At 72.8% G+C, this 55693-nt stretch carries 57 protein-coding genes (1 of these 57 cut by a window edge); 26 read left to right on the top strand and 31 right to left on the bottom strand.

What is annotated here, in order from left to right; all coding sequences use genetic code 11:
* A protein-coding gene (locus Aau02nite_RS22490; RefSeq protein ID WP_212990513.1) for a KamA family radical SAM protein crosses the window boundary here: on the top strand, positions 1-143 show its end. It extends 1234 nt beyond the left edge of the window; the window shows 143 of its 1377 coding nt (coding positions 1235-1377); the start codon falls outside the window, past its left edge; its stop codon occupies positions 141-143.
* A gap of 57 nt (positions 144-200) precedes the next feature.
* Here the strand turns inward: Aau02nite_RS22490 and Aau02nite_RS22485 are convergent, their stop codons facing one another.
* Positions 201-392, bottom strand: coding sequence for a CsbD family protein (locus Aau02nite_RS22485; protein ID WP_212990512.1), 192 nt, complete (start codon positions 390-392; stop codon positions 201-203).
* Positions 393-525: 133 nt separating this feature from the next.
* Between Aau02nite_RS22485 and Aau02nite_RS22480 the strand changes: the two genes are divergently transcribed.
* Positions 526-1251, top strand: a complete 726-nt coding sequence (locus Aau02nite_RS22480; RefSeq protein ID WP_212990511.1) for a class I SAM-dependent methyltransferase — start codon at positions 526-528, stop codon at positions 1249-1251.
* Here Aau02nite_RS22480 and Aau02nite_RS22475 read toward each other — a convergent pair.
* Positions 1237-2022, bottom strand: coding sequence for a phosphotransferase enzyme family protein (locus Aau02nite_RS22475; RefSeq protein ID WP_212990510.1), 786 nt, complete (start codon positions 2020-2022; stop codon positions 1237-1239). The genes Aau02nite_RS22480 and Aau02nite_RS22475 overlap by 15 nt on opposite strands.
* Positions 1992-2162: a hypothetical protein gene (locus tag Aau02nite_RS22470; protein WP_212990509.1), complete on the bottom strand. Its 171-nt coding sequence runs from the start codon at positions 2160-2162 to the stop codon at positions 1992-1994. The genes Aau02nite_RS22475 and Aau02nite_RS22470 overlap by 31 nt, the downstream gene beginning before the upstream one ends.
* A gap of 181 nt (positions 2163-2343) precedes the next feature.
* Between Aau02nite_RS22470 and Aau02nite_RS22465 the strand changes: the two genes are divergently transcribed.
* The 3 genes from Aau02nite_RS22465 to Aau02nite_RS22455 are packed head-to-tail and all read left to right on the top strand — an operon-like array spanning position 2344 to position 4096.
* On the top strand, positions 2344-3153 hold the full coding sequence (locus Aau02nite_RS22465; protein ID WP_246595363.1) for an ArsR/SmtB family transcription factor: 810 nt from the start codon (positions 2344-2346) through the stop codon (positions 3151-3153).
* Between the two features lie 5 nt (positions 3154-3158).
* Positions 3159-3647 (top strand): DinB family protein, encoded by a 489-nt coding sequence (locus Aau02nite_RS22460; RefSeq protein ID WP_212990508.1) that lies wholly within the window; start codon positions 3159-3161, stop codon positions 3645-3647.
* Positions 3644-4096 carry an SRPBCC family protein gene (locus Aau02nite_RS22455; RefSeq protein WP_246595362.1) on the top strand — a complete coding sequence of 151 codons (453 nt, stop codon included), beginning with the start codon at positions 3644-3646 and terminating at the stop codon, positions 4094-4096. Before Aau02nite_RS22460 ends, Aau02nite_RS22455 begins: the two co-directional genes overlap by 4 nt.
* Before the next feature lie 43 nt (positions 4097-4139).
* Here Aau02nite_RS22455 and Aau02nite_RS22450 read toward each other — a convergent pair whose 3' ends face one another.
* Both Aau02nite_RS22450 and Aau02nite_RS22445 read right to left on the bottom strand, forming a co-directional pair.
* Positions 4140-4604 (bottom strand): Lrp/AsnC family transcriptional regulator, encoded by a 465-nt coding sequence (locus Aau02nite_RS22450; protein ID WP_212990507.1) that lies wholly within the window; start codon positions 4602-4604, stop codon positions 4140-4142.
* A 42-nt stretch (positions 4605-4646) separates the two neighbouring features.
* Complete coding sequence (locus tag Aau02nite_RS22445) at positions 4647-5789, bottom strand: acyl-CoA dehydrogenase family protein (RefSeq protein WP_212990506.1); 1143 nt, start codon at positions 5787-5789, stop codon at positions 4647-4649.
* A gap of 92 nt (positions 5790-5881) precedes the next feature.
* On the opposite strand from Aau02nite_RS22445, the gene Aau02nite_RS22440 reads away from it, so the two are divergent.
* Positions 5882-6793 (top strand): 5'-3' exonuclease, encoded by a 912-nt coding sequence (locus Aau02nite_RS22440; protein ID WP_246595361.1) that lies wholly within the window; start codon positions 5882-5884, stop codon positions 6791-6793.
* Between the two features lie 222 nt (positions 6794-7015).
* Positions 7016-7189: a hypothetical protein gene (locus tag Aau02nite_RS22435; protein ID WP_212990505.1), complete on the top strand. Its 174-nt coding sequence runs from the start codon at positions 7016-7018 to the stop codon at positions 7187-7189.
* Between the two features lie 199 nt (positions 7190-7388).
* On the opposite strand, the gene Aau02nite_RS22430 is transcribed toward Aau02nite_RS22435, so the two are convergent.
* The 5 genes from Aau02nite_RS22430 to Aau02nite_RS22410 all read right to left on the bottom strand — a co-directional run bounded on the left by Aau02nite_RS22430 (position 7389) and on the right by Aau02nite_RS22410 (position 12996).
* Positions 7389-8075, bottom strand: a complete 687-nt coding sequence (locus tag Aau02nite_RS22430) for a DUF1775 domain-containing protein (protein ID WP_212990504.1) — start codon at positions 8073-8075, stop codon at positions 7389-7391.
* 105 nt (positions 8076-8180) lie between these two features.
* On the bottom strand, positions 8181-9599 hold the full coding sequence (locus Aau02nite_RS22425; protein WP_212990599.1) for an MFS transporter: 1419 nt from the start codon (positions 9597-9599) through the stop codon (positions 8181-8183).
* Positions 9600-9680: 81 nt separating this feature from the next.
* On the bottom strand, positions 9681-10514 hold the full coding sequence (locus tag Aau02nite_RS22420; protein WP_212990503.1) for a MerR family transcriptional regulator: 834 nt from the start codon (positions 10512-10514) through the stop codon (positions 9681-9683).
* Positions 10507-11007, bottom strand: a complete 501-nt coding sequence (locus tag Aau02nite_RS22415; protein ID WP_212990502.1) for a GyrI-like domain-containing protein — start codon at positions 11005-11007, stop codon at positions 10507-10509. The genes Aau02nite_RS22420 and Aau02nite_RS22415 overlap by 8 nt, the downstream gene beginning before the upstream one ends.
* 81 nt (positions 11008-11088) lie before the next feature.
* Entirely contained in the window at positions 11089-12996 is a 1908-nt protein-coding gene (locus Aau02nite_RS22410; RefSeq protein WP_212990501.1) for a discoidin domain-containing protein, read from the bottom strand.
* Between the two features lie 112 nt (positions 12997-13108).
* Here Aau02nite_RS22410 and Aau02nite_RS22405 point away from each other — a divergent pair, with 112 nt between their 5' ends.
* The 3 genes from Aau02nite_RS22405 (at position 13109) to Aau02nite_RS22395 (ending at position 18289) form a co-directional block, all read left to right on the top strand.
* Positions 13109-14143, top strand: coding sequence for a LacI family DNA-binding transcriptional regulator (locus Aau02nite_RS22405; RefSeq protein WP_246595360.1), 1035 nt, complete (start codon positions 13109-13111; stop codon positions 14141-14143).
* A 9-nt stretch (positions 14144-14152) separates the two neighbouring features.
* Positions 14153-15199 (top strand): Gfo/Idh/MocA family protein, encoded by a 1047-nt coding sequence (locus tag Aau02nite_RS22400; RefSeq protein ID WP_212990499.1) that lies wholly within the window; start codon positions 14153-14155, stop codon positions 15197-15199.
* A gap of 72 nt (positions 15200-15271) precedes the next feature.
* Positions 15272-18289, top strand: a complete 3018-nt coding sequence (locus Aau02nite_RS22395; protein ID WP_212990498.1) for a putative bifunctional diguanylate cyclase/phosphodiesterase — start codon at positions 15272-15274, stop codon at positions 18287-18289.
* Here Aau02nite_RS22395 and Aau02nite_RS22390 read toward each other — a convergent pair.
* Together Aau02nite_RS22390 and Aau02nite_RS46600 are read right to left on the bottom strand one after the other, a co-directional pair.
* Positions 18217-20229 carry an elongation factor G gene (locus tag Aau02nite_RS22390; RefSeq protein WP_212990497.1) on the bottom strand — a complete coding sequence of 671 codons (2013 nt, stop codon included), beginning with the start codon at positions 20227-20229 and terminating at the stop codon, positions 18217-18219. The genes Aau02nite_RS22395 and Aau02nite_RS22390 overlap by 73 nt on opposite strands.
* Before the next feature lie 120 nt (positions 20230-20349).
* Positions 20350-21687, bottom strand: a complete 1338-nt coding sequence (locus Aau02nite_RS46600) for an SDR family oxidoreductase (RefSeq protein WP_246595359.1) — start codon at positions 21685-21687, stop codon at positions 20350-20352.
* Between the two features lie 114 nt (positions 21688-21801).
* Here Aau02nite_RS46600 and Aau02nite_RS22380 point away from each other — a divergent pair, with 114 nt between their 5' ends.
* The gene (locus tag Aau02nite_RS22380; protein WP_212990496.1) at positions 21802-22476 is read left to right on the top strand and encodes a GNAT family N-acetyltransferase; all 675 of its coding nucleotides are present in this window, start codon (positions 21802-21804) and stop codon (positions 22474-22476) included.
* A 62-nt stretch (positions 22477-22538) separates the two neighbouring features.
* Here the strand turns inward: Aau02nite_RS22380 and Aau02nite_RS22375 are convergent, their stop codons facing one another.
* Positions 22539-23714, bottom strand: a complete 1176-nt coding sequence (locus Aau02nite_RS22375) for an acyl-CoA dehydrogenase family protein (protein ID WP_212990495.1) — start codon at positions 23712-23714, stop codon at positions 22539-22541.
* Between the two features lie 291 nt (positions 23715-24005).
* On the opposite strand from Aau02nite_RS22375, the gene Aau02nite_RS22370 reads away from it, so the two are divergent.
* The 3 genes from Aau02nite_RS22370 to Aau02nite_RS22360 are packed head-to-tail and all read left to right on the top strand — an operon-like array spanning position 24006 to position 26826.
* Positions 24006-25055 carry a permease gene (locus Aau02nite_RS22370; RefSeq protein WP_212990494.1) on the top strand — a complete coding sequence of 350 codons (1050 nt, stop codon included), beginning with the start codon at positions 24006-24008 and terminating at the stop codon, positions 25053-25055.
* On the top strand, positions 25052-25756 hold the full coding sequence (locus tag Aau02nite_RS22365) for a TIGR03943 family putative permease subunit (protein ID WP_212990493.1): 705 nt from the start codon (positions 25052-25054) through the stop codon (positions 25754-25756). Before Aau02nite_RS22370 ends, Aau02nite_RS22365 begins: the two co-directional genes overlap by 4 nt.
* Positions 25753-26826 carry a hypothetical protein gene (locus Aau02nite_RS22360; protein ID WP_212990492.1) on the top strand — a complete coding sequence of 358 codons (1074 nt, stop codon included), beginning with the start codon at positions 25753-25755 and terminating at the stop codon, positions 26824-26826. The genes Aau02nite_RS22365 and Aau02nite_RS22360 overlap by 4 nt, the downstream gene beginning before the upstream one ends.
* A gap of 47 nt (positions 26827-26873) precedes the next feature.
* Here the strand turns inward: Aau02nite_RS22360 and Aau02nite_RS22355 are convergent, their stop codons facing one another.
* The 4 genes from Aau02nite_RS22355 to Aau02nite_RS47425 all read right to left on the bottom strand — a co-directional run bounded on the left by Aau02nite_RS22355 (position 26874) and on the right by Aau02nite_RS47425 (position 30701).
* The gene (locus tag Aau02nite_RS22355) at positions 26874-28985 is read right to left on the bottom strand and encodes a PhoX family protein (protein WP_212990491.1); all 2112 of its coding nucleotides are present in this window, start codon (positions 28983-28985) and stop codon (positions 26874-26876) included.
* 131 nt (positions 28986-29116) lie between these two features.
* Positions 29117-30115, bottom strand: coding sequence for an MEDS domain-containing protein (locus Aau02nite_RS22350; protein ID WP_212990490.1), 999 nt, complete (start codon positions 30113-30115; stop codon positions 29117-29119).
* Complete coding sequence (locus Aau02nite_RS22345; RefSeq protein WP_212990489.1) at positions 30112-30426, bottom strand: STAS domain-containing protein; 315 nt, start codon at positions 30424-30426, stop codon at positions 30112-30114. Before Aau02nite_RS22345 ends, Aau02nite_RS22350 begins: the two co-directional genes overlap by 4 nt.
* A gap of 140 nt (positions 30427-30566) precedes the next feature.
* Positions 30567-30701 (bottom strand): hypothetical protein, encoded by a 135-nt coding sequence (locus tag Aau02nite_RS47425; RefSeq protein ID WP_281421009.1) that lies wholly within the window; start codon positions 30699-30701, stop codon positions 30567-30569.
* A gap of 304 nt (positions 30702-31005) precedes the next feature.
* On the opposite strand from Aau02nite_RS47425, the gene Aau02nite_RS22340 reads away from it, so the two are divergent.
* On the top strand, positions 31006-32322 hold the full coding sequence (locus tag Aau02nite_RS22340; RefSeq protein WP_212990488.1) for a glycoside hydrolase family 6 protein: 1317 nt from the start codon (positions 31006-31008) through the stop codon (positions 32320-32322).
* A 35-nt stretch (positions 32323-32357) separates the two neighbouring features.
* On the opposite strand, the gene Aau02nite_RS22335 is transcribed toward Aau02nite_RS22340, so the two are convergent.
* Together Aau02nite_RS22335 and Aau02nite_RS22330 are read right to left on the bottom strand one after the other, a co-directional pair.
* A complete protein-coding gene (locus Aau02nite_RS22335; RefSeq protein ID WP_212990487.1) occupies positions 32358-34460 on the bottom strand; it encodes a PhoX family protein in 2103 nt (700 codons plus the stop codon).
* A gap of 103 nt (positions 34461-34563) precedes the next feature.
* Entirely contained in the window at positions 34564-35493 is a 930-nt protein-coding gene (locus Aau02nite_RS22330) for an FAD-dependent oxidoreductase (RefSeq protein WP_212990486.1), read from the bottom strand.
* Positions 35494-35570: 77 nt separating this feature from the next.
* Between Aau02nite_RS22330 and Aau02nite_RS22325 the strand changes: the two genes are divergently transcribed.
* A complete protein-coding gene (locus Aau02nite_RS22325; protein WP_212990485.1) occupies positions 35571-35861 on the top strand; it encodes a YiaA/YiaB family inner membrane protein in 291 nt (96 codons plus the stop codon).
* A gap of 84 nt (positions 35862-35945) precedes the next feature.
* Positions 35946-37613 (top strand): DEAD/DEAH box helicase, encoded by a 1668-nt coding sequence (locus Aau02nite_RS22320; protein ID WP_212990484.1) that lies wholly within the window; start codon positions 35946-35948, stop codon positions 37611-37613.
* On the opposite strand, the gene Aau02nite_RS22315 is transcribed toward Aau02nite_RS22320, so the two are convergent.
* The 3 genes from Aau02nite_RS22315 to Aau02nite_RS22305 all read right to left on the bottom strand — a co-directional run bounded on the left by Aau02nite_RS22315 (position 37601) and on the right by Aau02nite_RS22305 (position 39456).
* Complete coding sequence (locus Aau02nite_RS22315; RefSeq protein ID WP_212990483.1) at positions 37601-38011, bottom strand: DUF1810 domain-containing protein; 411 nt, start codon at positions 38009-38011, stop codon at positions 37601-37603. The two genes, Aau02nite_RS22320 and Aau02nite_RS22315, sit on opposite strands and share 13 nt — an antisense overlap.
* A complete protein-coding gene (locus Aau02nite_RS22310; protein WP_212990482.1) occupies positions 38008-38406 on the bottom strand; it encodes a ChaB family protein in 399 nt (132 codons plus the stop codon). The genes Aau02nite_RS22315 and Aau02nite_RS22310 overlap by 4 nt, the downstream gene beginning before the upstream one ends.
* 75 nt (positions 38407-38481) lie before the next feature.
* On the bottom strand, positions 38482-39456 hold the full coding sequence (locus tag Aau02nite_RS22305) for an alpha/beta fold hydrolase (RefSeq protein ID WP_212990481.1): 975 nt from the start codon (positions 39454-39456) through the stop codon (positions 38482-38484).
* A 94-nt stretch (positions 39457-39550) separates the two neighbouring features.
* On the opposite strand from Aau02nite_RS22305, the gene Aau02nite_RS22300 reads away from it, so the two are divergent.
* Positions 39551-40348, top strand: coding sequence for an isocitrate lyase/PEP mutase family protein (locus Aau02nite_RS22300; RefSeq protein ID WP_212990480.1), 798 nt, complete (start codon positions 39551-39553; stop codon positions 40346-40348).
* Here Aau02nite_RS22300 and Aau02nite_RS22295 read toward each other — a convergent pair.
* From Aau02nite_RS22295 to Aau02nite_RS22275, 5 genes are all read right to left on the bottom strand, one after another.
* Complete coding sequence (locus Aau02nite_RS22295; protein WP_246595358.1) at positions 40345-41415, bottom strand: DUF4037 domain-containing protein; 1071 nt, start codon at positions 41413-41415, stop codon at positions 40345-40347. The genes Aau02nite_RS22300 and Aau02nite_RS22295 overlap by 4 nt on opposite strands.
* Before the next feature lie 32 nt (positions 41416-41447).
* Positions 41448-43556, bottom strand: a complete 2109-nt coding sequence (gene glgX, locus Aau02nite_RS22290) for a glycogen debranching protein GlgX (protein ID WP_212990479.1) — start codon at positions 43554-43556, stop codon at positions 41448-41450.
* Between the two features lie 138 nt (positions 43557-43694).
* Entirely contained in the window at positions 43695-44525 is an 831-nt protein-coding gene (locus Aau02nite_RS22285) for a DUF2382 domain-containing protein (RefSeq protein WP_212990478.1), read from the bottom strand.
* 100 nt (positions 44526-44625) lie between these two features.
* The gene (locus tag Aau02nite_RS22280; protein ID WP_212990477.1) at positions 44626-45303 is read right to left on the bottom strand and encodes a hypothetical protein; all 678 of its coding nucleotides are present in this window, start codon (positions 45301-45303) and stop codon (positions 44626-44628) included.
* A 150-nt stretch (positions 45304-45453) separates the two neighbouring features.
* Positions 45454-46167: a TetR/AcrR family transcriptional regulator C-terminal domain-containing protein gene (locus tag Aau02nite_RS22275; protein ID WP_212990476.1), complete on the bottom strand. Its 714-nt coding sequence runs from the start codon at positions 46165-46167 to the stop codon at positions 45454-45456.
* Positions 46168-46266: 99 nt separating this feature from the next.
* On the opposite strand from Aau02nite_RS22275, the gene Aau02nite_RS22270 reads away from it, so the two are divergent.
* The 6 genes from Aau02nite_RS22270 to Aau02nite_RS22245 all read left to right on the top strand — a co-directional run bounded on the left by Aau02nite_RS22270 (position 46267) and on the right by Aau02nite_RS22245 (position 50921).
* Positions 46267-47685 (top strand): DHA2 family efflux MFS transporter permease subunit, encoded by a 1419-nt coding sequence (locus Aau02nite_RS22270; protein ID WP_212990475.1) that lies wholly within the window; start codon positions 46267-46269, stop codon positions 47683-47685.
* On the top strand, positions 47682-48740 hold the full coding sequence (locus tag Aau02nite_RS22265) for a spore photoproduct lyase family protein (protein WP_212990474.1): 1059 nt from the start codon (positions 47682-47684) through the stop codon (positions 48738-48740). Before Aau02nite_RS22270 ends, Aau02nite_RS22265 begins: the two co-directional genes overlap by 4 nt.
* Positions 48730-49530 carry a class I SAM-dependent methyltransferase gene (locus Aau02nite_RS22260; protein ID WP_212990473.1) on the top strand — a complete coding sequence of 267 codons (801 nt, stop codon included), beginning with the start codon at positions 48730-48732 and terminating at the stop codon, positions 49528-49530. The genes Aau02nite_RS22265 and Aau02nite_RS22260 overlap by 11 nt, the downstream gene beginning before the upstream one ends.
* Positions 49527-50054: an AAA family ATPase gene (locus Aau02nite_RS22255; RefSeq protein WP_246595357.1), complete on the top strand. Its 528-nt coding sequence runs from the start codon at positions 49527-49529 to the stop codon at positions 50052-50054. The genes Aau02nite_RS22260 and Aau02nite_RS22255 overlap by 4 nt, the downstream gene beginning before the upstream one ends.
* Before the next feature lie 73 nt (positions 50055-50127).
* Positions 50128-50463, top strand: coding sequence for an ArsR/SmtB family transcription factor (locus tag Aau02nite_RS22250; RefSeq protein ID WP_212990472.1), 336 nt, complete (start codon positions 50128-50130; stop codon positions 50461-50463).
* On the top strand, positions 50460-50921 hold the full coding sequence (locus Aau02nite_RS22245; RefSeq protein ID WP_212990471.1) for an SRPBCC family protein: 462 nt from the start codon (positions 50460-50462) through the stop codon (positions 50919-50921). The genes Aau02nite_RS22250 and Aau02nite_RS22245 overlap by 4 nt, the downstream gene beginning before the upstream one ends.
* 58 nt (positions 50922-50979) lie before the next feature.
* Here Aau02nite_RS22245 and fliQ read toward each other — a convergent pair whose 3' ends face one another.
* The 4 genes from fliQ to Aau02nite_RS22225 all read right to left on the bottom strand — a co-directional run bounded on the left by fliQ (position 50980) and on the right by Aau02nite_RS22225 (position 53997).
* A complete protein-coding gene (gene fliQ, locus Aau02nite_RS22240; protein ID WP_212990470.1) occupies positions 50980-51249 on the bottom strand; it encodes a flagellar biosynthesis protein FliQ in 270 nt (89 codons plus the stop codon).
* 106 nt (positions 51250-51355) lie between these two features.
* Positions 51356-52630: an erythromycin esterase family protein gene (locus Aau02nite_RS22235; RefSeq protein WP_212990469.1), complete on the bottom strand. Its 1275-nt coding sequence runs from the start codon at positions 52628-52630 to the stop codon at positions 51356-51358.
* A 52-nt stretch (positions 52631-52682) separates the two neighbouring features.
* Positions 52683-53444, bottom strand: a complete 762-nt coding sequence (locus tag Aau02nite_RS22230; RefSeq protein ID WP_212990468.1) for a hypothetical protein — start codon at positions 53442-53444, stop codon at positions 52683-52685.
* A complete protein-coding gene (locus Aau02nite_RS22225; RefSeq protein WP_438841164.1) occupies positions 53437-53997 on the bottom strand; it encodes an RNA polymerase sigma factor in 561 nt (186 codons plus the stop codon). The genes Aau02nite_RS22230 and Aau02nite_RS22225 overlap by 8 nt, the downstream gene beginning before the upstream one ends.
* A 75-nt stretch (positions 53998-54072) precedes the next feature.
* Here Aau02nite_RS22225 and Aau02nite_RS22220 point away from each other — a divergent pair, with 75 nt between their 5' ends.
* Positions 54073-55284 (top strand): hypothetical protein, encoded by a 1212-nt coding sequence (locus Aau02nite_RS22220; protein WP_212990466.1) that lies wholly within the window; start codon positions 54073-54075, stop codon positions 55282-55284.
* Positions 55285-55407: 123 nt separating this feature from the next.
* On the top strand, positions 55408-55693 hold a 286-nt coding region (locus Aau02nite_RS22215), incomplete at its 3' end, for a globin domain-containing protein (RefSeq protein WP_498368217.1).

The following is a 55693-nucleotide window of genomic DNA, read 5'->3' as shown; positions in this document are numbered from 1 at the left end:
CCTACTGGACGAAGAACTACCGCACGTCCATCGAGGCCACCGACGACGAAGCGCTCAACAAGCTCTACGCCTACTACGACCCGATCGACACCCTGCCCGAGTCCGGCCAGCAGTGGTGGCTCAAGCAGCAGGTCGCCCAGTAACAGCGCACAGAAAAGGCCCCCGGGACCGTCGTCCCGGGGGCCTCGCTGGGGGCCGGCTCAGCTGAAGGCGTCGCGAACGTCCTTGCCCGCGTCCTTGACGTGCTCACCGGCCTGCTTGGCGTGTGCGGAGGTCTCCTGCGCCTGACCCTCGGCGGCGAGCCGCTCGTTGTCCGTGGCGTCGCCGATGCCCTGCTTCGCCTTACCGGTCAGCTCTTCGGCCTTGTTCTTGACCTTGTCAGTGAAGCTCATCGTCAACCTCTCCGAAGACTCGAACTCGAATGTTCTTGTCGGTGAAAAAGTGCCCGAAGGGCTCGTGTCTAAAACACTGTCCGCTCGGAGTGGGACAGCGCACCGCGTGTAGAGCGTCCTAGGATTCTTGGCTATGAGCGATGAAACCGCCGCCGCCTCCTTCGGACTCGCTGCCGCCGTCTACGAGCGCGGGCGCCCGCCGTACCCCGCTGAAGCTCTCGACTGGCTCCTGCCGGCCGGAGCCGGCCAGGTCGTGGACCTGGGTGCCGGCACCGGCAAACTCACCCGCCAGATCCGCGACCGCGGCCTGCACGTCACCGCCGTCGAACCCTCCGACGGCATGCGCGCCGAACTCGGCCGGGTCCTGCCCGACGTGCCGGCCCTGGCCGGCAGCGCCGAAGCCATCCCCCTGAGCGACCACAGCGCCGACGCCGTGCTGTGCGCCCAGGCCTGGCACTGGGTCGACCCCGAACGGGCCGTCCCCGAAGCCGCCCGCGTCCTGCGGCCCGGCGGCCGGCTCGGCCTCATCTGGAACCTCCGCGACGAACGCGAGGACTGGGTCCGCCGCCTCGGCGAACTCATCCACTCCCCCGAACAGCACCGGCGCGCCGAGTTCGGGCCCCCGTTCGGCACCGTGGAGATCCGCGACTTCACCTGGACCCACGAGATCACCCTCGACCGGCTCCTCGACCTGGTCGCCTCCCGCAGCTACATCATCCTGCTCAGCGAGAGGGAACGCGCCGCCGTGCTGGAAGCCGTCCGCGAGCTGACGGCGACCCACCCCGCCCTCGCCGGCCACGACACCTTCCCGCTGCCGTACGTCACCGAGTGCGCCCGGGCCGATCTACCGCAGAGCTGACCGCCACACCGGCAAGTGCGCGGCGAGATAGTCAGCCGCGCCACCCCAGTGCACGCCGTGGCCCTCGGCCCACAACCGGGCCCACGGCACAGCACCGGTGCGGGAACCACGCGCCAGCAGGTCGTACATCGCCCGGGTACGCACCACGAGCTTCTCCGGCAGCGCAGCCCGCCCGGCGGCATCGAGGTCGTAGCCGTCGACAACCGCACGCAACCGAGGCGCGTCCGCCTCCGGATCACCGCCGGCGACCAGCGGCGCGAACGTCTGCGCGACGTAGGCCAGGTCCCACAGGCGGGTGCCCGGAGCGCAGGCGTCCCAGTCGATGAACGTCCAGGTGTCGCCGTCGCGGATCAGGTTCCACGGCGCCAGGTCCTGATGACAGACGAGCTCGGCGCCGTCGGGCGGAATCGCCACTTCCCACCGGGCGCCGGGTGGCGACTCGAAGTCGATGGACGCGTCGTGCAGATCGCGGACCATCGCACCCAGCCGGCGTAGCTCCGCCACGGTCATGGGAGGCGCCGCATCGCCCTGCCGGCCGGGCACGTACTCCAGCACCTGCCGGCCCTGGTCGTCGCGGCCGAGCACCGCGGGGACGCCGGCGACGCCCTTGGCGTGCAGGTGGCGCAGGAAGGCGTGCACGGAAGGAGTGGCCGGCGTCCACGGCTTACGCACGGTGGAACCGGCACGGACCACGGACGTGGCGACGTTCCCTCCGGCCAAGGGCTCCTCCAGGTGGGCGCTCAGCCGGCCCAGCCCATGCGGACGTTCCATTCGCTGGTGTCGGCGCCCTCACGGGGGTCCTGCTGCAGGTGCAGCACGGCCTGCAGCGGAATCGTCTGCTCCGGCGTGATCCTCGGTGGCAGCTGCCGGAAGTCCTCGCGGCTGCGCACGGCCCGCTCCTTGTTCTCCACGAGATCAAGCTAGGCGCCGAAGGTCCTTCCCCACAATCGTGTTTGTCGAGGCGGTCGCCGTAGGCGGCGTTTCTGGGTGTGGTGCGGCGCACGCCGCGTAGAGCGTCCTAGGACACTAGGTGGTGTTCGACGGCAGGGTTCCGTTGACAACATGCAGGTGATTGCCTGCATAATGGTCCGCGTGAGCCTCGAACCGGGAGCGATGGACCCGGTCTTCAAAGCCCTGGCCGACCCCACCCGACGACTGCTGCTCGACCGCCTGCGCGAGCAGAACGGCCAGACCCTGCGCGAGCTGTGCGACCGCCTGGCGATGACCCGCCAGTCCGCGACCCAGCACCTCGACCTGCTGCAGGCGGCCAACCTCGTGACCGTCGTGCGCCGCGGGCGGGAGCGGCTGCACTACCTCAACCCGGGGCCCATCCACGAGATCGAGCAGCGCTGGATCTCCGGCTTCGACAAGCCCCGGCTGCGGGCCCTCGACGCGATCAAGAACCAGGCAGAGGAGTACGCCATGAGTGACCGACCCCCGCCCGTGCCGGCCTACGTCTACACCACCTACATCCACGCGAGCGCCGGACAGGTGTGGCAGGCGCTCACGGACGCGGACCTGACCGCCCGCTACTGGGGACACGCCAACGTCTCGGACTGGCAGCCCGGTGCAACCTGGGAGCATCGCCGCGCCGACGGGTCGGGCGTCGTCGACGTCGTCGGCCGGGTCCTCGAGGCCGAGCCACCGGCGAGGCTGGTGATCACCTTCGACGACGCCCCCGACGAGCAGCTGCCCCGGGAGCCGTCGGTGGTGACGTTCCTGGTCGAACCGCACCAGGACATCGTGCGGCTCACCGTGACCCACGAGAAGCTGGCCAACCTCGAGATGCTCAACGGCATCTCCCGCGGCTGGCCGGCCGTGCTGGCCAACCTGAAGTCCCTGCTCGAAACGGGCGACGTCCTCCCCCAGGCCCCCTGGGACATGTCCCCCGCGCACAGCTGAGCACGATGGACACCACCGCGCTCAGCGCCGCCTACAACGCCCTGGTGGACGCCGCCACCACCGTTGCCGACGCCGGCGAAGCGCCACCGCCGGGTGAATGGAACGCCGACGAGATCCTGGCGCACGTCGCCCTCGTCACCGCCGCCACCATCGCGACAACCGCATCCGTGGCCGCCGGAGCACACACCACGTACGACAACCGCCTGGCCCAGGACACCTGGACCATCCACCGCGTCATCTCCCTCGCCGGTGGCTCGGCGGAGCTGCGGGAACGGATCCGCAGCCAGGGCGAAGCCCTGTGCGCCCTCGCCGGCCCGGCGCTGAGCGGGACCGAACTCGACACGCCGGTGCCCGCCCTGCTCCTGTCCCACGACACCGCCCTGGTCAACGGCCCGGTGCCGCTGCGGGACATCATCACCGGCCTGGCCGCGGCGGAACTGCCCGGCCACACCCGGCAACTCCTGGCCCTGCTCCCGACCGAGGACAAACCATGACCGTCGCCAAGCCCGCCTTCGTGTACGTGACCTACATCCACGCCACCCCGCAACGGGTGTGGCAAGCGCTGACCGACGCCGATCTGACCGGCGTCTACTGGGGACACCACAACATCTCCGACTGGCAGCCCGGCTCCAGCTGGGAGCACCGGCGCACCGACGGCTCCGGCATCGCCGACGGCGGCGGTGTCGTCCTCGAAGCCCAGCCTCCGCACCTGCTGACCATGACCTTCGGCGAAGCAGGCTCCGACGCCGGCCCCGACGCCTCCACGGTCACCTTCCGCATCGAGGCACACCGCGACATCGTCCGGCTGACCGTCACGCACGTGAACCTGACCGAGGAGGACGCCGCGGAGGTCTCCGCCGGCTGGCCCGCCGTCATGGCGAACCTCAAATCCCTGCTCGAGACCGGGCACGCGCTGCCACAGGCGCCCTGGGACATGACATGACCGACGGTGCCGCCGCGCACCGCGCCTACGGCGTCCTAGGAAACTACGCCTCCGGCTTGACCGCGGGGGCGATCCGCGGCGGGCGATTCTCGTACGGGGTGCTCAGCACCACCGTCGTGCGGGTCGTGACGTTCGCCGCCGTACGGATCTCCTGGAGCAGCCGTTCCAGGTCCGCCGGGCTCGCCACCCGGACCAGCAGCAGGTAGAAGTCCTCCCCCGCCACCGAGTAACAGGAGTCGATCTCAGCCAGATGGGCCAGCCGCTCCGGCGCGTCGTCGGGCTGCGACGGGTCGAACGGGCGGATCGCCACGAACGCCGTCAGCGGCAGCTCCAGCGCCTCGTACGACACCTTCGCCGTGTATCCGCCGATCACGCCGCGCTGCTCCAGACGGCGTACCCGCTGGTGCACCGCCGACACGCTCAGGCCGACCCGCTCCGCGAGATCGGTGTAGGACAGCCGGCCGTCCACGGTGAGGGCGCCCACGATCGCCCGGTCGATCTCTTCCACCGCGACAAGATACCGGTCGTGGCCGCGCGGTAACGAACCCGTTCAGCCGCGGGTGAGCGACCGGCTGATGACCAGGCGCTGGATCTGGTTGGTGCCCTCGACGATCTGCAGCACCTTGGCCTCCCGGAACCAGCGCTCCACCGGGTGGTCACTGACGTATCCGGCCCCGCCCAGCACCTGGATCGCGTCGGTGGTCACCCGCATGGCCACGTCCGTGGCGAAGAGCTTGGCCTTGGCCGCCTCCACCGTGAACGGGCGGCCGGCGTCCTTGAGCCGGGCGGCGTTGAGCAGCAGCGCGCGGGCCGCGGACACCTGCGTCGCCATGTCGGCCAGGATGAACCCGACGCCCTGGAACTCGGCGATCGCCCGGCCGAACTGGATGCGCTCGCGGGCGTACCCGGCGGCGTAGTCGACCGCGGCCTGGGCCAGGCCGACCGCGCAGGCCGCGATGCCCAGCCGGCCCGCGTCCAGGGCCTGCATGGCGATCCGGAAGCCCTCGCCCTCCGCGCCGACCAGGCGGTCGAGCGGCACCCGGGCGTCGTCGAAGACCATCTGGGCCGGCGGCGACGAGCGCAGACCCATCGTCTTCTCCGGCGTCTGCGGCAGGATCCCGGGCGTGTCGGCGTCGGCGACCAGGCAGGAGATGCCGGCCGGTCCGGGGCCGCCGGTGCGGCAGAACACGTTGTAGAAGTCGGCCCGGCCGCCGTGGGTGATCCAGGCCTTGGTGCCGGTGACGACCCAGTCGTCGCCGTCGCGCACGGCCCGGGTGGTCAGGGCGGCGGCATCCGAGCCGCCCTGGGGCTCGGAGAGACAGTACGCGCCGAGCAGGTCACCGCCGAGCAGCTCCGGCAGGGACTTGCGCTGACGCTCGCTGCCGTACGCGGAGATCGGGTAGCACGACAGGGTGTGCACGCTGACGGCCTCGGCGATGCCCAGCCAGGAGCCGGCCAGGATCTCCAGGACCTGCAGATAGACCTCGTACGGCTGGCCGGCGCCGCCGTCGGCCTCGGGATAGGGCAGGCCCAGCAGCCCGGCCCGGCCCACCGTGCGCAGCACGTCGCGCGGGAACAGGCCCTCCTGTTCGTACTTCGCGACCCGGGGAGCCAGCTCGCCGTCGGCGATCTCCTTCGTCAGGCCCAGCAACTCGTACGCCTCGTCCGTTGGCAACATCCGCTCGACCGTCACACCAACCAGCTTAACGGTCGTTTGGTTCACCGTCAGCTCCGCCCGGCGCGCGCCGGGCGAAAGTGTCGGTGGGTGGCACTAGGTTGGGACCCGTGACTCAGCGACCTCTGCTGGCGGTCGACGCCCCCAGCCTGTATTTCCGCGCGTTCCACGGCATCCCCGAGTCCGCGGCCCGCACGCAGGCGGGTGAGCCGGTCAACGCCATCCGCGGGTTCCTCGACATGATCGCCCAGCTGATCCGCACCCGGCGCCCGGACCGCCTGGTGTGCGCGCTCGACGCCGACTGGCGCCCGGAGTGGCGGGTCGCGCTGGTCCCGTCGTACAAGAAGCACCGCGTCGCCCACGGCGACGTCGAGGAGGTGCCCGCGTCCCTGGAGAAGCAGGTCCCGGTCCTGCTCGAGGTGCTGCGGGCGATCGGCATCCCCGCCTTCGGCGTCGCGGGGTACGAAGCGGACGACGTCCTGGGCACCCTCGCCGCCACCCAGCCCGCCCCGGTCGAGGTGGTCTCCGGCGACCGTGACCTGTACCAGCTCGTCGACGACACCCGCGGCACCCGCCTGCTCTACTGCGGCCGCGGCGTCGCCAAGCTGGAGGACAGCGACAACGCCGCGGTCGAAGCCAAGTACGGCGTCCCGGCCCGCTGGTACGCGGACTTCGCAGCGATGCGTGGCGACCCGAGCGACGGCCTGCCCGGCGTGCCCGGCGTGGGCGAGAAGACGGCCGCCCGCCTCATCGCCCGCTACGGCGGCATCGAGCAGATCCTGGCCGCCCTGGACGACCAGGACGCCGGCTTCGCCCCGGGCCTGCGCACCAAGCTGGACGCCGCCCGGGGTTACCTGGCGGCGGCGCTGCCGGTCTGCAAGGTGGCGCTGGACGTCAAGCTGCCCGACTTCGACCCGGCGCTGCCCGCGTCGCCGAAGGACCCGGAGGCGCTGCTGGCGCTGGCCGAGCGGTGGAACCTCGCGGGATCGGCCCGGCGGCTGGTCGACGCTCTGGCGGGCTGAGCCGGGGCTGGGACTACAGCGGCGCTCCCCCATCAGCTTCCTGGACCACGGTGGCGGCGATGGGATGGGCACCCAAGGCCGGCCGCGAGCGGCGAACAACGTGGAGCAGGCCGGGCTGGTCGAGAGCCGGCTGGAAGGGGTCGCCTCACCTCTGGACGGCGAGCTGGCTCAGGAGAAGATCGAGGCGATCGCCCAAGCCCAGGCCGAGGGCACGATGCGGCGGTGGGCCCGGCGGACATCCTCGCCCTGGTCTCGCACGTCGCCCTGACCAGGTCGGTCGTCGGCATGGCCCCACTCGTGGCGAGCGGGCCGGACCGGGACGGCCACCGCGCCGCCCTCCGGCACGTCATCACCCTCCGGCACGTCATCACCAGGGCGCTGATGACCCAGCCGTGACTGTGGCCGGTGCGGCCAGCGCGGGCGGTGCGGCCAGGGCGGCCGGGGCCGAGGACGGGGCGAGCCGGGGACCGAGGCCGGGGCGAGCCGGGGACCGAGGCCGGGGCGAGCCGGGGACCGAGGCCGGGGGCCGGGGGCCGGGCTGGGGCCAGGGGCCGGGCTGGGGCCAGGGGCCGGGCTGGGGCCAGGGGCCGCGGGCTTACTCCGCAGGGGGCGACGAGCGGCGGCGGCTCGCTACGGACAGGCCGGCACCGGCGACGACCAGGGCGATCAGCGCCCAGAGCCACCAGAGTGAGGATCCCTCGTCGGAGATTGGCTCGGCCAGGATCGGGGTCGTGGCCGTGGGGGCGACCGGGGCGGCGGAGGCACTCGCCGGCGGGGCGGCCTGCGAGGGGGCGGCGCTGGTGGTCGCGGGCGCTGTCGACGGGCCCGGCTTGAGTTCGATCAGCGGGGCCGGGTTGTCCGACTCCTCCTTGCCCTGCTCCTGGATCTCGATCCAGCGGGAGACCTCGCCGTCGGCGTACGTCTCCAGCGTCTTGAACGACAGCCGCGTCTCGCCGTCGGGGAGCTTCGCGATCTTGACCTTCCACTCGGCGTCCTTGCCCGACGCCAGCGCCTTGCCGCCCACCGTGAAACCGTCCGCGGTCGCCTGGAACGTCCAGCCGGCCGGGGCCTTGACCAGGGTCACGTCGGCCGGGGTGATGCCCTCGGGCAGCACCACGCGCTCGCTCTTGATGCCGGACGGGTTCTCGGCCTCGCCGTGGAAGGTCAGGGTCACGTCGGTGGCCCCGGCCCGGTTCTTGTCGGCGCTCACCTCGACGTGCGCCGCCGCCGGCCCGGCCGCGGCCAGCACCCCCAGCGCCGCCAGCACACCGATCGTCGTCATCCGGGACCTGTTACGCACGCCGAGGACCACCTTCGCGGGAGAGAGTCAGCCGGTTCCACAGTCGCTCGCCGTCGGCGGAAAGTTCCCGCTACTTCGGCGGGCGGGTCAGCCGACGCGCTGCGGTTCCCGGTCGGCGGCCTGGTCCTCGTGGGCCGCGGCGCGGCGGGCGGCGACGACATCCGCCAGGGCCGCCACCAGGGCCACCAGCACCAGGCCGATGGTCACCAGCAGAGCCGTGCGCAGCGCCGAGGACCAGTCGTCGTCCGTCGACGCCAAGCGATTGAAGAAGACCGCGCCGACCACGGCGATGCCCACCGCCGTACCGATGCGCTGGCCGGTCTGCAGGACCGCGCCCGCGCTGCCGGCCCGCTCGACCGGCACCTCGGCCAGCGTCAGGGTCTGGTTCGGACTGATCACCAGGCCGCTGCCGAGGCCGGCCACCAGCAACGGCAGCGCCGCGGCCCAGCCGCCGTTCGTGCCGGGAACCAGGTCCAGGGCGAGGACCGTGCCGGCCAGGCCGGTCGCGACCAGGGCCAGGCCCACGGCCACCAGCGGGCGGCCGTAGCGGTTGACGATCCGGCCGCCGAGCGCCGCCGCGCCGGCCGAGCCCAGCGCGAACGGGGTGATGGCCAGCCCGGCCAGCAGCGCGCTGTAGCGCAGGCCGTTCTGCAGGTAGAGCGTGTAGATGAAGAAGAGCGTGGTGAAACCGGCGAAGTACAGCAGGCCGATCAGCGCGCCGAGGCCGTACGAGCGGACCCGGAACAGGTTCAGCTCGATGAGCGGGGTCTCGCGGCGGGCGTACCGGCGCTCCCAGGCCAGGAAACCGCCCAGCAGGACCAGACCGGCGACCAGCAGCAGCCATTTGGCCGGGCCCTGCCATTCGCGCTCCTCGACCAGGGGCAGCAGGATCAGCAGGATGGCGACGCCGAGCAGCACCACGCCGACCGGGTCCAGGCTCTCGTGGCGGCGCTGGTCTTCGCGGCGGGCCGGGATCCACTTGTAGCTGAGCAGGATCGCCGCGGCGCCGATCGGCACGTTGATGAAGAAGATCCACCGCCAGCCCGTCTCGGCCCCGAAGACCTGGATGAGCAGGCCGCCCAGCAGCGGGCCGACCGCCGTGGAGATGCCGATGGTGGCGCCGAGCAGACCGAACGGGCGGCCCCGCTCGGCCGGGCGGAACAGCTGCTGGATCAGGCCGGACACCTGCGGGTTGACCACGCCGGCGGCGGCGCCCTGGACCAGGCGGGCCACGATCAGCCAGATCGCGCTGGTGGCCAGCCCGGCCGCGGCGCTGGCCAGGGTGAACACGGCCAGGCCGGCAATGAAGACGTTGCGGCGGCCGCGGGCGTCGCCGAAACGGCCGGCCGGCACCAGCAGCAGCCCGAAGGTCAGGGCGTAGCCGGAGAGCACCCACTGCAGGCCGCCGGAGCTCAGGTCGAGGTCGGCGCGGATCGAGGGCAGCGCGACGTTCACGATGCTCACGTCGAGCAGGGTCATGAAGCCGACGACCAGGGCGACGGACATCGCCTTCCAGCGGTTGGCATCCCGGGTACTCGTCACGGTGCCGCAGATGCCCTGCGGTTCTGGCGGCAAACGCGGGTGTGGTCAGGCGTACGGGACTGCCACGTCACACATCACGTCGTCCGGGGAGCCGTGGTCGAGGTCGGCCGGGTAGGCGTACACCTCGCGCGGTGGGGCCGTGACCAGCAGGCCCCGCTCGCGGACCCAGCGGCGCGCGGCGTCGTAGACCGACAGGATCTGTGGCGGTTCGAAATGGCCGCGGATCACCTGGATGTACGCCTCGCGGTGCGCTGGCTCGTGGCGGGTCGCGGCCACCATCGGGTCGACGGCACCGGGGGTCACGGGCACGCAGACCTCGACAGGGCCGTCGCCGTCCTCGCTGACCTCGTTGTGGAACACCACGAAGCGGGGTCCGGCCGGACCGCCGTGCCGCCGGGCGACGGCGGTGAGCCGGGCGGCCGCCTCGCGGGTCCAGCCCAGCTCGGCGGAGGTGACGTACCGCTGCTCGGTGAGCACGGTCTGGGCGGGCACCTCGCGGGTGGCGACCGGCCAGTCGCCGGGCGGGGCGCCGGTCTCCCCGGCGAGGCTGCGCACCAGGCGGTCGGCCAGGTCGCGCTGGGCCGCCAGCCGCCGTTCCACGTCCGTCCAGTAGCGGGCCAGCAGCTCCCCGGCGTCCGCACCGCCGGCCCCGAGGATCTCGGCGATCTGGGACAGCGGCATGTCCAGCCGGCGCAGCAGCACGATCAACCGGGCCGCGTAGAGCTGGTGCTCGGCGTACCGGCGGTAGCCGTTGCCCGGCTGGACCTCGGCCGGGCGTAACAGGCCGCTGCGGTCGTACAGGCGCAGGGCCTTGACGGACAGCCGGGACCGGCGGGCGAACTCGCCGGTCGTCAGCAGCCCGGACAGCTCCTCAGCCACGGGCGGCCACCGGGAAGGAGACGTCGAAGACCGGATCCTGCGCCCCCGCGGCAGAAAAGTCGGTCCAGTACGTCTCCTGCGGCGCCGCCGCCACGACCAGGCCCTGCTCGCCGATCCACTTCTCGATGGCCTCGTACACGCCGCCGAGCGCGCCGGTGAGGACCTGTTCCTTGGTGACCCGCACGTACGCCTCGCGGTGCGCGAGAATGGTGCGCGTCGCGGCGGTGGCGTCGGCGATCGGGGCGCAGACCTCGACCGGGGTCTCCCCCTCGTTCGGGTTGCCCTCGTAGACGACCACGAACACCGGATCCTCGGTGGCCGGGCGCTCCAGGTACGGCCAGGCGGCGATGCCGAGCACCCCGCCGGCGTCGGTGGCGGCCGCCGCGACGCGGGCCATCGCGCCGGGCAGCCAGGCCTCGAGGGCAGCCTGGTCGACGCTGCGCTGCTCGCTGACGAGGTGCTGCTCGGGCACGTCACGGGTGCGGATGTCCATCTCACTTCTCCTGATCGTCGGACCGGGCCCACCGGGGCAGGCGTTCAGGGTGCCGCCTGCCCCAGGGGCCGGGTCAAGCGATCATCGGTACAGCCGCAGATCCGCGATGCTCCACCAGCTCCCGCTGCCGGCTGTCGACGTGACCCGCAGGTAGCGGGCCCGGGTCGGTCGGACGTCGACGTTGGTGAGCTGGCCGGTGCCCGTACCCCGGGCGAGGGTGCGCCAGCGGGTGCCGTCGGTGCTGGCCGTGAGTTCCCAGCCGCGGGCGTAGTCGCCGGTGCTGGCGCCGCTGTCGATCGCCACCCGGCGGAACGTCCGGGTCCGGCCGAGGTCGACCTGCACGTACTGGCCCGGCTGCTGCGCGGCGCCGCTGGACCAGCGGGTGGATCCGTCGCCGTCGACCGCGGCCGCCGGGGTCTCCCCCGCCGGGGAGGCCGTCGCCGTGGCGCCGGTCAGCGGCAGGAGGTCCAGCTCCGAGGTCAGACCGCGGGGCCAGGTGAAGGTGGCCAGGGCGCCGCCGGGCAGGGTGTACTCGAACGACCGGTCCCCGACGGCGACCGCGAACGTGCGCGGGTCGTCGTTCTCGTTGTGCACGACCAGCGCGGTGGAGCCGTCCGGGTTGCGGAACGCCACGTCCATGAGCTGGCCGTTCCAGCCGGTGGTGCCGAACGAGGTGCTGGCGATGCGGACCGCGCCGGGGCGGACGAACTTCGCCAGGTGCCCGATGGTGAAGTACTCCGCGTCCCGGGTCACCGTGCCGTCGGCCTGCAGGGTGAGCAGCCCGGTGCAGGTGCCGCAGCCGCCCAGGTGCGGGCCGCCGGTGCTGTCCAGGGCGATGTTCCAGTTGACCACCGACTTGGCCCAGTTGCGGGTGGTGCCGATGGTCAGGGTACGGGCGTGCCAGGTCAGCGTGCCGCGGAAGATCTGCTCCGGGGTGTCGGTGGGGCCGTGCGAGCCCGAGCACTCGGTGAACCAGATGCCCTTGTCCGGGTGCGCCTCGTGCAGCGCGGTCTGGGCGCTCGGGTCGCCGGAGTAGCAGTGGTACGCGGTCCCGGCGATCCACTTGGCCGCCGGGCTGTCCAGCAACCGGTACGGGTAGTCGGTCTCGGGGTCCTCGCCGGCCGGGGTGGTGGCGACGTCACCGGGATGGGTGCTCCAGTTGTGGTCGTAGCCGAGGATCTTCGTACGCGGGCTGACCCGGCGCAGCAGCGGCCCGAGCGCCGAGATGACCTTGGCCTCCTGGGCCACCGGTACGGCCGCGCCCGGGTAGCCGCCGTCGTGCCGGTTCTGCGGCTCGTTCTGCACGGTGAGGTAGTCGATCGGCACCCCGGCCCGCGTGTACGCCTGCACGTAGGCGACCAGGTAGCGGGCGTACGCGTCGTAGATCCTGGGGTCGTCCTTGAGGTGCCCGCCGATCAGTGAGTCCGTCGTCTTCATCCACGCGGGCGGGCTCCACGGCGTACCCATGATCTTCAGGCCGGGGTTGAGCTGCTTGGCCCGGCGCAGCAGCGGCAGGATCTGCGCCCGGTCGTGGGCGATGCTGAAGTGCCGCAGGGCGAAGTCGGTCTGCCCGGCCGGCACGTCGTCGTAGGTGTAGTGCGCCGCGGCGGCGGTGAAGTCGGACGAGCCGATCGGCTGGCGCAGGAAGCTGACGCCGATCCCGGTGCGCGGGTCGAACAGCGACCGCATCGCCTGCTCGCGGGCGGCGGGATCCAGACGGTAGAGCACACTGGCGGCGGAGTCGGTCAGCGAGGCACCGAAGCCGTCCATGCTCTGGTAGCGGGTGCCCGGGTCGATCGTGATGGTGGTCTCGGGGCTGCCGCCGCGGCCGAACGCGACCGGGGCCCGCTCGTGCAGTTGCTCCACGCGGTCGACCGTGGTGACCCAGACCCGGGCCTCGGGTGCCCGGCCGCCGTGGGCCTGTGCGGGTGCCGTCGTCAGTATCAGCAGGGCAGCGGTGGCCGCCGCCCCGAACGCTCGCCGTCTCATGGCTCGCTCCCCAACCTGTAACAGATGGAACAAGAGGTTCCGTCGCCATCGACAGGAAACAATCCAGAAACCCGTCTGTCAACAAGGGGAACCCGCTGCTACGGTCCTTTCTGTGAAACAGAGCGATGTAACACGGACCGGCCGGAGCACCGTCCGGGAGGTCGCCGCGGCGGCGGGCGTCTCCATCGCCACCGTGTCGCGTGTCCTCAACGGCCGCGGCAGTGTCACCGCCGAGACCCGCGAGCTGGTGGAGAACACAGTCGCCCGCCTCGACCGGCCCGGGCCACGGCCGCGTGGGCCCGGGCGCTCGATCCCCGGGGCCGTCCTGGTCCGCTGCCCGTACCTGCTGACCGACTACTTCGGCATCATCGTGTCCTCGATCGCCGAGACGCTGCAGCTGCACGACCGCCCGCTGCTGCTGAGCGCCGGCGAGGCGGCCCAGGACTCCCCCGTGCTGCCGGGCCTGCCCGGGCGGGCGGGCATCGCCGGCGCCGTGCTCATCCTGCCGCCCGAGCCGGCCGCCGACCTGGAGACCCTGCGCAGCCGCCGGTTCCCGTTCGTCGTCGTCGACCCTCGGCTGCCCCCGCCGCGTGACGTCGCCGCCGTCTCCGCCGCGCACGCCGCGGGCGCCCGCAGCCTGACCGCCCACCTCACCGGCCTGGGCCACCGGCGCATCGGGGTCGTGGCCGGGCCGCGCGAGTGGCTGGCCAGTGACGCCCGGCTCGCCGGGCACGCGGCGGCGCTGGCCGACGCCGGAGTGATCGGTGCGCCGGGGCTGATCCGGCACGTCGAGCCGACCGTCGCGTGGGGCCGCCGGGCCGCCGGCGAGCTGCTCGATCTGCCCGAGCGGCCCACCGCTCTGGTCGGCTTCAACGACAAGGCTGCCGTCGGCGCGCTGCAGGCGGCGGCCGAGCGTGGCCTGCGGGTGCCGCAGGACGTGTCGGTGGCCGGCTTCGACGACATCGACCTCAGCCGGGCCACCAGCCCGATGCTGACCACCGTCCGCCAGCCCCTGGCTGAGCTGGGCCGGATGGCCGTCACGCTGCTGGCCCGGCTGCTGGACCGGCACGCCCTGGAGGCGCTGCACGTCGAGCTGGCCACGGAACTGGTCGTCAGGGACTCCACCGGCGCGGCCGCGGGCCGCTAAAGTGCGCCGGTGACCTCCTTCGCAGTGGTGGGCGCCGGCTGGCGCGCCGAGATGTTCTGGCGGCTCGCGGCCGGCCTCGAGGGTGTGCGCTGCGCCGGAGCCGTGGTGCGCTCGCCGCGGGAGCTGCCCGTGCCGACATTCGCGTCGCTGGCCGAGTGTGTGGCCGAGACATCGCCGGACTTCGTGGTGACCGCGGTGCCCTGGCCGGTCACTCCGGGCGTGATCATCGAGGCCGTCGAACGCGGCCTGCCGGTGCTGGCCGAGACGCCGCCCGCGCCCGACGCCGCGGGCCTACGGGAGCTGTGGGCGGCCGTCGGCGAGTCGGGCCTGGTGCAGGTGGCCGAGCAGTATCTGCTCATGCCCTCGCACGCGGCCCGGGCCGCGGCCGTCCGCGCCGGGCTGATCGGCACCCCGACGCAGGTGCAGGTGTCCTCGACGCACCAGTACCACGCGGTGTCGCTGATGCGGGGACTGCTCGGCGTCGGCCGGGGCCCGGTCACCGTCCGCGCCAGCCGCAGCAGCGCCCCGCTGGTCGACCCGCTGACCCGCGACGGCTGGACCGACGACCCGGACCCGCGGCCGGCCACCACGACCATCGCCACGCTCGACTTCGGCGACGGCCGCTCGGGGCTCTACGACTTCACCGACAACCAGTGGCACAACCAGCTGCGGTTCCGGCGCCTGTTGGTGCGCGGCAGCCACGGGGAGCTGCGCGACGACGAGGTGATCCGGCTGAGCGAGCCGCGCACGCTGGTGCGCTCGCCCCTGGTACGCCGCCAGACCGGTTACGACCTGGACCTCGACGGCTTCGACACCGACACCATCACGCTCGGCGGTGAGGTGCTCTACCGCAACCCGTACCCGGGACGGCGCTGGAGCGACGAGGAGATCGCCATCGCGACGTTGCTGGACGCCACCGCCGCATGGGTGCGCGGCACCGCCCCGGCGCCCTACCCTTTGGCTGACGGGGCACAGGACCACCTGATCGCGCTGGCCGTCGAGGAGGCGGCTGACACCGACCGGACCGTCACCACCGGTACGGAGAACTGGGCCTAAACCATCTCAACCCGGCCCGATCGCCGCCGATGGGAGAGGTGACCTGCCCGCAGTCCGCCGAACGGAGGCCGGATGACGACGCGAATCGTTCGCGCCTGCTTCGCCGTCTGGCTGGCTGTGCTCACCGCGGTCTACTACATCTGGCCCGGGCTGCACGTCTTCACCTGGGGACTGATCGGGCTGACCGGCGCGGCCGCGATCCTGCTGGGCGTCCGCGTGCACCGCCCGTCGCGAGCCCTGCCCTGGTACCTGATCGCCGTCGCGCTGGTCTTCTTCGTCAGCGGCGACATCATGTACTACGCCCAGGTGGCCCTCGACGTCGAGCCGCCGTACCCGGGTCCCGCCGACGTGCTGTACCTGCTGGTCTACCCGCTGCTCGCGGCCGCGCTGGCATTGTTCATCCGGGCCCGCTCCGGCGAGGCCAACCGGGCGGCGCTGCTCGACGCACTGGTTCCCACGGTGAGCCTGGGGCTGCTCTCCTGGGTCTACATGATCGCGCCGTACACCCGCGCCACCGATCTGACCCTGGCCGAGAAGGCCGTCTCGGTCGCGTATCCGCTGGGTGACGTGCTGGCCCTGGCGATGATGCTGCGCCTGCTGGCCACGGCCGGGCGCAAGCCGCCGGCGGTGAACTGGCTGGCCGCCTCGATCGTCGGGGTGCTGGTCTCCGACGTCGTGTACGGCCTCGGCCGGCTGGACAGCGACTGGGCCGTCGGCGGACCGATCGACCTGGGCTGGGTCGTCTTCTACGCGGCGGCCGGCTATGCCGCGCTGCACCCGTCGATGATCTGGCTCACCGACGACCGGACGCAGATCTGCACCCGCGTCGAGACCGGCGGGCGCCGCCTGCTGCTGCTCTCCCTGGCCACCCTGATCGCGCCCTCGGTGCTGCTCGCCCAGTACGTCAACGGCGAGGTGGTCGACGCGCCGGTCATCGCGGCCGGCTCGGCGCTGATGTTCCTGCTCGTCATGGGCCGGGTCCGGGACCTGCTGGCCGAGCAGCGCCGGACCAACCTGCGCGAGACCGCGCTGCGCCGGGCCAACGCCGACCTCGCCGGCGCGACCACCGAGGACGACATCATGGCCGCCGTGCGGGCCGCCGTCACCATGCTGATGCCCGCCGACCACCGCTACGAGCTGATCGTGGGCGAGAAGACGCCGCTGACCGACGGCGGCACCGTGGAGTTCGGCGTCAGCCTGGTGCCGGCGCCCGAGTACGGCTTCGAGTCCGCCCTGCACGCCGTCATGATCCTGCCCGGCAATCCGCCCCAGCGCGGCTCGATCCACCTGGCCGCGCCCACCGCCACGCTGCGTTCGCTGCGGCCGGCCGTCCAGTCGCTGTTCGACCAGGTCACCATGGTCGTGGAGCGGATCGGCCTGGCCGGCGAAATCAGCCGCCGCGACGGCGAGGCCTACTTCCGGACGCTGATCCAGAGCGCCTCCGACGTCATCCTCATCATCGGCGACGACGACCGGATCCGGTACGCGAGCCCGTCCGCCACCACCGTCTTCGGCTGGACCGACCTGACCGGCACCCCGCTGGCCGTGCTCATCGCCGACACCCACCACGACGCCCTGAACGACGCCCTGGTGCGGATCCGCACCGACCGCGGGCACGCCGAGGGCATCGACCTCACCGCCGTCTGCGCGGACCGGCGCCTGCTGCAGGTCGAGTGCGGCGGCCGCGACCTGCGCGCCGACCCGACCGTCGCGGGCGTCGTGCTGACCGTCCGCGACGTCACCGAGCGCCGCCGGCTGGAGAACGACCTGGCCCACCAGGCGTTCCACGACGGCCTCACCGGCCTGGCCAACCGGGTGCTGTTCCGCGACCGGCTCGACCACTCCTTCGTGCTGGCCGAGAGCGGCGCCGGGGAGCTCGGGGTGCTCTTCGTCGACCTGGACGACTTCAAGGAGGTCAACGACACCCTCGGGCACGCCGTCGGCGACCAGCTGCTGGTCGCGGTCGGCCAGCGCATCGCGCAGACCATCGGAGCGGGCAACACGGCCGCCCGGATGGGCGGCGACGAGTTCGCCATCCTGGTCGCGCACGCCGCCGACTCCAGCGCCGCCGAGGAGGTGGCGGCCCGGATCATCAGCGCGCTGTCCACGCCGGTCGAGGTGAGCGACGGTCTCGGCGGTACGCACATCGTCAGCGGCGCGGCCAGCGTCGGCGTGGCGACCAGTCACGACGCGACCAGCCCGACCGAACTGCTGCGCCACGCCGACCTGGCCCTGTACCTGGCCAAGGGAGCGGGCAAGGGCACCTGGCAGCGCTACCAGAACGACCTGCACACCGCCATGGTCGAGCGGCTGGCGCTGCGGACCTCGCTGCTGGAGGCCATCGACGCGCACCAGTTCGTGCTGCAGTACCAGCCGATCGTGGACGTCGGGTCCCAGGCCGTCGTCGGGGTCGAGGCGCTGGTGCGCTGGCAGCACCCGGAGCGGGGGCTGCTGGGCCCGTACCACTTCATCGACCTGGCCGAGGAGAGCGGCGCGATCGTCGGCATCGGCGCGTGGGTGCTGGGCGAGTCGCTGCGCCAGTTCGCCGCGTGGCACGCCGCCGATCCCGAGCTCGCCCCGGGCTACGTGAGCGTCAACGTCTCGGCCCGGCAGTTCCGCACCCCCGGCTTCGTGGACCAGGTCCGTCAGGCCCTGACCGACGCCGGCGCCCAGCCCGACTGGCTGTTGCTGGAGATCACCGAGAGCCTGGTGCTGCGCGACGCCGAGCAGGTCTGGGCCGACCTGCGGGTGCTGCGCGAGCTGGGCGTCCGGATCGCCATCGACGACTTCGGCACCGGCTACTCGTCGCTGAGCTACCTGCGGCAGATGCCGGTCGACGTGCTGAAGATCGACAAGTCCTTCATCGACGACATCATCGCCAGCCCGCAGCAGCGTGCCCTGGTCAACGCGATCGTCACGCTGGCCCGCAACCTGGACCTGACCGTGGTGGCCGAGGGCATCGAGGACGGCGCCCAGCGCGAACTGCTGGAGCGGATGGGCTGCCCGTACGGCCAGGGTTACCTGTTCGCCCGCCCGCTGTGGCCGGCCGAGATCCCGCCGCTGCTCGGCGCGGTGGGCGTCGCGGCCTGAGGCGGCCGGGCGCTCAGGAAGCGCCGGTACTCCTCGTAGTTGAGCGGATTGCCGTCCGCCCTCGGTCTGCTCGGTGCCGGCCCGCGCAACGGCCGGTCCGGGCCTGGACGGCTCCACACGGCGCCCTCGCCGTGGGTGAGGCCGGGCAGGGCGGCGGTCAGCTCGTGCATCAGCCGGGCCGGCACGAGGCCGGTGACGACCCACGACGCCTCCCGCTCGGCCGAGCCGGTGACGTCGGCGCCGAGGCCCGCGAGCCGGCCGAGCACCGCGCTGAGCGCCCCGGCGGGCACCTCCGCCTCGAAGGCCTGACACGGCTCGCACACGCGGGTGCCGGCCTCCCGCAGGGCACGCAGGAGCACGACCGGCGTCAGGCCGCGGAAGTCAGCCGCCGTCGAGGACGGCGCCTTGAAACCGGTACGGATGACCGTGACCGTGCAGTCGACCACCTCCCAGCCGCTCAGTCCCTGCTCCAGCGTGCGGCGGACGGCTTCCTCGGTCGCCCGGTGGAACGCCTTGGGCACGGCGCCCGGCTGCACCTCGCGGCGGTAGCGCAGCCCGGAGCCGGGTGGTCCGGGTTCGACACGGAGCCCGACGGTGGCCCAGAAGTCGTTGGGCCGGCGCGGGTCCAGCGCGATCACGTGCTCGCCGACACCGGCCGGCCGCTCGAAGTAGACGGGGCGGATCTCGCCGAACTCCGCCGCCAGGGCGAAGTCGCGGGCCAGCCGGTCGGCCAGCACCTCCCGCTGGACCGCGCCGTACAGCAGGACGGAGGTGCCACCGCCGGGCACGGTACGGACGCGGATCAGCGGGTCCTCGTCGGCCAGGGCGGTCAGGGCGGCGTGCAGCCGTACCTGCTGGGCCGGGTCCCGGGGCCGCACCAGGGACTCCAGGCTCGGCGGGGAGAACTGCGGCGCGGGCGCGGGACCGTCGGCGGGACCCAGCCGGTCGCCGACGCGGACGCCGCCGAGGCCGTGGACCCGGGCGATGGCACCGGCGGCGAGCTCGGTCCCCGTGCTGCCCACGACCTCCAGGGTGCTGACCCGGCCGCGGATCTCCCCGAAGGTGCCGTCCGGGCGGGGCCGGTGCAGCACGACGCGCTGCCGGGCCCGCACCGCACCGGCGAACAGCCGCAGATAGGCGACCTTCTCGCCGCCGGGGTCGCGCTCGACGGCGAACACCAGCCCGCGGGTGCCGGTCGCGGTCGCCGGACGGGGGCGCAGCAGCATGGCAATGCCGTCGGCCAGCGGTGCCGTGCCCGCGCCGGTCGTCGCCGAGCCGAAGAACACCGGATGGACATGACCGGCGGCTGTCTGCGCCGCCAGCACCTCGCGGACGTACGCCGGATCGGGCGCCCGGCCGTCGAGCAGCTGGGCCAGCAGGTCGTCGTCGTGGTCCGCCAGGGTCTCCGCGGCCTCGTGCTCCCATGCCCGCGGCACCGTCCGGGCGGTGGCGGTGCCGGCGTCGCGGACGGCGTTGAGGGCCACCACGCCGACGCGCAGCTTCGCGCGGATGTCGGCCAGCAGGGCGTCGCCGCGGGCGCCCGTCCGGTCCACCTTGTTGACGAAGATCAGGGTGGGGATGCCCAGCCGGCGCAGTGAGCGCATCAGCACCCGGGTCTGGGCCTGCACCCCCTCGACGGCGGAGAGCACCAGGACCGCGCCGTCGAGGACGGCCAGGGCGCGTTCCACCTCGGCGATGAAGTCCGGATGCCCGGGGGTGTCGATGAGGTTGACCCGCAGGGCGCCGAGCGGGAACGAGGCCACGGCGGAGCGGATGGTGATACCGCGTTCGCGTTCGAGCGCGCCGCTGTCGGTGGTGGTGCTGCCGGCGTCGACGCTGCCGAGCGTGGCGACGGCACCGTGGGCGAACAGCAGGCGCTCGGTGAGGCTGGTCTTACCGGCGTCGACGTGCGCCAGGATGCCGAGATTGAGCGTGGGCAAGGAGATCCTCGGAGGTCAGGGAACGGATGGACGGCCTGGGCACACCGATTCCTCGCATGTCCGTCCCTTTCCCTGAGCTCCGGCGATCCCCGCCACCGTAGGGCGGCGGGGCGGCGGGCGCTACCGCTTTACCAGCTCCGCGACCGAGGTGGCGGGACGGCCCGTCAGGCGCGGCACCGCGTCGCTGACCGTGGCGACCTCACCGGCGGCGATGGCGGTGTAGGTGGAGACCCAGGCGTCGACCAGCCAGCCCGGGGCGCCGTACGAGCTGCGCGACCGGTACGCCTCCTCGATGGTCTGGGGCTGGTAGCCGACCCCCAGCAGGTCCGCGATCTCGTGCAGGGTGAGCGCCTGCGGGCCGGTCAGGTCGTACGTCTGCCCGGCGTGGGCGGCCGGATCGGTGAGCACCACGGTCGCCGCGTCGGCGATGTCGTCCTGGGCCACGGCCGCGACCCGGCCGTCGCCGGCCGGTCCCCGGATGACGCCGTCCTCGCCGGCCAGGTGGGGCAGGAAGTCGGCGTAGAGGTTGTCCCGCAGGAAGGTGAACGGCAGCCCGGCGGCCCGGATGTGCTGCTCGGTGTGCCAGTGGTCGCGGGCGTGGGTGAACGTCGCGTCGGGCGCGGCACCGAAGAACGAGACGTACACCAGGTGCCCCACCCCGGCGGCGGCCGCGGCGTCGGCGAAGGCCCGGTGCTGCTCGACGCGGTCGGGGCTCTCCGAGGCCGAGACCATCAGCACGACGGGAGCACCCTCCAGGGCCCGCCGGACGGCGTCGCCGTCGGTGAAGCTCGCCCGGACGACGGTGGCGCCGGGCAGCTGGGGTGCGCGGGCGGGGTGGCGGACCAGTAACTGCTGCGCGATACCGCGGGTGGCGAGACGGCGGGCGACCCGGCCGCCGAGCTGGCCGGTCGCGCCGGTGACGGCGATGGCACTCATGACGGTGACGCTACGGGCAGGGCCGGCTGACCGGGGCATGACGCGTGCGGAACAAGCGTGCCAGGCGGCCAGGGCCAGTTGCAGGGACTTGCCCGGATCGCTGCGGCGGAACTGCTCGCATCGTCGGCCAGCAGCCGGGACGCCGCGGTGCGCACCTGCTGCCGGGCTTCCTCCGTCTGCTGCCGGGCCACCAGGGCGAACATGCCCGCGAGCACGGTCAGGACCACGAGAGCGGCCGTCAAGCTGCGGCGGCGACGGGCCCGGCGCGGTCACCGCCGCGTGCAGCTGCGCGGCGGTCATCGGCGCGACCAGCACCAGCCCGGCCTGCATGGCGGCGGCGGTCTCGCCGGTGGCGACGGCGTCGAGCCGGCCGCCGCGCAGGGTCAGCACCACCAGCAGGCGGGGCGAGCCGTCGGGCCGGATTCCGGCGGCCTCGGCGAGGCGGTACAGCCTCTCGGTGACCGCCCCGGCACTGTCGCGGAACCGCACCACCGCGGACCCGGGCTGGGCCAGCTCCGCCACGCCGTTCTCCGATCCCCCCTCGGCAACGAGCCTCGACTGTGGCGGGACCGTCCACTGTGGTAGCGGGCACAAATCGCTGCGCCCGGTGGGTATCCACCGGGCAGAATCGGCGGCGTGCATGTACTGGACAATCCCGCCTGGGCCGCGCTCACCGGCCCGCACGCCCACCTGGCCGAGCGGCACGGGCGCAGCGCCCGCTACCCCGCGGACGTCAGCCCGTTCGCGGCCGTGGACGACCCCGCCGACCCGGCGGCCTGGCGGGATCTCGCCGCGCTGGCCGGGACGGCCTACGAGCCGCTGCTCGCGGCGCCGGGGCTGGCCGGGCCGGCAGGCTGGACGCACGTACGGGGCATTCCGGGTGTGCAGATGATCGGCCCGGCGGTGCGCGGCGCGCCGGATCCCGAGGCGCTGGTGCTCACCGCCGACGACGTGCCGGAGATCCTCGACCTGGTCCAGCGGACCCGGCCCGGCCCGTTCGGCAAGCGCACCCCGGAACTCGGCACCTACCTGGGCATCCGGCGCGACGGGGTGCTGGCGGCGATGGCCGGGGAGCGGCTGCGGCTGGACGGCTGGACCGAGGTCAGCGCGGTCTGCACCGATCCGGCGTACCGCGGCGCGGGGCTGGCGACGCGGCTGATCGGGGCGGTGATCGCCGGCATCCGGGCCCGCGGCGAGGTGCCGTTCCTGCACGCCGCGGGCACCAACACCGGCGCCATCCGGCTCTACGAGCAGCTCGGCTTCACGCTGCGGACGCCGATCGTCTTCGCCGCGTACCGGCTGGGCAGTTAGGTCCTGCCGATCATGACGGCCTGCGCCGGGCCTCGCCGTCGCCATGATCGGCAGGACAGGCCCTAAAGCTGGCCGTGGTTCGGCGGTTGCACGCCGGCCAGTTCCCAAGCCGCCAGGTGGTGGTACTTCCAGTCCAGCGGGTCGTGCACGCTGTGCGTCCGGGCGTTGCGCCAGTGCCGGTCGAGGTCGTACCTGGCCGCCGTCGAGCTGGTGCCGCACATCGCGAACAGCTCCGAGGCCGTCTCGACGGCCACCTCACTGGCGAACGCCTTGGCGGCGGCCACGGCCAGGGAACCGCGGGCGGCGGCCTGCGCGTCGGCCGGTACGGGCCCGATCTCCTCGAGGACGGCCGCCGCCTCGCGGAGCAGGGCTGCCGCCGCTCGGACGCGGGTCGCCGTGCGGCCGTACCGGTGCAGCACGTGCGGGTCGCCCGCCGCCGTGGCGGCACCGGCGCGCACCGCCTCGGTGGACGGCCGGGCTTTCTCCCGCAGGTAGGCGGTCGCGTCGCGCAGGGCGCCCTCGGCGATGCCGACCTCGATCGCCGCGTGCACCAGCTGCGCCCGCGCGCCGAGCTGCTGCGGCACCTCGAAGGCGCCGGCGTAGTCCAGGACCAGCTCGACCGGCACGTCGGTGAAGGTGGTGGTGCCGCTGATCGTGGCGCGCTGGCCCATCACGTCCCAGTCGGTGTCCACGGTGACGCCCTCGGCGGCCCGCGGCACGAAGGCCAGCACCAGGCGGCCGTCGCCGTCCAGGGCACTGACCGCGATCCAGGCGGCCGTCAGCGCGCCGGTGCAGTAGTACTTACGGCCGCTGAGCAGGCCGTCTTTCAGCCGGGTGGACAGGTCCTGGGCGTGCTTGCCGCCGCGCTCGGCCAGCGCATTGCCGATCCGCCGGCCGGCCAGCACGTCGCCGAACAGCCGGGCGCGCACTGCCGCGTCGCCGTGCACCGCGAGCACGTCGACCAGCAGGTAGTGCGCCTGCGGGACCTGCGCGATGGCCGGGTCGACCGCGGCGATCACCCGCGTCACCTCGGCCAGGGTGACCGGGCCCAGCGCCGGGCCGCCGTCGGCGGCCGGCACGGTGATCGCCAGCAGCCCGGAGCTGTCCAGGGCCGCGAGAGCCTCGACCGGTACGGCGGCAGCCCCGTCCCGGTCGCGCTGGATCACCCCGGGGGCGAGTGCCGCGGCGACCTCCGCGGCGGCGGCTAGGGCGGCGTCATGCGAATCGATAGTCGGCACCGCCCGATCGTAGGGGCACGCTGGCCCGGACGCCGTCGGGTCAGACCTTCTCGGCCGGTGTCGCACAGTGGGACGGCTCCGAGACCTCCGAGGATCCCATCCAGCGGGCCGACGCCGGCCTGTACGCGGCCGAGGCCGCCGGCCGCAACCGGGTCGCCGCCGCATCGTCACGTGAACATATGCGCAGCTCAGCATAGAGCGACTCACGCGGTCGCGGGATGCCCGGGTGCCGAGCGGGGTCGGTATGGTGGGCGGCGGCCGACCGACCCACCGCGATCCGGAGTGACCACTGTGACCGCACCCGAGGACGTCACCGAACGGCGCGACGGCGCGCCCGGCGACGACACCGACCGGACCCCGGCACCGCCCGCGCCACCGGACGGCCCGGCCCCGGGCCGGCGCGTCGGCTCGGTCGAGATCCTGGCCGTGCTGCTGGTGCTGCTGGTGGTCTTCCGTAACCCGCTGGCCGAGCTGGTCTCCGCGCCCCGGCTGCAGACCTGGACCACCGTTTTCGTGTCGGTGCTGGTGCAGGCCGTGCCGTTCCTGGTCTTCGGCGTGGTGCTGTCCGCGGTCATCGCCGTGTTCGTGCCGCGCTCGTTCTGGGCCCGGGCCCTGCCGCGGCATCCCGCTCTCGCGGTGCCCGCGGCCGGCCTGGCCGGGGTGGTCCTGCCCGGCTGCGAGTGCGGCAGCGTGCCGATCGCCGGGTCGCTGATCCGCCGCGGTGTCACTCCGGCCGCCGCGCTGGCGTTCCTGCTGGCGGCCCCGGCGATCAACCCGATCGTGCTGACCGCCACCGCGGTCGCCTTCCCCGGCAACCCGGAGATGGTGGTCGCGCGCGGCGTGGCCAGCCTGATCGTGGCCGTGGCGATGGGCTGGCTCTGGCTGCGGCTGGGCAAGGCCGAGTGGATCAAGCTGCCGGCCCGGCCGCACGAGGACGGCTCGCGCCTGAAGGCGTTCGTCGCGGCCTGCCGGCACGACATCATGCACGCCGGTGGCTTCCTGGTGGTCGGCGCCGCGGCCGCGGCCACCATCAACGTGGTGGTGCCGGAACGCTGGCTGCAGACCCTGGCCGACAACGAAGCGCTGTCGATCATCGCGCTGGCGGTGCTCGCCGTGCTGCTGTCGATCTGCAGCGAGGCGGACGCCTTCGTGGCCGCGTCGCTGTCGCAGTTCTCGCTGACCTCGCGGCTGGTGTTCCTGGTCGTCGGCCCGATGGTGGACCTGAAGCTGATCGCCATGCAGACCGGGGTCTTCGGCCGGCGCTTCTCCTCCCGCTTCGCCCCGGCGACGTTCGTCGCGGCGGTCCTGGTCGGCACCGGCATCGGGGCGGTGCTGCTGTGAACAAGCAGGCCCAGGCCGTGATCATGCTGCTGTTCGGCGGCGCGATCCTCAAGGCGAGCCTCTCCGACCTCTACCTGCGCTACGTCAAGGAGGGCCTGCGGCCCTTCCTGATCGGCGCGGGCCTGCTGCTGGTCGCGGCGGCCGTGCTGACCCTCTGGTACGACCTGCGCGGCAAGGCCCAGGCGCACGGTGAGCACCACCACGAGCCGAAGGTGGGCTGGTTGCTGCTGCTGCCCGTGCTGGGCCTGCTGCTCGTGGCGCCGCCGGCGCTGGGCTCGGACGCGGCCGGGCAGGCCGGCACGGTGCTGACCGCCCCCGGCACGGATTCGGACTATCCGGCGCTGCCGCCGGGTGACCCGGTCGATCTCGGGCTGCTGGACTACGCCTCGCGGGCGGTCTTCGACGGCGGGCGCAGCCTGACCGGCCGCAATCTGCGGCTGACCGGCTTCGTCACGCCCGGCCCGGACGGCGAGCCGATGCTGGCCCGGATGGTGATGTCCTGCTGCGCCGCCGACGGCCGGCCGATCAAGGTGGCGCTCAGCGGGGAGGTCCCGGCGGCCGTACCGGCGGACACCTGGATCCAGGTGGTCGGCACCTGGACGGACAGGACCGCGCAGGACCCGGTCAACGACGCCAAGGTCCCGTACCTGCAGGTCGCCTCCTGGCAGGAGATCGCCGCGCCGAAGCAGCAGTACGAGTGACGCCGTACCGCACCCTCGCCGCGCTGGCCGTGGCCGTCGCCGCGGGCGTCGCCCTGCTGGTGTACGCCCCGGGCGAGCCCGAGACCGCCCCCGCCGCCCGGACCGGCCTGACCGCGGCCTGGCCCCGGGCGCAGCGCGCCGACCTGCCCGGCAACCTGCGCGACGGGCCGATCTACCACCCGGGGATCTTCCTGGACGCCCGCACCAGCGTCGGCACCGCGCCGAGCCCGGACGGCGCCGCCGAGCGGCTGCTCGTGCGCAACGCCGACGAGACGGTCCGGGAGCTGCGCCGGCGCCCGCAGTCGGGCAACCCCGAGTTCGGTGCCTTCACCGTCAGCGGTGAGGACCTGGTGTGGACCGAGTCCGCCGACGGCAGCCCGATGGAGATCTGGACGGCCCGGACCAGCGGCGGCCCGGCCCGCCGGCTCACCGCCGACACCGGCAACGCGGTGTTCTTCGGCTCGCAGTGGGACCTGGTGCTGGCCGAGGGCCGGGTGCACTGGGCCGCCGCCGCGCCGGAGGGCCGGCCGGTCACCGAGATCCGCTCGGTCGCCCTCACCGGCGGCAAGGTCGCCGTGCGCGAGGAGCCCGGCACCTGGGCGCTGACGGCATGGCCGTGGCTGACCAACGGCGGCGGCGACCAGTCCGGGACGAGCGTCCTGCGGAACATGACGGCCAACCGGGACACCCCGGTGCAGACGAGCGGCCCGGAGCTCATCACGTGCTCCGCGGCGTGGTGCCGAGTCCTGGTGATGAACGGCGACGGGCTGGCCCGCATCGACCTGATGCACCCGGACGGCTCGGCCCGCCGCCGGGTGGCCGGCAGCGCGGCCGGGGCGGCCGTGCCCGACGTGGCGGTCCTGGACCGCTTCGAGCTGCTGTCGGAGACCGGCCCGGACTCGGACCTGACCGGTACGGCTGGCCTGCTGATCTACGACCTCGAGACGGACCGTACGGTCGACGTCAGCCCGGCCGTCGACGGCGTCTTCAGCCGCAACGGCGTGGTCTGGTGGGCCACCGGTGACCAGGACTCCCTCATCTGGCACACGCTGGACCTGCGCACCGTGTGACCCGGCCGCTCCCGGCGCCGGGGTGGCGCCGGGAGCTCGGACCGGGTTCAGCTGCCGACCGGGCCACCGTCCAGGCGCCAGGTGACCACGACGGCGGGCTTGGCGAAGTCGCCGTCGGGCCAGGTCGAGGCCGGCTTCTCCACGCTGGCACCGGAGATCTCGCCCGGGTGCTGCACCGCGACGAAGACCGAGCGGTCGTCGCCGGTGATGAACGGCCCGCACGTCTCGGCGCCCACCGGCACGGTCAGGAACTGCTTGAGGTGGCCCCGCTCGGACCCCTCGATCGCCGTGGCGAACAGACCGTCGTTGCTGCCCAGCGCGTTGCCGTCGGTGGAGATCCACAGGTTGCCGGCGCTGTCGAAGGCCACGTTGTCCGGGCAGGAGATGGGCGAGACGGCGCTCTTGTCGTAACCGGCGAAGTAGGTCGACGCGTCCGCCGGGTCGCCGCACACGATCGGCAGCGACCAGGTGAACGACTCCCCGGTGTGGTCGCCGCGGTCCTCGGTCAGCTCGAAGATCTGGCCGTGCTTGTTGGCGTTGCGCGGGTTCGCCTCGTCCACGCCGGGGTTGGTCCCGACACCGCGGTTGGTGTTGTTGGTCATCGCCGCGTAGATCTTGCCGGTACGTGGGCTGGGCTGCACGTCCTCCGGGCGGTCCATCTTGGTCGCCAGCACCGCGTCGCCGGCCAGCCGGGTGAAGGTCAGCACGTCCGCGGCGGTCATGCCGGGCACGTACGAGCGGTTGCCGGACACCAGCTTGATCCAGGTGCCGGTGCCGTCGAAGGCGCCGTCGGAGGGCAGCTTGCCGGTGCCGTCGATCTCTTCCGCCGGGCTGTCCCCGGTCAGCTTGGCGACGTAGAGGGTGCCGGACTCCAGCAGGGTCAGGTTGTGCCGGCGGGCGTGGGCCGAGTCGCCGGGCAGGTACTTCTTGTCGGAGACGAACTTGTAGAGGTAGTCGAACCGCTCGTCGTCACCCATGTACGCGACGACCTTGCCGTTCTTGGCCACGATGACGTTGGCGCCCTCGTGCTTGAACCGGCCCAGCGCGGTGTGCTTGCGCGGGGTCGAGTCCGGGTCGAACGGGTCGACCTCGACGATCCAGCCGAAGCGGTGCGCCTCGTTCGGGTGCTTGGCCAGGTCGAAACGCTCCTGGGCGCGGTCCCAGCGGCGCGAGCCGCTCGGCACCCGGGCGGTGGTGGAGATGCCGTAGCGGGCCAGCTTGGGCTTGAGTGCCTCGGGGGCGCCGTCGCCGCCGACGAAGTACTGGTTGAAGTTCTCCTCGCCGGACAGCACGGTGCCCCACGGGGTGACGCCACCGGCGCAGTTGTTCAGGGTGCCGATCGCGGTCCGGCCCCTGGGGTCGGCGGCCGTCCGCAGCCATGCCGAGCCGGCGGCCGGGCCGGTGAAGGCGAACGGCGTCTCCAGCGCGGTGATCCGCCGGTTGTACGGCAGCCGCCGCGCGCGTACGGGCTGCCACTGCCCGGTGCGGCCGACCCGCTCCAGCTCGACCACCGACAGGCCGTGGGCCGCCATCGCGATCTTCAGCTGGTCCACGGTGAGCGCGTCGAGGCTGGTGAAGCCGGGGAACATCAGCTCCTCGTTGGTGTACTCGTGGTTGACCACCAGCAGCGCCCGGCGCCCGTCGCGGCCCAGCGGCAGCACGCCGACGAAGTCGTTGTTGTAGCCGAACTGCGCCGACTGGCGGCGCACGCTCTGCGCGGTGATGTCGAACTCCGGGGCCCCGGCCAGGACCGGGTCACCCCAGCTCAGCACCACCGCCGAGTCGTAGCCATTGGGGACGATGAAGTTGTCGAGCTTGTTCGGCGGGATGGCCTTGAAGGTCAGCGGGCCGGCCTTGCCCTTGGAGAGGGTCTCCAGCAGCGCGTCGGCGACCGGCGCGGCCGGGGCGGCGGGCGCGGCGGCCGCCGGGCTCGCCGCACCGGCCGCCGCGCCACCGAAGCCGAGCACGAGCGCGCCCACGGCACCGGCACGCACCACCCCACGGCGCGACATCTCGGTGTTCACGACGTCGCCGAGGTACGGGTTGTCCGTCCGGTTCGGCACGGGGTGGTCGCAGGCGTTGCCGCAGCGGTAGAGGCACGTCATCGCGTCACGACCGGTGTGGCCGAGCAGCGGCAGCAGGCGGGGTCGTTCAGTCATCGGGGCAGAGCTCCTCGCAGGCAACATGGCCCCCGTCGGGGACGGGGTCGCCTGACGTTAAGAGCTGCGATTGAGGCTGGTCAGGACGTGCGGTGAACGGCGGATGAACACGACGCCGGTCACGGCGTACCTCAGGTGGGGATGCGTAGATTGCGGTGCGTCACCGCGTAGGGGAAGTACATCCGCACGGTGGTCCGTCCGTCCCCGGTGTGGGTGACGAGGACGTCCGCGAGCTGGCGGGCGACCCACAGCCCGGCCGAATCGGCCGGAGTGACCGGCAGCCAGTAGCCGGCGTGTGCAGGGATGGGCCGTCCCCCGTGGTCCTCGACGTCGACGATCAGCGTCGCGTCCTGGCTCCACGCGCGCGTCCGCACCGGTGGCCGGCCGTGCCGCAGGCCGTTGGCGACCACTTCACTGGTCGCCACGACGACCTGCCGGACAGCCGTGGGAACGAAGTGCTGCGACGCCGCCCACCGGGCGACGGCGGCGCGGCAGTCGGACAGCTCCTCGACGCGCCGGACGGTGATGTCTAGGTCGGTGGCCGGGGGAACCGGCGTGATGGCGGCCTGCGCCCGCTCGCCGAGATAGTCGTCCGGCGGTACGTAGCCGGGGTTCTCCACGACGCCCTGTGTGCTCAGCTCCCGCTGGTGGACCTTGCGGACCTCGTCGATGGTCGACGACGATTGCCGGCGGCTGTGCCAGACACAGGTGATCGAGCAGCGGTAGGAGGTGTACACCTCGTTGGCCATCGCCTCGTAGCCCAGGTAGGCGGCCGCCCGGTCCACCGGCGACTCGGGATCGGTCACCACATCGGGCTCGGCGATGATGTGCACGACCTCCTGCCGGGAATGCCGTTCCCGCAGGTACCGGTGGAACCGGGAGTAGGTGAAACCCGTTCGCTGGTAGAAGGCGTTCGTGGGCGCCCACTGCAGGGCGTGGGCGTCGGGGCCCAGCCGATCGCGGATGATCGCTTCGGTGTCGCCGCCGACGACCATCAGCACTGCCTGGTCGCGCGTGATCCGGCGGCGGAGCTCGGGCAGGAGCAGCCGGGGGATGGTGTCATCCGCGTCGACGACGAGGGCGCGATGGTCGAAGGTCCCCGAGCGGCCACGTTGGGGCGGGCTGGTCACCGTCGGCTCCCTGGACTGTCGTCGCTCTCCGGCCTCAATGCCACGCCGGGAAGCCCCCGCACACCGCACAAGGTCAGAATCTCCGTCATTTCCGGCGAGCAGTGCAGGCACACGGTCGTGCCCCCGGCCCGGGCCAGGAGGCCCAGCCCGGCGAGCATGCGCAGACCGGCGACATCGAGGAACGTGACGGAGCGGCAGTCCACGGCGAGTTCCCCCGGGCCGACGAGCGCACGCATACGTCGCTCGAGCACGGGCGCGCCGGCCACGTCGATCGCGCCGGACACCATGATCCAGCCGGCCGACCACACCACCTCGCAGCCGGCCGGAACTTCCGGCTGCCGCTCCAGAGATCACCACCACCGCCATCGACCGGCACCCGCACAACGCTGCCGCACCAGGGTCCGACGCCGCCGGATGAGGACGCAAGTTGCAGCCACGAAAGGGGTAACGCTCAGCTGCCGATCCGGCCGCCGTCCAGGCGCCAGGTGACCACCAGGACGCTGTCCTCGAATCGCTGCTCATCGCCGCGGGAGACCTCGTCCGCGAAAGAAGCGGCCAGCTCGAGCAGTCGCTTCGCGACGCTCAACCCGCCCCTCCGGCCCCAGGATCTGGCGAACGTCCCTCACCCGCCAGGAGCCGGCGCACCCGCGTCACCGGCGGGTGGCACCGGGGCGTCACCGCCGGAGTCGCAACCGGCGGCCAACGCGAGCAGGCCGACGAGTATCCACCTGCGGGCCATGGCGGAGCCCCCGTTCGTCGGCAACGGGCGCAGACTACCGATTGCCGGGCAGGGCGGGACGAGGTCACCTGGACGGCACCCCGTAGGACGTGGCACAGCCCGGACCGGGCCGAACCGGTACCATCGATGTAGATCAATGGATGGAGCGGACATGGCCTGGCGTACCCGGATCGTCTCGATGGTGACCACGACGGCGCTGGCCGTAGCCGGGGGCGTCCTCGTGGTCCCGGCCGCCGCCCCCGCCGCCGGCCCGGCCAACCCGTTCGCCGGCGCGCGTGGCTACGTCGATCCGGACTGGTCGGCGGCGGCCCGCGCGACCGCCGCGCAGGGCGGCGATCCGGGCCCGGCGTTGTCGGTGGTCGCCCGCCGGTCCACGGCGGTCTGGCTGGATTCGATCGCGGCGATCAGCGGTACGCCGGGCCGGCGCGGCCTGCGGGCCCACCTCGACGAGGCGCTCGCTCAGCAGCACCGCGGCCACCGGCCGGTGGTGATCACGCTGGTGCTCTACAACCTGCCGAACCGCAGTTGCACGCGCGCGCCCAGCGCGGAGCTGGACGATGTGGCCGCCTACCGGACGCAGTTCGTCGATCCGGTCGCGGCGATCCTGGCCGAGCCGGCCTACCGGCGGCTACGGGTGGCCGTGGTGGTCGAGCCGGACGCGCTGGCGAACGCGCTCTACTCCCATTTCGAGTGTGCGCGGGCCGGCGAGATCTATCAGGCCGCGATCCCGTACGCGCTGAGCCGTCTGCACGAGACGCCGAATGTGTACGCGTACCTGGACGTCACCCAGTCGAATCAGCTGGGCTGGGACGATTCCCGGCAGGCCGCGGTCGCCCTGGTCCGCCGGGTGGCCGACCGTACGCCCGCCGGGGTGGAGAGCGTCGACGGGTTCGCCGTGAACGTCGCCGACTACGATCCGGCGGACGAGCCGTTCCTCGACATCGCCATGACGCGCGCCGGCGTGCCGATCAGGCAGACCCGGTGGGTGGACTGGAACAGTCACCTGGAGGAGTCCACCTTCGTCGACGCGATGCACGCGGCGCTGGTCGCCGCCGGCTTCCCGGAGCGGGTCGGGGCGCTGCTGGACACGTCCCGCAACGGCTGGGGCGGCCCGGCCCGGCCCACCGCGGTCAGCACGTCCACCGCCGTCGACACGTTCGTCGACCAGAGCCGGATCGACCGGCGCCCGACCAGATCCACCTGGTGCAACCAGAAGGGCGCGGGCCTGGGCGAGCCGCCGCGGGCAGCACCGCGGACACATGTGCACGCGTACGCCTGGGTCAAGCAGCCGGGCGTGTCCGACGGGAACGAGGCCGCCGACGTGCGGTGCGACCCGAACGGGCAGATACCACCGATCGGCGCCTCGAACCGGCCGACCAACGCGATGGCCGGGGCGCCGCCCCGGGGCGAGTGGTTCCCGGCCGCCTTCACCGAGCTGGTGCGCAACGCGTATCCGCCGGTCCGCTGACCCTCCGAGGTAGGGACCGTAGGACGCCACGGGGCTCAGCTGCCGATCGGGCCTCCGTCCAGCCGCCAGGTGACCACGACGGCGGGCTTGGCGAAGTCGCCGTCGGGCCAGGTCGAGGCCGGCTCGTCCAGGGTGGCGCCGTCGATCTCCCCGGGGTGCTGCACGGCGGTGAAGACCGAGCGGTCGTCGCCGGTGATGAACGGCCCGCACGTCTCGGCGCCCGGCGGCACGGTCAGGAACTGTTTGAGGTGGCCGCGTTCCGGGCCCTCGATCGCCGTGGCGAACAGACCGTCGTTGCTGCCCAGCGCGTTGCCGTCGGTGGAGATCCACAGGTTGCCGGCGCTGTCGAAGGCCACGTTGTCCGGGCACGAGATCGGCGAGACGGCGCTCTTGTCGTAACCGGCGAAGTAGGTCGACGCGTCCGCCGGGTCGCCGCACACGATCGGCAGCGACCAGGTGAACGACTCACCGGTGTGGTCGCCGCGGTCCTCGACGATCTCGAGGATCTGGCCGTGCTTGTTCTCCCGGCGGGGGTTGGCCTCGTCGGGCCCCGCGTTCGCCTCCGCGCCGCGGTTGGTGTTGTTGGTCAGCGCCGCGTAGATCTTGCCCGTCCGCAGGCTGGGCTGTACGTCCTCGGGCCGGTCCATCTTGGTGGCGCCGACGGCGTCGCCGGCCAGCCGGGCGAACGTCAGCACCTCGGCGGCGGTCATACCGGGCACGTGGGACCGGTCGCCGGACACGAGCTTGATCCAGGTGCCACGGCCGTCGAAGGCGCCGTCGGAGGGCAGCTTGCCGGTGCCGTCGATCTCGGCCGCCGGGCTGTCCCCGGTCAGCTTGGCGACGTAGAGGGTGCCCGACTCCAGCAGGGTCAGGTTGTGCCGGCGGGCCGCGGCCGAGCCGCCCGGCACGAACTTCTTCGCGGAGACGAACTTGTACAGGTAGTCGAACCGCTCGTCGTCACCCATGTACGCGGCGACCTGACCGTTGCGGGCCACGATGACGTTGGCGCCCTCGTGCTTGAACCGGCCCATCGCGGTGTGCTTGCGGGGCCGTGACCCGGGGTCGTACGGGTCGACCTCGACGATCCAGCCGAAGCGGTGCGCCTCGTGCGGGTGCTTGGCCAGGTCGAAGCGCTCCTGGGCCCGGTCCCAGCGCCGCGACTCCTCCGGCACCCGGGCGGTGGTGGAGATGCCGTAGCGGGCCAGGCTCGGTTTGAGCGCGGCCGGAGCGGCGTCGCCGCCGACGAAGTACTGGTTGAAGTTCTCCTCGCCGGACAGCACGGTGCCCCACGGGGTGACGCCACCGGCGCAGTTGTTGAGCGTGCCGATCGGGGTCAGTCCGCGCGGGTCGGCCGCGGTGCGCAGCAGCGCGTGGCCGGCCGCCGGGCCGGTGAACCGGAACGGCGTGTCCAGCATGGTGATCCGCTTGTTGTACGGCCGGTGCCGCCCGCCGACGGGCCGCCACTGCCCGGTGCCGTCGACCCGTTCGAGCTCCACCACCGACATCCCGTGCGCGGCCATGGCCACCCGGACCTGCTCGACGCTCAGCGCCTCCTGGGTGGTGAAGCCGGGGAACATCAACTCCTCGTTGGTGTACTCGTGGTTGGCCACCAGCAGCGCCCGCCGCCCGTCGCGGCCCAGCGGCAGGACCCCGAGGAAGTCGTTGTTGTAACCGAACTGTCCGGACTGGTGCCGCGCGCTCTGCCGGTGCACGTCCAGACGGGGCACGCCGGGCAGGATCGGGTCGCCCCAGCGGATGACCACGGCGCTGTCGTAGCCGTTGGGCACGATCACCGTGTCCAGGACGTTGGGCGGGATGGGCTTGAAGGTCAGCGCCCCGGCGCGCCCGCCGCCGTGCCGCGGTGCCGCCGCGGGAGCGGTGGCCGGTGCGGCGTTCGCGGCGCCCGCCGCGGCCGGTGCCGCGCCGAAGCCGAGCACGAGGGCACCGACCGCGCCGGCCCGGACCACGCCGCGGCGCGTCATCGCGGTGTTGACCACGTCACCGAGGTACGGGTTGGCCGATTCGTTGGGCACGGGATGGTCGCAGGCGTTGCCGCAGCGGTACAGACAGGTCTTCGGGTCGCGGCCGGCATGTCCGGCCGGTCCGAGGATGGGTAGCAGACGGGGTCGGTCGGTCATCGGACGGTCTCCTCACGCGGCGCTGCATGATTTATCAAGATCGATGCCGTAGGAATCTGAGCCTAGCCGCGCCGGAAGATGAACGGAAGGTGAACGGCCGTTGTCAGAGAGCAAGCGCGGCGACCTCGTCCGCGCAGCCCCAGCAGAGCGTCATACCGGCGCCTCCGTGCCCGTACGCGTGCACCACCGTCCCGCCCGGCCACTTCTCCGCCTCCACCCGCGGGCCACCGCGCCGCACCGGCCGCAGTCCCACCCGCTCCCCCACGATCGGCGCGCCCGCCAGCTCCGGCACCAGCGCCACGCAGCGCTCCAGGATCGCGTCGCGGGTCGCCGGGTCGGGCGTGGTGTTCCAGTCCCCCACCTGCCAGGTGCCGCCCAGCACGACGTCACGGCTGCGCGGGTGCACGTAGGTCGACGGCTCCCCCTCGTCGCGGACGGAGGTGTAGATGCCGGTGTTGGCGACCAGCACGATCTGCCCGCGGGCCGGCAGCACGTCCGGGTCCCCGCACAATGCGCCGGCGGCCAGCCCGGTCGCGTTGACCACCACCGGCGCCTCGACCAGGGCCTCGTCCAGCCGGTCGACCCGGCGCCGGAGGACCCGCACCCCGGCGGCCACCGCCCGCTCGCGCAGCCACGGCAGATACACCCCCATCTCGACCAGCGGCGCCTGGAAACGCAGCTCCCTGGTCCACGGCGGCTCGGCCGGCAGACAGCGCACTCCCCGCGCGGCCGGCGCCCACCACGGCTCACCGGTCGCGCCGGACCGCTCGAGGTTGCGGGTCTCGCGCACGAGGACCCCGGGCACCCGGTCGAAGGCGTCCCGGCGGAACTGGTCGTAGGTCGCCGCGGCCCAGGCCAGGATCCGCTCGTCGAAGCCGGTCCGGGTGGGGTACCAGGCCGCGGCGGCCACCGCGGAGACCGTCCGGGCGGGGTCCTCCGGTGTCCACACGGTCACCGCCGCGCCGCGTTCCCGCAGCCGCATCGCCGCCGTCAGACCGATGATGCCGCCACCCACCACGACCACGTCCGCCATGCCCGTCATCCTGTCGTAACCCGGCTCTGAGTACCTGGGCTCAGTCGGACGTACGACCGCGCGGACCAGACTGCGGCATGGACACCAATCCGCAGCCGAGGACCACCACCGCCTTCTACGTGCAGTCCATCGCCTCCTTCGCCCTCTCCCTGACCGCCGTCGCCACCGGGATCGCCTATCTGCCGGTGGGCAGCTGGATCCGCGCCTTCCTGGCCGTGGGCCTGCTCTACGTGGTCACGTCGGCGTTCACGCTCGCCAAATGCGTCCGCGACATGCAGGACGCGGGCACCGTGGTCCGCCGGGTCGACCAGGCCCGGCTGGACAAGCTGCTGGCCGACCACGACCCGTTCAAGGTCCCGGCCGGCTGAGCCCGAATGCCGGCCCCGTATCCTTGTCGTCGTTGATGCCGGCCGCCGATGTGGCCGGCGCACGATCGATCCGGAGCAGAGATAATGAGCGAGCACCTGTTCGCGGACGCGACAGGCTTCGCCGGTCTGGCGCTCCGTCCCGAGCTGCTGAAGGCACTGACCAGCTTGGGCTACGAAGAGCCGACGCCGATCCAGCGCGAGGCCATCCCGCCGCTGCTGGAGGGCAACGACCTGCTGGGCCAGGCCGCGACCGGCACCGGGAAGACCGCGGCGTTCGCGCTGCCCCTGCTGCACCGGCTGGAGCCGGACGCCAAGGGCGGCCCGGCCGCCCTGGTGCTGGTGCCCACCCGCGAGCTGGCCGAGCAGGTCTCCCAGGCGGTCCACCGCTACGGCCGTGACCTGGGCGTGCGCGTCCTGCCGGTGTACGGCGGGCAGCCGATCGGGCGCCAGCTGCAGGCCCTGCAGCGCGGCGTGGACGTCGTGGTCGGCACCCCCGGCCGGGTGCTGGATCACATCAGCCGCGGCACGCTGGACCTCAGCGACGTGCGCACGGTCGTGCTCGACGAGGCCGACGAGATGCTCGACATGGGCTTCGCCGAGGACATCGAGGCCATCCTGGCCGAGACCCCGCAGACCCGCCAGACCGTGCTGTTCTCCGCGACGATGCCGCCGCGCATCGACGGCATCGCCCGCCGGCACCTCAAGGATCCGGTCCGCATCCAGATGGGCCGCGAGGCCTCCGCCCCCGGCGAGATCCCGCTGGTGCGGCAGAGCGCGTACATCGTGGCCCGGGCGCACAAGCCGGCCGCGCTGGGCCGGGTGCTGGACGTGGAGGCGCCGACCGCGGCGATCATCTTCTGCCGCACTCGCGAGGAGGTCGACCAGGTCACCGAGACGCTCAACGGGCGCGGCTACCGGGCCGAGGCCCTGCACGGCGGCATGAGCCAGGACCAGCGGGACCGGGTCATGGGCCGGCTGCGCGCCGGCAGCACCGAACTGCTGGTCGCCACCGACGTGGCCGCCCGCGGGCTGGACGTCGAGCAGCTCACCCACGTGGTCAACTACAACGTGCCGTCGGCGCCCGAGGCGTACGTGCACCGCATCGGCCGGGTCGGGCGCGCGGGCCGCGAGGGCGCCGCGATCACCCTGGCCGAGCCGCGCGAGTCGCGGATGCTCAAGGCGATCGAGCGGCTCACCCGCCAGCGCATCACCCTGGAGAAGGTGCCGACGGTAACCGACCTGCGGGCCCGGCGCCTGGAGCTGACCCGCGCGGCGCTGGAGAGCAGCCTGCAGACCGACGACCTGGAGCGGTTCCGGGTCGTCATCGAGTCGCTGACCAGCGAGTTCGACATCGAGACGGTGGCCCTGGCGGCGGTCAAGCTGGCCCACGAGGCGGCCGGCGGCGACGTCGACGAGCAGGAGATCCCGACCCCGCGCGAGACCGTCCGGGAGCGTCCCGAGGGCCGCGACGGCAAGCGGCCCGAGCGCCGCAGCGGTCCGGCCGGCGCGGGTGTCGCCCGGCTCTTCATCGGCCTGGGCCGGCGCGCCGGGCTGCGCCCGCAGGACCTGGTCGGTGCGATCGCCGGCGAGTCCGGGCTCAGCGCCCGCGACATCGGCGCGATCCAGATCACCGACCGCTTCTCGCTGGTCGAGGTGCCGGAATCGGCGGCCGAGATGGTGATCGACGCGGTGTCGCAGACCACGATCCGGGGCCGCAAGCCGACGGTACGCCGGGAGCGTTACAGCCGCTGAACCGTGGCCGGGTCGTCCTCGCCGCCGTAGTAGCGGTCCAGGACGGCCCGGAACACGGCCGGGTCGTCGGCTGCGTGGGCGAAGAGCGTCATCGACGACCGCAGCTTGAGGTCGTCGGGGGTGCCGAGGATCTGCGTGGCGGTGCGACCCGGCACACCGAGCAGGGCCCGCGCGCACTCGGCCAGCCGGGGCCCGAGCACCGGGTGGGCCAGGTAGGCCCGGGCCTCGACCAGATCGGCGATGGCGTAGCGCTGCGCGGTGGCGGTGCGGCCGAGCCCGGCGATCTGCGGGAACACGAACCACATCCAGTGGCTGCGCTTGCTGCCGGCCGTCAGCTCGGCCAGGGCCTGCTCGTAGACGTCCTGCTGGGCGCTGACGAAGCGGGCCAGATCGCTCACTTGCCGCGCGCCTTGCGGGTGCTCTTGGCGTTGGCTTTCTGAATGGCCTCGACCAGCTCCTTCTTCTTCATCTTGGTCCGGCCGCTGATGTCGAGCTTCTTGGCCACGCTGAGCAGGTGCTCCTTGCTCGCGTTGGCGTCGACCCCTCCGGCGGTCTGCTTCGGGGTGTCCCGCCCGCCGGCCGCCTTGGCGTCGCTGGGGCCCTTCTTCGCCTTGGGCTCCCAGTGGTCGCCGACCTTCTCGAACGAGTGCTTGACCGCGGCCAGGGCGGTCCGGTGGGCGCGCTCGCCCTCGCCGTACTCCTTGACGGCGGAGTCGTGCGCCGCGACGTAGGTGTCCTGCGCCTTCTTCGGGGAGCGTCTGAGCGTCCCCGGCATGTCCTCACGAGTTGGCATACCGATCAGGTTTCCCGGCCCGTGCGCCCGCAAACCGTGCCTGCCGCAGGCTGCTGAACCGGTGCTGCGTAGCTCCTACCCGTCGTGAACCCGTGGACCACACCAGTCGATGACCGTGCGAGCGTAGGCGGCGGGGGTTTCGAACGGGGGCGCATGACCCGCGTGGTGAAGGACCGTCAGGTTCCAGTCGGGCCGCTGTGTCGTCCAGTCGTCGATCGACGCGCGCGGAGTGAGACGATCCTCATCGCCGCAGACGAGGAGAGTCGGCGACGCGACCCGGCGCATCGCCTCGAGCACGCGTCGCCGCCGGACGAACATCAGCGACATCAGTGAGGCGTACACCGTGACCACGTTCGCCAAGCGGGCCGGCGCGACAGCGGCCATCTCGTCCCGCATGAGATCCGCGATCTCCGGCGACATTCTCGTCAGGTCACCGCCCGCGTTCCAGCTGCTGCCCGCGATCGACGCGGGGTCGTTCAATACCCGTAGCTGCGCAGCGAGCAGGCGCCGCCCCGAAACGCGGAGCAGCGCACGGGCGATCGGTGCGACGACGGCCAGGCCGGCCGGGCCGAGGGTCCGCCAGAGGCGTGCCTCACCATCGCTCACCGGGGGAGGAAGCGCCGGCGCCACCAGCACGAGCCCGGCGACCCGTTCGGGTGCCTGGTCGGCGAACAGCAATGCGACCATCCCGCCCGCCGACCAGCCGTGCAGCACGACCCGATCCAGGTGGAGTACGTCAGCGAAATCGCGCAGGAACAGCGCGTTCGTCTCGATGCCCGCCGCGCGCCGGTTCGGCAGTCCGGTGTGGCCGGCGATGGTGCCGGGCAGGTCCACCGCCATGGCGTACGCGTGTGGTCGCAGTTCGCCGAGTACGTCGAGCCAGTTCGAGGCGCTGTTGGCCGGATTGGGAACGAGCAGGTGAACCGGCACTTCCGGGGTCCGCGTCCGATCAGTCACCAGATAGTGCACCTTCGTGCCGTGCACATCGACTGTCCCGCTGCGAATTCCGGACCAGCGAGACGCGCGCTCACCCCAGTCGGTGTACTGCACACCCCCAGGTTACGCCCGGCGCCGCCTTCGGCCGGCTCCGCGGACGCCGCGGCCCGGCCCCGGGGGGCCGGGCCGCGGTCTCTAGGCTGACCACATGACGGATCTTCGCGATCGTTTCCGGGCGCTGCACGAATCCGGCACCTTCCTGCTGCCGAATCCGTGGGACGCCGGCTCGGCCCGGCTGCTGGAGAGCCTGGGCTTCGCCGCGCTGGCGACCACGTCGTCGGGCCTGGCGGCCGCCCTGGGCAAGCTGGACCAGCAGGTCACCCGGGATGAGCTGGTCACGCACGTCGCGGCGGTCACCGCGGCGGTGCGGATCCCGCTGAACGTCGACGCGGAGCGCTGCTACGCGGACACCCCGGCCGGCATCGCCGAGACGGTGGACCTGCTGGCCGGCGCCGGCGCGGCGGGCATCTCGATCGAGGACTACGACCCGGCGGCCGACCGGGTGGAGACCCTGGAGGCGGGCGCGGAGCGGGTCGAGGCGGCCGCCCGGGCCTGCGCCCGGCACGGCATCGTGCTGACGGCCCGCGCGGAGAACCACCTGTACGGCCACGACGACCTGGACGACACGATCACCCGGCTGCGCGCCTACCGCGAGGCGGGTGCCGACGTCGTCTACGCGCCCGGCCTGCGCGCCGGGGCGGACATCGCCCGGCTGGTGGAGTCGGTCGTGGCGCCGGTCAACGTGCTGGCCCTGCCGGACACACCGGCGGTCGCCGAGCTGGCCGGGCTGGGCGTCCGGCGGGTCTCGACCGGTGGGGCGCTGACCTGGGCGGCGTACGGCGGCCTGCGCGACGCGGCCCGGGAGCTGCTGGAGAGCGGCACCACGACGTTCCGGTCCCGCGGCCTGACCGGCGACGAGATCGACAAGGTTTTCGGGCCCCGCTAGGGCGCGGTGCCGCCGGTGAGGCCGAGCAGCGGCCCTGCCCGCCGGCAGCGGGCCGGGTCACCGAGGATCTCGGTGGAGTCCGTCACCTGATCGATGGTGCCGGGCAGCGTCGCGATGGGTCCGCCCTGGCGCCCGCCGAGCCGGTCGACCAGCGCCCGGGTCCCGGGGTCGGTGATGGCCGCGGCCAGCGCCACGGTGAGCCGGTCGGCGGACAGCACCCGGATGTCGCGGGTGTGGTACGTCCGCGGTGCCGGGTCGACCGGTGCGGCCAGGCCGAGGTTGTTGGTCGCGGTGACCAGCACCCCCGCGGCCTCGACCAGCGCGGCCTCGCGGTCGCGCCAGTGCGCCGCGGCGGTCGCGGCGGCCAGCGCCGGGCCGGCCGTCGCGGCGAGGTCCAGGCGGGCGAAGCTGCTGCCGAGCCATTTCGGGTACGGCGCCCAGCGGCGCTCGATCAGGAACGCCAGCCGCACCAGCTCGCGGGCCAGCCGGGCGGCGACCAGCCGGGAGCCCAGGTCGTCACCGACGGCCCCGGCCCGGCCCACGAAGGCTTCCTCCTGGGCGACACGCAGCCAGCCGGCCGCCAGGGCGTAGCGCCACACGTCAGCCGGATACCAGCGCAGGGCCTCGCGGCGGCGGGTCAGTTCGCCGTCCGGGTCATGGAACACCGCACCGGCGGTCAGCGTCGCGAGGGTCTGCGTCGGGGTCAGCAGCCAGTCGGCCAGGGCCAGGCCACCGGCCGGGTCGACGCCGAGCCGGCGGGTGAAGAAGGCGGCGGCGCTCGTCACCTCGACCTGGTGGCCCGGCTCGCCGTCGTTGCGGTCCGTGGTGGCGAAGACCGTGGGGTGGCCCTCGAAGGTGTCCGGCAGCGCGGCGAACGACGGCGGTGCCGCACCGTCGGGCAGGAAGACCTGCACGCGGGGGCCGAAGTCGTGGTCGGTGGAGACCGTGTCGTCCAGGCCGAGGACCTCGGAGCCCTCGCCGAGCAGGGCCGCGGCGTGCGGCCGTCCGCCCAGCAGAGGGCGGACGGCCTGGTCGTAGAAGCGGTGGCTCAGCGCGATCCCGGTCACGGTGCCAGCCTGCCGCACCGGGCAAGCGGGTTTCAGTACCGGCAGCGCAGCACGACCATGGTGTGGCCCTCGACGTCGCGCTGCCCGCCGGCCTTGGTCGTGCGGCGCCGGGCGGCCAGCAGCGGGTCGGCCGTGTCGACCACGGCCTCCCAGGTGCGGCCGAACGAGCGCGGCGGCAGCGTGAACGTCACCCCGTCGGCGAGCGGGTTGAACAGCACCAGGAACGAGTCGTCGATGATCTCCTCACCCAGCGCGCCGCGCTCGGGGATGCCGTGGCCGTTGAGGAACACGGTCATCGTCATCCCGGAGCGGGTGTTCCAGTCCTGCTCGGTCATCGGCTCGCCGTCGCGGCGCAGCCAGGCGATGTCGGGCACCTTGGCGTCGCCGGCCGGTTCGCCGGTGAAGAAGCGGCGGCGCCGGAAGATCGGGTGGTCCGCGCGCAGCTTGGTCAGCGACGCGGTGAAGCGGGTCTGCACGTCGTGCATCCGGGCGTCTTCCCAGTCGACCCAGCTCAGCTCGCTGTCCTGGGCGTAGACGTTGTTGTTGCCGTGCTGGGTGCGGCCCAGCTCGTCGCCGTGGGCGATCATCGGCACGCCCTGCGACAGCACCAGCGTGGTGAGGAAGTTGCGCTTCTGGCGTTCCCGCAGCTTGACCACCTCGGCGTCCTCGGTGGGGCCTTCGACACCGCAGTTCCACGAGCGGTTGTGGCTCTCGCCGTCGCGGTTGTCCTCGCCGTTGGCCTCGTTGTGCTTCTCGTTGTAGGACACCAGGTCGTTGAGGGTGAAGCCGTCGTGCGCGGTGACGAAGTTGATGGACGCGATCGGGCGCCGGCCGTCGATCTCGTACAGGTCGGACGAGCCGGTGAAGCGGGAGGCGAACTCGCCGAGGCTGCCCGGCTCGCCGCGCCAGAAGTCGCGGACGGTGTCGCGGTACTTGCCGTTCCACTCCGTCCACAGGGGCGGGAAGCCGCCGACCTGGTAGCCGCCGTCGCCGACGTCCCACGGCTCGGCGATGAGCTTGACCTGGCTGACGATCGGGTCCTGGTTGACCAGGTCGAAGAACGCGGCCAGCCGGTTCACCTCGTGGAACTCGCGGGCCAGGGCGGAGGCCAGGTCGAAGCGGAAGCCGTCGACGTGCATGTCGGTCACCCAGTAGCGCAGCGAGTCCATGATGAGCCGCAACGACTCGTGGTGGCGCACGTTGAGGCTGTTACCGGTGCCCGTGGTGTCGTAGTAGTACTGCTTGTCGTCGTCGACCAGCCGGTAGTACGCCGGATTGTCGATACCGCGGAACGACAGGGTCGGCCCGAGGTGGTTGCCCTCGGCGGTGTGGTTGTAGACCACGTCCAGGATGACCTCGATGCCGGCCGCGTGCAGGGCCTTGACCATGGACTTGAACTCCTGCACCTGACCGCCGTGCCCGCCGAACGAGGCGTAGTCGTTGTGCGGGGCGAAGAAGCCGATGGTGTTGTAACCCCAGTAGTTGCGCAGCCCGCGGTCGACCAGGGTGCTGTCGTGCACGAACTGGTGCACCGGCATCAGCTCGACGGCGGTGACCCCGAGCTCCTTGAAGTGCTTGATCATCGTCGGGTGGGCCAGGCCGGAGTACGTGCCGCGGACGTCCTCCGGGATGCCCGGGTGGCCCTGGGTCATGCCCTTGACGTGCGCCTCGTAGATCACCGTCTGGTGGAACGGGATCTTCAGCGGCCGGTCGTTGGCCCAGTCGAAGAACGGGTTGATCACCACCGAGCGCATCGCGTACGGCGCCGAGTCCTCGTAGTTGACCTCGCCCGGGTTGCCGAAGTTGTAGGAGAACAGCGCGTTGTTCCACTCGTGGTGCCCGTCGATCGCCTTGGCGTACGGGTCGAGCAGCAGCTTCGACGGGTTGCAGCGCCGCCCGGTGGCCGGGTCGTACGGGCCGTGCACGCGGTAGCCGTACCGCTGACCGGGCACGACCCGCGGCAGGTAGCCGTGCCACACCAGGGCCTCGCGCTCCGGCAGGTCGACGCGGGTCTCGGTGCCGTCGTCGTCGAACAGGCACAGCTCGACCCGGTCGGCGATCTCGGAGAAGAGTGCGAAGTTGGTCCCCCCGCCGTCGTACGTGGCCCCCAGCGGGTACGGCGAGCCGGGCCAGATCTTCATGTCTCTCCTCACCACCAGCGGACGCTCCGCGCAAGGCTTCCCACTCTGCCGTGCCTCGAACCCTGAATCCGGTGCGGGGCACGACACACCACGACACCCCCCGAATACCAGGACCCGGGGGGTGTCGGATGGTAATGATCAGCGGCGGTTGCGGCCGCTGGTCTCGTCGTCGAACTCGATCTGCTCCTTGCGGACCTCACCGGAGACGCGCTCCTCGTCGGTGACGGTCTCCTTGCCGAGGCGCACCCGCTCCACCGGCACGGCCTCGGTGTCGACCACCGGGCGCTCGGCGTGCAGCGTGACCTCGTGCTCCTCCTCGGAGATGGCCGGGCCGTCGAGGGCCGCACCACGGTTGGCGTCCGTGATCGGCTCGCGCTCCAGGCGTACCTCCTCGCGGCTGACCGGCACGGTGACCTGCTCCTGCTCGGTCACGACGTACTTGCGCAGCCGGGCCCGGCCGGCCTCCTCGGTACGGGTGTCGGCGACCAGGCGCTCCTCGGAGCGGGTCATCGCGTCGTCGGTGTCGCGGCCGGACGTGTCACCACGGTCGTCGCTGCTGTCGTACGCGGTGCCCGTCGTGCCCGTCGTGTTCGTCCGCGTCGTGGTGGTGGTCGTGTCGGTGTAGCCGTCACCGTCACGGTCGAGGTTGCCGCCGGTCGACGAGAGGCCGTAGTAGCGGTAGAGCTCGTCCTCCTCGGCCGGGCTGAGCCGGCCGTCGGGGTCGATCCGCGGGGCGTCCTTCACCTGGTCCTTGCTGAACGCGACGATGATGCGGTCGCCCTCGAGGCTGGCCCGCTCCAGCGGCACGAAGCTCTGCTTGGTACCGAACAGGCCGGTCTTCACCGAGACCCACTCCGGGTCGCCGGTCTGCGCGTCGAGGTAGACGTCCGCGGCCGACCCGATCTTGGTGCCGTCGGTCTCGTAGACGTCGGAGCCGATGAGCTTCTGGGTGTCGTTCTGGGTGAGCATGCTGGTTCCTTTCCGGTGGGTGGGCACGACCGATCGTCCGGCCGGCCCCGGTGTGCGGTCCTGCGGTGTGTGGTGGTGCGGTATCAGGTGATGCGGGCGGTCAGACCCCGAGGCCCGCCTTGTCGACCTTGCGGTGGTACCGCATGCCGGCGAGGCCGCCGAGGATCGCGCCGGCGAGGGCCGCCACGACGGCCACCACGATGGCGATGATGCCGCCGGTGGTGACCTCGCCCTCGTTGATCGGCAGGCGCGGGAAGCCGCCCAGCCGGGCCAGGATGTCGAACTCGGCGCCGGCCAGGGCCCCGGCCACCGCGACCACCACGGCGATCACGATGGACCAGACCCAGACGCCGATCCCCTGCTTGGCGCCGCTGAGGCGGGCCATCCGGCCCGCGACGTAGCCGCCGCAGTAGTAGGCGATCAACAGCACCACCAGCAGCGCGATGCCGCCGACGATGCCGACCGTGCCGGCGTTGTCCGCCGCCCGGCCGGCCGCCTCACCGGCGTCCGTGTCGTTGGCCACGCCCACCGCGGTGCCGGCCGCGGCCAGCAGTGCGGTGAGCAGGATGGCCGTTCCGGTGGCGGTGAGCCAGCCGAAGAACGCCGAGCCCCACTTGATGCCGCCGTAACGCTCCTTCTCGCGCTGGAGCACGGCGTGGCGGTCACTGGTGACCGCGGTGGCTCCGGTGTCGCCCGACGCGCCCGCCTGGTCGGTGGACTCGTCGCGGGAATACCGCGTCGCGCCGACGTCGTCGCGCGCATTTCGGGGATCATTCATGACCGGCTCCGGGGGGAGATGCCTGCGGGGGATCGATCATCGAAGCCGCTGCTCAGCGCCGCGGTCCGACATCCTTACGCTGGCAAAAGTGCCCGGTTGTTTACCGCATAAACAGGCGATCTCTCATTCTTTCAGGAGACGCTCAGGACGTTATTGATCGCCATTACGGGGTACTGTCCGGCCCCGCCCTCGCGGGCGGGCCGGCTGCATCAGCGCAATGCGGTCGAGCAGCGTCTCGAGGGCCTCCTCGAAGTCCCCGGCCGAGTGGTCCTGCGACAGGTGCGCCTCGAGGCGCCGCAGCACCGGGTACGCGTTCAGGTCGTGCACCGGCGCCACCTCCGGCTCCTCCACCGGGCCGGTCTCGACGCCGAGCGCGGAGACCTCGAGCAGCAGATGGCCCAGCAGGAAACTGCTGAACGCCCGGTACACCGCGGCGGCGTCCTCGTCGGAGAACCCGGCCGAGGTCATGACCTGCAGCAGCGACTCGATCCCGCGCAGGCTGCGCAGCGGGGGCCGGACCCAGGGCGCGGCCGGCGGCCGGGTGGCCACGAGCGGGAACACCTCGGGGTGGGCCAGCGCGATCCGCCGCAGCCCGTGGGCCAGCCGCTGCAGATAGTCGACCCAGCTGCCCGGCGCCTCCAGGCCGAGGTCCGGGTCGCCGTACAGCTCGTCCACGACGGACTCGACCACCGCGTCCAGCAACGCCTCCCGGCCGGGCAGGTAGCGGTACAGCGCCATGCCCTCGACCCCGAGGTAGGCCCCGAGGCGGCGCATGGTCAGCTCCCGCAGGCCGCGCTCGTCGATGAACCGCACCGCCGCCTGCACGATGCGCCCCTGGTCGAGTCCTGTCTCGCTGTTTCGCATGGTCCCTCCGACCCGTACGCCGCACAGCCGGATGAAGTGTGTCACGTCGCCCCGCCGGGTTCACCGGACCCGGCCCGGCCGAGGGGTACAAAGGACCCGATGCCCGAGCTCAGTCACCGCCGCCGCCAGCTGGTCCTGGCGATCTGCTGCCTGAGCCTGTTCATCGTCGGGCTGGACGTCACGATCGTGAACATCGCCCTGCCCTCGCTACGGGCCGATCTGGACGCTTCGGTCTCCTCGCTGCAGTGGGTGCTGGACGCGTACACGCTGGTGCTGGCGAGCCTGCTGATCCTGTCCGGCTCGACCGCCGACCGGGTGGGCCGGCGGCGCACCTTCCAGACCGGGCTGGCCCTGTTCACCGTGGGATCGCTGCTGTGCAGCGTGGCGCCAGGGCTGGGCTGGCTCATCGTGTTCCGGACGGTGCAGGCGGTGGGCGGCTCCATGCTGAACCCGGTCGCCATGTCGATCATCACGAACACGTTCACCGAGCCCCGCGAGCGGGCCCGGGCGATCGGCGTCTGGGGCGGGGTGGTCGGGCTGAGCATGGCGCTGGGGCCGGTGCTGGGCGGCGTGCTGGTCGCCGGGCTGGGCTGGCGGTCGATCTTCTGGATCAACGTGCCGGTCGGGGTGGCCGCGATCGTGCTGGCCGCGCTGTACGTCCCCGAGTCGCGGGCCGAGCACCCGCGCCGCGTCGACCCGGTGGGTCAGGTGCTCGTGCTGCTCGTGCTGGCCTCGGTCACCTTCGGCATCATCGAGGGCCCGAACCTGGGCTGGGGCTCGCCCCTGATCGTGGGGTGCTTCGTGCTGGGGGCCGTGGCGCTGGTCTCGCTGCCGGCGTACGAGGCGCGCCGCGCCGAGCCGTTGCTGGATCCGCGGTTCTTCCGCAGTGTGCCGTTCTCCGGCGCGACGGTCATCGCGGTCTGCGCCTTCGGCGCGCTCGGCGGCTTCCTGTTCCTCAACTCGCTGTACCTGCAGGAGGTGCGGGACCTGTCGGCGCTGCACGCGGGCCTGTACACGTTGCCGATGGCCGCTCTCACCGCGGTGATCGCACCGCTGTCGGGCCGCATCGTCGGCGCCCGCGGGCCCCGACTGCCACTGATCCTGGCCGGCTCGGCGATCGCGCTGGCGATGCTGCCGCTGACCCGGCTGACCGCGGACACCCCGGTCTGGCTGCTGTTCACCGCGTACGCGATGTTCGGTTTCGGCTTCGGCATGGTGAACGCCCCGATCACCAACACGGCGGTCTCCGGCATGCCGCGCGCCCAGGCGGGCGTCGCCGCGGCGATCGCCTCGACCAGCCGTCAGGTCGGCGCCGCCCTCGGGGTGGCGGTGGTCGGCGCCGCGGTGGTGTCCGGTCTCAGCGGCCCGGCCGCGCAGCACTTCGCCCAGGCCAGCCGCACCGGCTGGTGGATCCTGTTCGGCTGCGGACTGGCCGTCCTCGCGTTGGGGCTGGCCACCACCGGCCGCCGCGCGCGGGCCACCGCCGCCCCCGTCGAAAGGCCCGTACCGGTTCCATGAGTGCTCTGCTGGACATCCGCCGGATCTACGTCGAGCCGGAGGCCGCCGCCCTGCCCCGCGGCCGGGAGATCCTGGCCCGCTTCCCCGAGGCGGAACGCGTCGAGGTCGAGAGCCACCACCGGATCCCCGAGCTGTACGGCGACGAGACCAACGTCGACCGCTGGGTCCGGATCAAGCGCGAGGCGCTGGTCCTGGGGGTCAAGAAGTCGCTGGCCGCCCGCCCGAACGGCCGCTCGGCGGACTTCATCGCCCCGTCCACGGCGAACGGCTGCGCGATGGCTTGCGCCTACTGCTACGTGCCGCGCCGCAAGGGCTACAGCAACCCGATCACCGTCTTCGCCAACATCGACAAGATCCAGGGGTACGTGCAGCGCCACGTCAGCCGCCAGGGCGTGAAACCGGCGCCGAACGAGTGCGACCCGCACGCCTGGGTCTACGACATCGGCGAGAACTCGGACTGCTCGCTCGACGCCCGGATCAGCGACAACGTGCGGGACCTGATCGAGCTGTTCCGCTGGCTGCCCACCGCGAAGGCCAGCTTCGCCACCAAGCACGTCAACCGCGACCTGCTGGAGTGGGACCCGCAGGGCCGCACCAGGATCCGCTTCTCGCTGATGCCCGCGCGCGACGCCAAGCTGCTCGACATCCGCACCAGCCCGGTGGCCGAGCGGATCGCCGCGATCGACGACTTCGTGGCGGCCGGCTACGAGGTGCACGTCAACTTCAGCCCGGTCGTGGTGCGCGACGGCTGGCTCGAGGACTGGGCCGGCCTGCTCGACCAGCTCGACGCGGGCATCGGCGCGGCGGCCAAGGCCCAGCTCGCCGCCGAGGTCATCTTCCTGACCCACAACAAGGACCTGCACGAGGTCAACCTGGGCTGGCACCCCAAGGCCGAGGAGCTGCTCTGGCGCCCCGAGCTGCAGCAGGTGAAGCGCTCGGAGAACGGCGCCCTGAACGTGCGGTACCGCACCGGCGACAAAGGACGCTACGTCGCCGCCCTCACCGGCCTGATCGCCGCCCGGACCCCGTATTGTCGGATCCGCTATGCCTTCTGAACTGCCCGCGATGGTCGGGACCTTCGACGAGGCGGCCGCGAGCTACGACAGCGTGGGCGTCGACTTCTTCACGCCGATGGGCGCCGAGCTGGTGCGGCGCGCGGCCATCCGGCCCGGTGACCACGTGCTCGACGTCGGCTGTGGACGCGGTGCGGTACTGCTGAGTGCCGCCGCCGCGGCGGGGCCGACCGGCCGGGTCGTCGGCATCGACCTGGCGCCGGCGATGGCCGAGCTGACCGCGGCCGCGACCGCCCACCTGCCGGGCGTGACGGTGCAGGTCGGCGACGCGCAGCAGCCGGCGTTCGGGCCCGGCACCTTCGACGTCGTCACGGCCGGGCTGGTGCTGTTCTTCCTGCCGGATCCGCCCGGGGCGGTGGCGGCGTACCGGGAGCTGCTGCGTCCGGGTGGCCGGCTGGCCTTCAGCTCGTTCGCCCAGTTCGACCCGCGCTATGAGCGCGCCATGAAAGCGCTGGCCGCGCACACCCCGACACCGCAGCGGCGCGAGCAGGCGCCCGGCATGTTCGGCTCCGAGGCATCGCTACGCGCCGCCCTGAGCGCCTGGTCCCGGATCCGGATCACCGAGTTCACCCAGGTGAGCCGCTTCGCCGGGATCGAGCAGTGGCTGACCTGGGTCGGCTCGCACGCCGGCCGCGCGGTGCTCGCCGCGGTCCCGCCGGACCGGCTGGCCGCGGCGACCTCCGCGGCCGAGGCCGAGCTGGCCGGCGCCCGGGCCGACGACGGGAGCATCCAGCTGACCACGGCGATCCGCGTCGTGGTGGCCGATCGTTGAGTGAGCCGGCCGGTCCGGTCCTGCTCGTGGTCAGCGGGCCGCCCGGCAGCGGCAAGACCACCCTGGCGCACGCGCTGGCCCGCGAGCTCGGTTGCCCGGCGATCTGCCGCGACGAGATCCGCGAGGGTGTGGTGCGCGCCGGGACACCCGACCCCGGCATGCTGCACACCCTGGCGACCTTCTTCGACGTGCTGACGCTGCTGGTGCGCGCCGGGGTGACGACCGTGGCCGAGGCGGCTTTCCAGGACCGGTTGTGGCAGCCCGGGCTGGCCCCGCTGAACGGTCCGGCCCGGATCCGGGTCGTGCGCTGCGCGGTCCCGCCCTCGACCGCACGCACCCGGATCGCCGACCGCCTGCGGACCACGGCGAACCGGGTCGCCCACGACGACGCCGGCCTGCTGCGCCGGATGGACGCCGGCGAGGCGACCTGGGAGCCGATCAGCCTGCCGGTGCCGACCCTGACGGTGGACACCGCCGACGGCTACTCCCCCGGTCTCCGCGAGATCGTCGCGTTCGCTTCTTGACATCCCCGCGCCCAGCGGTACTCTCAACCTATCGGTTGATTAACCGACTAGTTTATAAGCCAGGTGGTTGAGCATGACGACGGCCGACCCGATCAGCGGCGTCTTCGCCGCCCTCGCCGACCCGACCCGCAGGGCGATCCTCGCCCGGCTGGCCAGCGGCGAGGCCACGGTCAACGAACTCGCGGAGCCCTTCCCGATCAGCCTGCAGGCGATCTCGAAGCACCTGAACGTGCTCGAGCGCGCCGGCCTGATCGCCCGGACCCGCGAGGCCCAATGGCGGCGCTGCCGGATCGAACCCGCCCCGCTGCGTGACATCGCGGGCTGGGTCGAGCAGTACCGGCGCCTCTGGGAAGAGCGCTACGACACGCTCGGCGGATACCTGGACGACCTGCAGAAGGAGCAGTCATGAGCACCATCAGCGTCAGCACGCCCACCCCCACCGACCTCGTCATGAGCCGCACGTTCGACGCCCCCAAGGAGCTCGTGTTCGCCGCGCACACCGAGGCCGAGCACCTGCGCCACTGGTGGGGCCGCGGCAACCCGCTCGACGTCTCGATCGACTTCCGGGTCGGCGGCAAGTGGCGTTTCGTGGAGACCGCCGACGGCAAGGAGCACGCGTTCCGCGGCGAGTTCCGCGAGATCTCGGCGCCCGACTCGTACACCTGGACGTTCGAGTACGAGCCGATGGCCGGCCACGTGATGGTGGAGAAGTTCGTCTTCACCGAGGAGGACGGCAAGACCACGGTGACCGCGTCGAGCACCTTCGACTCGCAGGAGGACCGCGACGGCATGCTCCAGTCGGGCATGGAGGCCGGGGCGAACCAGAGCTACGCGGCGCTGGACGCGTACCTGGCGAAGGTGGGTTGATCCCGGATACACGAAAAGGGCCGCCCATCGGGCGGCCCTTTTTCGATGGTCGAGGAGATCAGCCGACCAGGCTCGGGATCCTCTCGAACAGCTGCGTCGTGAAGGTGACCATCTCGTGCAACATCCAGTTCCCCGAGAACAAGATCGCCGCACCCACACCCACCGCCTTCGGAACGAACGACAGCGTCGCCTCCTGGATCTGCGTCACCGACTGGAACAACGAGATCGCAAAACCGATCAGCAACGCCGTCAACAGCACCGGCGCGCACATCTTCGCGGCGATGGTCATGGCCTGCAGCCCCAGCTCAACGATCTGCGTATCCGTCATGCCATCCCCTTCGGGCTTCCGCAGAAGCCGGGGAGCGCAGAACGGGCGCGTCACGGTTGCCGTTCGGTGCGGGCTCACACCGCCTATCGCGTCCTAGGAAGATAGGTCAAACGCCCGAGGGGAAGGTCTCCGGTTCGTGGGTGTCGATGGTCGCGGGATGCATCGGGCGGACCGCCCGGCTCTCGTCGAACCAGAGGAAGGCGTCGTAGCGTTCGCCCAGCACCGTCGGGACGTAGTTGCCCCAGCGTTCGCGCTCCGGGCGGTAGACCACGCCGATCGCGCGATGGGCCAGCTCATCCGTCAGCAGAGCCGGACCGTCCCCGGGGAAGACGACCATCGCGCGCGAGGGCGCCGTCGCGTGCAGCACGTCCTCCAGCGAGTCCGGCCGGGCCGGCGGCACACCCATCTCCTGCATCGGTGCGCCCCACGAGTCCCCCGCGATGACCGAGCCACGGTGCGTCCCGAAGCCCACCAGCACCACCCGGTCCCGGCCGTAGCGGTCGCGGGCCAGCTCGCCCAGCGTGTTCTCGCCGTGCCGGGACTGGTCCGTGGCGCGCGCGTCGCCCACATGGGTGTTGTGCGCCCACACCACCGCCTTGGAGTCCGGGCCGTAATGGGTCAGCAGCCGGTCCAGGGTCTGGTCCATGTGCCGGTCGCGGACGTTCCACGAGCGCGGGCCGCCGTGCACCATGGCCCGGTAGTAGTGTTCCGCGCCCGCGACCACCTCGGCGTTCTGCCAGGCGGCGAACTCCCCCGCCGCGACCGCCGCCCGCTCGCGCAGCCGTACCAGCAGGTCAACCACCTCGTTCTCACAGCTCGCCGACACGAACCGGGTGGCCCACGCGTACGACTGCGGGTCCTCGGCGAACGGTTCGAAGCACCGGTACGCGGCCAGCGCGGCCGGCACCTGATCCGGGTCGTGCTCGCGCAGGTGCACCAGGATCTCCCGCAACGACTCCCACAGCGAGTACACGTCCAGGCCGTGGAAACCCACCGGCCGGTCCGATCCCTCGTTGCGGGCCCGCAGCCAGCGGCAGAAGTCGGTCACCTCCTCGTTGGCCCACATCCACGTCGGCCACCGGTCGTACGCCAGCAGCGCCTCGCGCGGATCCGCTGGCTCACCCGGCATCCCCCGCACGCTGCGGTCCACCCGGGCGCAGTCGGGCCAGTCGCCCTCGACCGCGACGAACGAGAAACCGTGCTCCTCGATCAGCCGGCGGGTGAGCGCCGCCCGCCAGGTGTAGAACTCGTGGGTGCCGTGGCTCGCCTCGCCCAGCAGGACGACCCGGGCCGGCCCGGCCCGTTCCACCAGCTCGCCGAGGTCACCGGGGTCCCGCAGCGGGGTCGCCAGAGCTGCCACTTCGTCGCCGTAGCGCGCCATGGCCCGCCGCCTACCCGGGCCCGGCGCCGTTCATACGTCTGACCCTTGCGTCTCACCGCAGCGAGACCGCGACCGTGCGGGCCTCCTCCAGGTCGGCCAGCCCCTCCAGGCGGTAGGTGAGCCCACCGCTGGTCCAGATCAACGTGGGACCGGCCAGCCGGGCGGTCGCGGTGCGCTCGACGCCGTCGCGCCCGACGTAGGTCACCGGGTGCGGCTGCGGCAGCCAGATCGCGTCCGCGCCGGCCACGTCGGTCCACCGGGCCTCGGGAGCGGACTTGAAGAAGGACGGGCCGACCCGGCCGTCGAACTCGTCGAGCCGGACCGCGCCGCCGCGGTAGACCAGCGTGACCACCCGGGGCGCGCCGGACGGGTCCGGGTCGCCCAGGTCCACCCGCTCGGGCCCGCCCAGCTCGTCCGGGACCAGCACCGGGAACAGCGCCACGCGCCGGGCGTCCTCCAGGCTCCCGGTGCGCACCGACGGCAACGGGCTCGGGTCGGCGGGCAGGCCACCGGGGGCGGGCTCCTGGCGTACCTCGATCCCGGCGATCCGCAGCAGGCCGCCGACCGCGTCGACCACCGCCGCGCGGGCCGGGGCGATCCCGGCGACCAGCGCGATCAGCGCGGCCACGACGGCGACGATCCACCGGCGGCCCGGCAACGGCCGGACCGCAACGGCCGGGAACCACCGGCGGCGGGGCGCGGGCCGGGCCAGCCGGGCACGCACCGCGGCCCGCTGATCCGCGGCCGGGGGTACGTCGAGATGGGTGGCGAGCGCGCGCAGCTCCCGGGCGAGGTCGTCGAGATCGTCAGGCACCGGGCACCCCCTGCCCCACCAGGCGGCCGCGCAGTTTGGTCAGCGCCCGCGACGTCCGCGACTTCACCGTGCCCTTGGGCAGGCCCAGCATCTCCGCCGTCTCCGCCTCCGACAGGTCCAGCAGGAAGCGGCAGACCAGCACCTCGCGGTCCTTGGCGTCCAGCTGCTGGATCTGCTCGACCAGGTGACGCCGGCGTTCCCCGTCGAGGACCGACTCGGCCGGATCCGGCTCGGACGCCTCCGGATGCAAGCCGGTGGCGGCCCGCAGCACGAGGCCGTCGCGCCGGCGGCGGGACCGGTGCAGGTTGCGGGTCTCGTTGGCGACGATGGCCAGCAGCCACGGCCGGAACCCCGACCGGCCCTGGTAGTGGGCGAGCTGCCGGTACGCCTTCACGAACGCCTCCTGCACCACGTCGTCGGCGTCGGCACCCGCACCCAGCAGAACGGCGGCCCGGTGCGCGGGCGTGGTGTAGCGGACGACGAGGACCTCGTACGCGTCCACGTCGCCGGTGCGGGCCCGCGCCACCGCCGCCGCATCGTCCAGTTCGGTCACCATCACCTCCTCGACACCGCGGGCCGGGGAAAGGTTCCCGGGAACCCGAGGAGCACCTCGCGGTGTCGACAGGACATGACGACCCGGCGGGATCTTCTCATCATCGCGGGCGGCGCCGCCCTGCTGTCCGGCTGCCGCGACGAGCCGCGCCGCGCTGTGTCCGTACCGGATGTGGTGGTGGTCGGGACCCGGCAGGGGCTGGTGGTGCTCGGCGGGCCGCACCCGCGCGGCCTGGGCCGGGAGGCGGTGACCAGCGCCGACGGCGCGGCCGCGGGCACGCTCGGCCGCGACCACGCCGGGCAGCCGGCCCTGGTCCGGCTGGACCCGGCGGCCGGCGAGCTGGGCCGGCCGCTGCCACTGGCCGTGGGCTGGCTCCCGCGGGTGATCACTGCGGACGGCGGATCGTGCGCCTTGACCCGGACGCCCGCCGCGGCCCGCCCGGCGGCCCGGGCCCGGACCAAGATCATGGTGCTGTCCGGTACGGGACAACAGGAGTACGACCTCAGCGGCGTCGTCGAGCCGGACGCCTTCACCCAGGACGCCACCGGCCTGTTCGTGCTGGAGTGGCTGCCGGCGGCCGCGCCGGACCACTACCGGGTACGCCGGCTCGACCTCGCCACCGGGTCGTTGCAACCGCTGCTGACCCGGGACAAGTCACCGGTGCCGGCGGGCGCCGAGGAGGAGATGCGCGGCGACGGCCGGCAGGCGGTGCTCTCGCCGGACCGGCAGATCCTCTACACCCTCTACACCCACCAGCCCGGTCATCTGCACACGCGTGACCTGCTGGCCGGGCGTTCCAGCGGCGTCCACGCGTTCGTGCACGTGCTGCACCTGGCCCAGGGGTGGGCGTACTGCCTGGACCTGCCGGACCCGTTCGGACTGGGTCCGGCCGAAGGGCAGGCCCTGGCGGTGAGCGCGGACGGGCAGCGCCTGGCGATCGCCCACGCGATGGCGGGCGTGGTGCTGTACGCCGACACCGCCGCGCTGGCCATCGAGGGCACCGCCACGGTGCCGAAGGTCGCCGCGGCGGCGAGCCTGGCCTTCGCCCCCGACGAGCAACGGCTGCTGGTCGGCGCCGGGACCACGGTGACCGCGCTGAAGCCGGGCGGCACGGTACAGGCGGGCTGGACGGTGCCGGCGCCGGTCCGCGGTCTCGGGGTCAGCAGCGACGCGTCCCGGATCTACGTGGGCGGTGCCGACGAGGTGCTGTGGCTGGACGCGGCCACCGGCGGGGTGCGGGGGCGGGCGCCGGTCAGCGGGCTGACCGAGCTGCGGCACGTGCGGTAGGCGCGGTCCCGCGGTCACCCGCCGGTGTCCGGGCCCCGCCGAGGGGCCTCGGAGCGGGGGCGGGCACCGGTCGGTGACCGCGGGAACGGCGACACGGCTGCGGCTTTCTGCCAGGGTGACGGTATGTCCCTCTACGAGGCGGCCGGGGGCGCCCCGGCGATGCTCGCGCTGGCCACCGACTTCCACGCCCGCTGCCTGGCCGACCCGCAGCTCGAACACCCCTTCTCCCACCCCGGCAACCCCGAGCACGTGCAGCGCCTGGCCGACTACTGGGGTGAGGTGTTCGGCGGCCCGCCCGTCTACTCGGACTCCTACGGCGGGCACTCCGGCATGCTCGGCATCCACGCCAACCAGGGCGCCGAGACAGAACTCGGCGACCGGTTCGTGGCGTGCTTCGTGGCCGCCCTGG

Origin of the sequence: Actinoplanes auranticolor (assembly GCF_018332655.1) — a bacterium.
Classification (GTDB): Bacteria; Actinomycetota; Actinomycetes; order Mycobacteriales; family Micromonosporaceae; genus Actinoplanes; species Actinoplanes auranticolor.
Note: the sequence above shows the minus strand (reverse complement) of the source record. Positions and strands in the feature narration are given on the sequence as shown.

Coding starts and splice junctions, on each gene's coding strand:
- Aau02nite_RS22300 (WP_212990480.1), top strand. CDS start 39,551: ATGACGGATCTTCGCGATCGTTTCCGGGCGCTGCACGAATCCGGCACC.
- Aau02nite_RS22415 (WP_212990502.1), bottom strand. CDS start 11,007: ATGGACATCCGCACCCGTGACGTGCCCGAGCAGCACCTCGTCAGCGAG.
- Aau02nite_RS22235 (WP_212990469.1), bottom strand. CDS start 52,630: ATGGCGCGCTACGGCGACGAAGTGGCAGCTCTGGCGACCCCGCTGCGG.
- Aau02nite_RS22425 (WP_212990599.1), bottom strand. CDS start 9,599: ATGTCCGTCGCCCTGGTCGTCGGCTTCATGACCCTGCTCGACGTGAGC.
- glgX (WP_212990479.1), bottom strand. CDS start 43,556: ATGAAGATCTGGCCCGGCTCGCCGTACCCGCTGGGGGCCACGTACGAC.
- Aau02nite_RS22280 (WP_212990477.1), bottom strand. CDS start 45,303: ATGAATGATCCCCGAAATGCGCGCGACGACGTCGGCGCGACGCGGTAT.
- fliQ (WP_212990470.1), bottom strand. CDS start 51,249: ATGACGGATACGCAGATCGTTGAGCTGGGGCTGCAGGCCATGACCATC.
- Aau02nite_RS22455 (WP_246595362.1), top strand. CDS start 3,644: ATGACCGTCGCCAAGCCCGCCTTCGTGTACGTGACCTACATCCACGCC.
- Aau02nite_RS22310 (WP_212990482.1), bottom strand. CDS start 38,406: ATGCCAACTCGTGAGGACATGCCGGGGACGCTCAGACGCTCCCCGAAG.
- Aau02nite_RS22340 (WP_212990488.1), top strand. CDS start 31,006: ATGGCCTGGCGTACCCGGATCGTCTCGATGGTGACCACGACGGCGCTG.
- Aau02nite_RS22475 (WP_212990510.1), bottom strand. CDS start 2,022: ATGGAACGTCCGCATGGGCTGGGCCGGCTGAGCGCCCACCTGGAGGAG.
- Aau02nite_RS22430 (WP_212990504.1), bottom strand. CDS start 8,075: ATGACGACGATCGGTGTGCTGGCGGCGCTGGGGGTGCTGGCCGCGGCC.
- Aau02nite_RS22250 (WP_212990472.1), top strand. CDS start 50,128: ATGACGACGGCCGACCCGATCAGCGGCGTCTTCGCCGCCCTCGCCGAC.
- Aau02nite_RS22260 (WP_212990473.1), top strand. CDS start 48,730: ATGCCTTCTGAACTGCCCGCGATGGTCGGGACCTTCGACGAGGCGGCC.
- Aau02nite_RS22485 (WP_212990512.1), bottom strand. CDS start 392: ATGAGCTTCACTGACAAGGTCAAGAACAAGGCCGAAGAGCTGACCGGT.
- Aau02nite_RS22325 (WP_212990485.1), top strand. CDS start 35,571: ATGGACACCAATCCGCAGCCGAGGACCACCACCGCCTTCTACGTGCAG.
- Aau02nite_RS22460 (WP_212990508.1), top strand. CDS start 3,159: ATGGACACCACCGCGCTCAGCGCCGCCTACAACGCCCTGGTGGACGCC.
- Aau02nite_RS22275 (WP_212990476.1), bottom strand. CDS start 46,167: ATGCGAAACAGCGAGACAGGACTCGACCAGGGGCGCATCGTGCAGGCG.
- Aau02nite_RS22355 (WP_212990491.1), bottom strand. CDS start 28,985: ATGACTGAACGACCCCGCCTGCTGCCGCTGCTCGGCCACACCGGTCGT.
- Aau02nite_RS22285 (WP_212990478.1), bottom strand. CDS start 44,525: ATGCTCACCCAGAACGACACCCAGAAGCTCATCGGCTCCGACGTCTAC.
- Aau02nite_RS22410 (WP_212990501.1), bottom strand. CDS start 12,996: ATGAGACGGCGAGCGTTCGGGGCGGCGGCCACCGCTGCCCTGCTGATA.
- Aau02nite_RS22330 (WP_212990486.1), bottom strand. CDS start 35,493: ATGGCGGACGTGGTCGTGGTGGGTGGCGGCATCATCGGTCTGACGGCG.
- Aau02nite_RS22220 (WP_212990466.1), top strand. CDS start 54,073: ATGACGACCCGGCGGGATCTTCTCATCATCGCGGGCGGCGCCGCCCTG.
- Aau02nite_RS22395 (WP_212990498.1), top strand. CDS start 15,272: ATGACGACGCGAATCGTTCGCGCCTGCTTCGCCGTCTGGCTGGCTGTG.
- Aau02nite_RS22265 (WP_212990474.1), top strand. CDS start 47,682: ATGAGTGCTCTGCTGGACATCCGCCGGATCTACGTCGAGCCGGAGGCC.
- Aau02nite_RS22335 (WP_212990487.1), bottom strand. CDS start 34,460: ATGACCGACCGACCCCGTCTGCTACCCATCCTCGGACCGGCCGGACAT.
- Aau02nite_RS22245 (WP_212990471.1), top strand. CDS start 50,460: ATGAGCACCATCAGCGTCAGCACGCCCACCCCCACCGACCTCGTCATG.
- Aau02nite_RS22270 (WP_212990475.1), top strand. CDS start 46,267: ATGCCCGAGCTCAGTCACCGCCGCCGCCAGCTGGTCCTGGCGATCTGC.
- Aau02nite_RS22480 (WP_212990511.1), top strand. CDS start 526: ATGAGCGATGAAACCGCCGCCGCCTCCTTCGGACTCGCTGCCGCCGTC.
- Aau02nite_RS22320 (WP_212990484.1), top strand. CDS start 35,946: ATGAGCGAGCACCTGTTCGCGGACGCGACAGGCTTCGCCGGTCTGGCG.